Origin of the sequence: Segatella hominis (assembly GCF_019249725.2) — a bacterium.
GTDB lineage: Bacteria > Bacteroidota > Bacteroidia > Bacteroidales > Bacteroidaceae > Prevotella.
In genome coordinates this window covers 115,343-165,000 of sequence record NZ_CP137559.1, presented here as the reverse complement: position 1 = coordinate 165,000, position 49,658 = coordinate 115,343, and the positions used below count along the sequence as shown (strand labels likewise).

Genomic DNA, 49,658 nt, shown 5'->3' with positions numbered 1-49,658 from the left:
CTACACTCGGCTCATCCAGAAGCTTTTCAACGCTTATTGGTGCGGACCTCCATCCCGTGTTACCGGGACTTCATCCTGGCCAAGTGTAGATCACTTGGTTTCGCGTCTACCCCCACTGACTCTGCGCCCTATTCAGGCTCGCTTTCACTGCGGCTACGTGTCTCGTGACACTCAACCTCGCCAGTGACGGTAACTCGTAGGATCATTATGCAAAAGGCACGCCGTCACATCGTAAGATGCTCCGACCGCTTGTAGGCGTATGGTTTCAGGAACTATTTCACTCCCCTGCTCGGGGTTCTTTTCACCTTTCCTTCACAGTACTCGTTCGCTATCGGTCTCACGGGAGTATTTAGCCTTACCGGATGGTCCCGGCAGATTCGCGCAGGATTCCTCGTGTCCCGCGTTACTCAGGATACCGCTATGCTTGATTTGGCTTCGTGTACAGGACTATCACCTTCTGTGATGTAACTTTCCAGATACTTCCACTCACCATTTCAATACAATGTCGCGGTCCTACAACCCCGATGGCGCCTTGCGACGTCAACGGTTTGGGCTGTTCCCCGTTCGCTCGCCACTACTGGGGGAATCATTCATTTATTTTCTCTTCCTGCAGGTACTAAGATGTTTCAGTTCCCTGCGTTAGCTCTAACACTTAGGTGCTAGTAACCGTCCTTCAGACGGCTAGGTTGTCCCATTCGGAAATCCTCGGATCAAGGGTTATTTGCACCTACCCGAAGCTTATCGCAGCTTATCACGTCCTTCATCGCCTCCGTGAGCCTAGGCATCCGCCATACGCCCTTTCTTACTTTCTTTACGACTGTATTTGCTATTCGTTTCCGAACAGCGAATAAGTAGCTCATACTTTCAGCTGTATTCTAACAAAGTGAAATCTCATCTTGCGATTTGATTTACTTTAGTCTGAACTAAAGTTCATTACTTACAGTTTTGCTTGTGTCAATATGTCAAAGATCTTTTTAAGTGAAGAGTGAAGAACGAAGAGTGAAGAATTCACTTGTCTTACTCAACCTTAGAGTGGAGATTGTGGAGTTGAACCATTTTGCTTGAGCCATCCCTATATTATATATAATGTATAAGGAATCCCAGTCTCCTGTATTTAATCAAACAGATGGTGCGTACAAGAAGAGAAGCGAACTTTTATCAGATTCCTATCTCTCCATAGGATAATCGTCTCTCCAGAAAGGAGGTGTTCCAGCCGCACCTTCCGGTACGGCTACCTTGTTACGACTTAGCCCCAATTACCAGTTTCGCCCTAGGCCGCTCCTTACGGTCACGGACTTCAGGCGCCCCCGGCTTTCATGGCTTGACGGGCGGTGTGTACAAGGCCCGGGAACGTATTCACCGCGCCATGGCTGATGCGCGATTACTAGCGAATCCAGCTTCGTGGGGTCGGGTTGCAGACCCCAGTCCGAACTGAGACAGGCTTTAAGGATTTGATCCGTTTTGCAAAGGACCATCTCTCTGTACCTGCCATTGTAACACGTGTGTAGCCCCGGACGTAAGGGCCGTGCTGATTTGACGTCATCCCCACCTTCCTCACACCTTACGGTGGCAGTGTCCCCAGAGTGCCCAGCTTGACCTGATGGCAACTAAGGAGAGGGGTTGCGCTCGTTATGGCACTTAAGCCGACACCTCACGGCACGAGCTGACGACAACCATGCAGCACCTTCACAGAGACCCCGAAGGGCGTCATTGTCTCCAAATCCTTCCTCTGCAATTCAAGCCCGGGTAAGGTTCCTCGCGTATCATCGAATTAAACCACATGTTCCTCCGCTTGTGCGGGCCCCCGTCAATTCCTTTGAGTTTCACCGTTGCCGGCGTACTCCCCAGGTGGGATGCTTAATGCTTTCGCTTGGCCGCTGACCTATTCAGGCCAACAGCGGGCATCCATCGTTTACCGTGCGGACTACCAGGGTATCTAATCCTGTTCGATACCCGCACTTTCGAGCTTCAGCGTCAGTTGCGCTCCCGTGAGCTGCCTTCGCAATCGGAGTTCTTCGTGATATCTAAGCATTTCACCGCTACACCACGAATTCCGCCCACGTTGTGCGTACTCAAGAAGACCAGTTCGCGCTGCAGTGCAGAGGTTGAGCCACTACATTTCACAACACGCTTAATCTCCGGCCTACGCTCCCTTTAAACCCAATAAATCCGGATAACGCCCGGACCTTCCGTATTACCGCGGCTGCTGGCACGGAATTAGCCGGTCCTTATTCATAAGGTACATGCAAAAAGTCTCACGAGACTCACTTTATTCCCTTATAAAAGCAGTTTACAACCCATAGGGCCGTCATCCTGCACGCTACTTGGCTGGTTCAGGCTCTCGCCCATTGACCAATATTCCTCACTGCTGCCTCCCGTAGGAGTTTGGACCGTGTCTCAGTTCCAATGTGGGGGACCTTCCTCTCAGAACCCCTACTGATCGTCGCCTTGGTGGGCCGTTACCCCGCCAACAAGCTAATCAGACGCATCCCCATCCATCACCGATAAATCTTTAATCCCATTCAGATGTCTTCGTGGGATGTCATTGGGTATTAGTCTTACTTTCGCAAGGTTATCCCCAAGTGGTGGGCAGGTTGGATACGCGTTACTCACCCGTGCGCCGGTCGACGCCCATCAAAAGCAAGCTTTCGATGTCGTTTCCCCTCGACTTGCATGTGTTAAGCCTGTAGCTAGCGTTCATCCTGAGCCAGGATCAAACTCTCCATTGTAAAATATCATTTTTACTCTGCCTGTTCCGAAGAACGAGCGAAGTGTTTGTTGTCTGTACTTAGGACGAATATCCTCTTTCGTTTATTGAAGCTTAGTAAACCTGACTTGTCAATTTCTTGACGGTTCGTTTCTTTTACCCAGTCAACTTCCTTATTTCTAAGAAGTTAACCGCTTCTTGTACTACTTGTCTGTTTATGTAAAATCTTTCAAAGAACTCTTTCTTTTGTTGCTAAGAGAAAGTGTATTTCTCAAAAGCGAGTGCAAAAGTACTAACTATTTTCCATTCCACCAAATATTTCGAGAAAAAAGTTTCAAAAACAGTACAATTTTAACATTTAATTACATATCACACTCTTAATTCTACAATTTCACCTCATTATATACATACGCACTTGTGCGCCTGCACAAGCTCGTATACACATACACATGCAAATATAAAAATTGAAGGAATCGCATCAAATAACACCAAAATGAGCAAGAGCATTCTTTACCCCATCCTCATCAACAGAGGTCGTAATATAGTCTGCGACTTCTTTAAGATTATCACCAGCATTTCCCATCGCAACACCGATACCAGCCTTTTTTATGATGGAAATATCATTGCCACCGTCGCCGAAAGCCATGGTTTCATCTATGTTCAAGCCCAGATAATCAGCCATTGCCTGTAACCCTTTACCTTTATCAGCTTGAGCAGCAGTAATATCGGTAAAAGCAGGATGCCATCTTCCGGAAGTACAATTTTCCAATGACAGCATCAACTCACTCTCTTGTTCAACACTACAGAATGGAGTAAGTTGCAAGATATCCTCATCTTTCAAATCGTCAATATTCGTTTGGAAATCAAGGGAATCAACCCCTAATCCTTCCACAAATATTTTTTCGACAATAGGGGTTAAATGATGAATAGCCAACTGCTTCTCTCCTACTACTATGACAGAATAATCATCACGATCAGCCGCTTCAATCACTTTCTGCACATCAGAACGAAGAATCGGACACTGGCAAACAGTATGATTTTCCACAAAACATCGCGCACCATTAGTCGTTATATAGCCATCTATCAGATGTTCTATCTGTCCCAGATTTGTAATAAGTATGATAGGGCGACCTGTAGATATATATATATTGACACCATTTTGCTTCGCTTTTTCCAGCGCTTCAACAGTACTTTGAGGGATGCGATGTGTTTGAAAACTTACCAAAGTACCATCTATATCAAAAAATAAAGCTTTGATTTTTGAATTCTTGTCCATATTTTATCCTTTATACATATTATACATCTATTTCGGTGTGCAAAGATAGGCATTTTTTGAAAGAAAAAGCAAAAAAACACATGATTTCTTTGGAGTTACCGATAAAAAAACATACCTTTGCAAAGAGAAATCAAAATCTATAACAAATAGAAGTATTACAATCATTGAAGAAGAGGAGTGAAATGAGATTTATCATTTTCAATCAAGAATCTCTTTCAAAATATAGGCAATAAAGAAAACTTTCTAAAGACATAGATAAAAAGAAAGTTCTTGAAAGATATAATAAACAAGAAATTTCTCAAAAAGATATAGACAAATAAGAAAACTCTTTAAAGATAGACAAATATGAAAACAACCCTATTTAATGCGATGTTAGCCATCACCATGATGATGTGCTCATGCGAAAAGTTTACCCCAGAGGAAGAAAGTAGCAAACCAATTCCTAGAGAAAACAATGTTACCCTTGACTTAAGTTCAAAAAACCAAGTAAAGAAAGCATGCAAGAAGGTAAGTTTTGGATTTTTCAAGGACGATGCAAAAGCGGGAATCATCAGTCAAACGTCAGACGATTCCGATTTTGGAGCCATTCATCTCAGTTTGGCAGCAGGAACTTACGAAGTTGTTGCCATCGGTCACAATGGCTCCGGCACAACGATTTCTTCTCCTGAAAAGATTACTTTCACAAGCAATAAAGTAACAGATACTTTTTATTATTATGGAATTCTTGACGTCACCGATGGAGAAAAAACCACAGAAAGCATCACGCTTAAAAGAGCAGTTGGTATGTTTCGCTTAGCCATCAAAGATGAGATTCCAGAGCAGGCTAAGAAAATTAAATTTTATTACACAGGAGGCAGTAGTACTTTGAATGCTAAAACCGGTTACGGATGTGTGAACAGTAAACAGACTGAGATTTTAGATCTGGTGAAAAACCAGCAGGTTTATGAAGTTTATACCTTTCCTCACGAAGGAGATAAGAAATTGACCGTTACCATCGACATCTTAGACAAAAATGATTTTACAATAGCGACAACAACATTTTCGGATGTTCCCATCCTCAAAAACTATATAACAAAATATAGCGGCAAGTTGTTTACTGGCTTATCAGGCGGGACAGGCGACATTGACATCGACTTTATTTTTGATCCAGAATGGGCGGGCGAAAACGAATATGAATTTTAAGAGGCATATCTATCAGATAGTTAAATCATCTGATAGTTGAAGCCATCTGATAGTTAAAATCTTCTGATAGTTGAAATCATTAAAGAAAGTAAGAGCACTAACAATCAGAAAGTTAGATAGCAGAGAAGAGCCTTGAATAGAATTAGTTTGGTATAGACTTTATTCTGAGAGGCTCTTTTTATGCTATTATTTTTTTAATATTAGCGTTTTGAGGTACCCCTCCTTAGAAGGTCCTTTTTTAAAAGTAACCCATCGTTATATTCGTTATAATATAATCGTTCATCAATCTTAGATGTTCCATTTTTCCACAAATATAGATAATTTTCAATTATTAAGAATTGATAATACAAAAAACCTTTGATTTTTAAGAAATTATCCATAATTTTGCACAAAAATAATATAACTCATATAGTTTTTGTGTAATGAAAAAGATTGTAACTTTTTGCCTGTTATTTGCCGCAATGCTCCCTATGAAGGCTCAAAATGTATTGAGCCTTGACAGTTGCAGAGCCATGGCATTGCGCAATAATAAGCAAATCAATGCGTCAAGACTCAAGAAGGATATCGCTTACAACCTGAAGAAATCTGCAAGAACCAAGTATCTCCCCAAAGTAGATGCACTGGGCGGATACGAATGGTTCAACCGTGAGATTTCCCTTCTCAACAGTAACCAGAAAAGTGCCATCAGCAATATCGGATCCAACTTAGGAGCTGGGGTCACCAACAACCTGAGCACCATGATGGGCGAGCTTGTCAGTCAGGGACTTATCTCTCAGGAGGCTGCCCAGCAGATTGGTCAGGCTCTCGGAAGCAAGTTGCCGGGAGTAACAGAAAAGCTTAATGGAGCTGGTCAAAATCTAGTAGATGCCTTCCGCACGGATACCCGAAATATCTGGGCCGGTAGCATCATGCTCCGTCAACCTATTTATATGGGAGGAGCCATCATTGCAGCCAACAAGATAGCTGACATTGGCGAGCAAATGGCTGCAAACGATATTGACATGCAGACGCAAAATACGCTTTACAATATCGACCAGGCATACTGGATGGTTGTTTCTTTGAGACAGAAGCAGAAACTTGCCACCAGCTATAGAGATTTAGTCAAGAAACTGGATGATGATGTGCATAAAATGATCAAGCAGGGTGTAGCTACAAAGGCAGACGGTCTCAAAGTCGATGTGAAGGTAAACGAAGCGGATATGCAGATTATGCAGGTAGAAGATGGTCTGACCCTCTCCAAGATGCTGCTCTGTCAGCTCTGCGGTATTCCGATGAATCAGGACATTCAGTTGGCTGACGAAGAAAAAGAATCACTTGCCCTTTCCGGTCAGGCGATAGATATTCATCAGCAAGAAGCGGCTGCATCCGATTCAGCCAAGAGTACCCGTCCAGAGTTGAAGATGCTTCAGAATGCGATTGACCTTTCCAAAGAAAGTGTGAAATTGATACGTGCTGCTTATTTGCCACATGTAGCTTTGACTGGCGGTTATACGATTTCCAATCCTAACGTTTTCAACGGTTTTCAGAAGAAATTTTCAGGAGTATGGAATGTAGGCGTCCTCGTACAAGTACCGGTATGGAACTGGTTTGACGGCACCTATAAAGTACGTGCTGCAAAAGCAACCTCCCAAATTGCTCAAATGAATTTGGATGATACGAGCGAAAAAATCCATCTTCAAATCACCCAAAGTCAATTCAAGGTAAAGGAAGCTGAAAAGAAGCTCAATATGGCACAAAAGAACATCAAGAGTGCTGAAGAGAATCTGAGATGCGCTAACTTAGGATTCAAGGAAGGAGTGATGGATATTACGGATGTTATGACCGCACAGACTGCCTGGCAGAAAGCCCAAAGTCAGAAAATCGATGCTGAAATTGATGTAAAACTTACCCAAATCGGCTTGAACAAGGCATTGGGTATTTTACAATAAACAGGGGATAAACAGTTTGGACCATCCAAAAATGAACTGTTAACTGTTAACTCTGTTGACAACATATTGAGATTCGATTGAAAAAAGGGATTCTGAAAATTGAGATTCGATTGGAAAAAGAACTCTGAATATTGGGATTCAATTGAAAAGGGATTCTGAAAATTGGGATTCAATTGAAAAGGGATTCTGAAAATTGGGATTCAGATAAAATATCAAACAAGAAATAGGATTCTACACATTATTAAATATAAGGAATAAAGATTATGTCTAAGAAGTCACAACACAATAACATACTATTGGCAGTAATCGGTTTTACTGCTGTAGTCATCATCGTAGGCGTTATCGGTTTCTTCACTTTAGAGCACGATGACGAAACGATTCAGGGAGAAATCGAGGTTTCTGAGTATAGAGTTTCCTGCAAGTTGCCAGGCCGTATCGTAGAGATACGCGTCAAGGAAGGCGACTATGTGCATGTAGGCGATACGCTCGCCATTCTCGAAGTACCAGAGGTAAAATCTCAAGAGAAAATGCTCCAGGCTACCAATGAAGCAACCATGGCGCTGCAGGATTTAACGGATGCCGGTGCCCGCAAGGAACAGGTACAGGGCGCTTATCAGCTCTACCAACAGGCGATGGCAGCTGCAGAAATAGCCAAGAAAACCTACACCCGCATCCAGAATCTCTTCGATGAGGGAGTGATGAGCGGTCAGAAGCGCGATGAAGCTTTTGCTGCCTATAAGGCCACAGAAGCTCAGGTGCAGGCTGCCAAAAGCCAATACGAAATGGCCAAGAATGGTGCCAGAGAGCAAGAGAAGAGAGTGGCTGCCAGCAATACCAAAGCTTCTAAAAGTGCAGTGGATGTAGTCAAGAACTTGCTCAAGGAAACCATTCAGGTGGCACAGGTAGAAGGCGAAGTTAGTTCTGTCTATCCTAAGGTTGGCGAACTGGTAGGCTTGGGATCTCCTATCATGAGCATCTCCATCATGAACGATATGTGGGGCACATTCAATGTACGCGAAGACCGTCTGGCTGGTCTCAACAAGGGTGCAGAATTCACAGCATTCGTTCCTGCTTTCAACAAGGACATCAAGATGAAGGTATATTATCTGAAAGACCAGGGCTCTTACGCTACATGGAAGGCAACCAAGGATAATGGCGATTACGACCGCAAGACTTTTGAGGTAAAGGCTCGCCCTATCACCAAGTTGGAAGGTCTGCGTCCAGGAATGTCTTTGATCATTAAAAAGTGAAGAGAAAAAAGTGAAGAGAAAAGAGTGAAGAGTGAAGAACGAAGAGTGAAGAATTCAATTGTTTTATAACGAAGAATTCAATTGTTTATAACATAAATTCCAGGCTGTTCGTTAAGTTCAAAGTCCAACTTTTAAAGTTCTATGTTTAAGAAATTATATCATATTGCTCTCAGAGAATGCGGCATCATGTGGAAGAATCCTATCTATTTCTTCTGCATGATCATCTTCCCCATCGCAGTGGTGATTTTCTTCACCACCCTGATGAAGGATGGTGTGCCTACCGATATGCCTGTGGGCATTGTAGATCAGGACCATTCTGCCACATCCCGCCAGCTGGTGCACAAGCTCGATGCATTCCAGACCACGAAGGTTGTGTCTCATTACGAGAACATCGCTGAAGCAAGACATGCGATACAGAAGAATGAAATCTACGCCTTTCTGTTTATCCCAAGCGGCACGGAGGCCGGTCTGATGGCTTCCCGCCAACCTAAGATTTCCTTCTACTACAGTAGTGTATCTCTAGCTGCCGGTTCCCTACTCTTCCGCGATCTGAAGACCATCTCCACTTTAGGAGGAGCCGCTGCAGGAATGGCCAAGCTTTCAGCATTAGGCAAGACGAATGACGAGATTATGACCTTCCTGCAACCTATCGCCGTAGATTTGCACATGATTGGCAATCCATACGCCAATTACAATTACTATCTCTCTACCGTGATGGTTCCGGGACTCATCATGCTTTTCATCTTCCTGATTACACCTTATTCTATAGGTACGGAACTGAAGTTCAACAGGGCCAGAGACTGGATGCGAATGGCAGGCAACAATCCTTATCTCGCCATCGCGGGTAAGATGCTGCCCCAGACACTCATCTTCCTGAGCATCTTCCTGCTATTCGAGTTCTACATCTATTATGTATTGGGATTTCCTCATCCGGGTGGCGCAGCGCCTATCATTTTGTTAGGCATTCTGAGTGTATTATCCTGTCAGTGCTTTGGCATTTTTGCCTTCGGTCTGATGCCATCCCTGCGCATGTCGATGAGCATTTGCTCACTTTGGGGCGTGGTAAGTTTCTCCATCTGCGGAGCCACCTACCCACTCTTTGCCATGGATTCACCCATCCAGGCTATCGGACAACTCTTTCCGATGCGCCACTACTATATGATTTACCAGATGAACATCTTCAATGGGTTCCCGATGAGCGATGCAGTACTCCACTGGAGCGCCCTCGTTCTCTTCTGTGCCCTGCCTATCCTTACCGTCTGGAACATCAAGAAGGCAATGCTGGTTTACAAGTACTTGCCGTAGAAGAGTGAAGAGTGAAGAATTCAACGGCTTTACTAATCATAAAGTTCAATGTTAAAAGTCCAATATTCTATGTTAAAAAGTAGTTTATTATATAAGATCATCAATGGCATCTGGGATATGTGCTACATCTGGAAAACGGAAATGCGCAATGTGTTCCGCGACGAAGGTGTACTCATTTTCTGCGTCCTGGTTCCATTAGGCTATCCGCTTCTCTACTCGTGGATTTACAACAACGAGGTGGTGAGAGAAGTGGATACGGCTATTGTGGATTTGAGCCACACCCATACCTCCCGTGAGTTTATCCGCGATTACGATGCTGCTCCAGACACCAAAGCCACTTACTATTGCAACAGTCTCGATGAGGCGAAGCAACTGGTACAGAAGCAGGCGGTACACGGCATTGTCTATATTCCTGCCGACTTTGACACGAAGTTGAACCGCGGCGAACAGGCACATGTGGGAGTCTATTGCGACATGAGTCTGATGCTCACCTACAAGGCGATTTATCAGACTGCCCAAGCTGTAGCAAGCCATATCAACTCAGGCATTCAGATTTCGAAAAGTGGTGGTTTTACGGATCGAGACGACGAAATCACTACCGAACCATTGGCCTTTGATGAGGTTCCGATATTCAACACCACCGTGGGTTATGGAAATGCCATTCTGCCGGGTGTGCTGGTACTCATCCTGCAGCAAACCATGTTGTTAGGCATCGGAATGGCGGCAGGTACTTCGAGAGAGTTGAACAGAAATCGCGAACTGATTCCTATCAGCAAGCATTATGGCGGTATTTTCCGAATCGTATTTGGCAAGGCGCTGGTTTATTTCATGGTTTATGCCGTATTGGGTATGTATCTCACATTGGTAGTTCCGAAGATGTTTGGCTTTGTAAGTATGGTTACGTGGACCACGATTTTAGGTTTTCTCCTGCCTTACATTCTGTCGTGTGTTTTCTTTGGACTGATGCTCTCGTGTCTGGTAAGATATCGTGAGAATGTGATGCTTCTGGTAGTATTCACCTCCGTGCCTCTGCTTTTCATGACGGGTATTTCATGGCCTCAGAGCAATATTCCAGCTTTCTGGCAGGGTTTCGCCTGGGTCTTCCCATCCACATTCGGCATCCGAGGATTTCTGAGAATCAGCAGCATGGGCGCAAGTCTGTCAGACATTCTTCCTGAATTCAGAGCATTATGGTTACAGGCGGGCATCTATTTCCTTGCCACCTGTCTGGTATTCAGACAGCAGTTGCGCTCTGCAAGAATCAAGGCAAACCTCCCTGCCGAAGTTGCCGAAGAAGAGGATGAGACAGAAGAGCTCATCAAAAATCAAGAGGTAAAAGTTGCGGATTGACGATACAACCATCGAAAATCTAACTGTTAACTGTTGACTGTTGACATTTCTAAAATAAGAACTATCCTCAGGCTCTGAAAAAAAAGAAAGAAAAAAAGAGGGTGTGCATAAGTCCATGACGCCCCCTCTTTTCTTTTATTATAAATGCGAACACGAATAATTCATAACGACTTATTCATAACATCTTTTTCGTAACGGCTTATTCGTACGTTTTTTACGGCAAATTACTTATGTGTACTAACAATCTTGGTAGGAGCCTTCTCAGCATTTCTGCGATTAACCACCGTCACGATACTCTGGGCAAGACTCAGGAAAGCCTGACCGGTAACAGAATCAACCTTGGTTGCTGCAGGCGCACCATCATCACCACCCTCGCAGATGCTCTGAACGATAGGAATCTGAGCAAGCAAAGGCACATTCATCTCCTTAGCGAGATTCTTGCAGCCCTCCTTACCGAAGATATAATACTTGTTCTCTGGCAACTCAGCAGGAGTGAAATAAGCCATATTCTCGATAAGACCGAGGATAGGCACGTTCACCTTGTCGTTCTGATACATGTCAATACCCTTGCGAGCATCAGCCAGAGCCACCTGCTGAGGAGTACTTACGATAACCGCACCCGTAATGGCAAGAGTCTGAAGCAGGGTAAGATGAATATCGCTGGTGCCAGGAGGAGTATCGAGGATGAAATAATCCAGCTCGCCCCAGTCAGCATCACCTATCAACTGCTTCAAGGCAGAACAAGCCATTCCGCCACGCCACAACGTAGCAGTAGTAGGGCTCACGAAGAAACCGATACTGAGCAGCTTGACACCATATTTCTCGATAGGTTCGATGAGATCTCTGCCATCCTTGTGAACAGAATAAGGACGCTCCTCCTCTACACCGAACATCTTAGGCATGGAAGGACCGAAGATATCCGTATCAAGCAAGCCCACCTTATAGCCGAGCTTAGCCAAAGCAATGGCGAGATTGGCAGAAACCGTACTCTTACCAACACCACCCTTACCAGAACTAACGGCAATCACATTCTTCACCTGAGGCAGCAATTTGCCTACTTCAGGACGCGGAGCAGACTTATATTCAGTAACAATCTCCACCTCCACATCCGGAGAAATATGATAATGAATGGCTGCCTCAGCAGCCTTCACCGTACTCTTGAGGAAAGGATCTGTATCACGAGGGAAAAGCAAAACTACCTTCACCTTCATACCATTGATACTTGGCGTATCTGCCAACATCTCACTCTCGATGAGGTTCTTCTTAGTACCAGGATAAATCACAGTAGCAAGAGCCTCTTCTATCAACTTAGGATATAATGTCATTATAATTATGTATTTGTTTTTGTGCAAAATTACCAATAAAATATGTAATAAGCAAATAAAAACTAAATAATTTCAGATATTAAACACTTTTATGTATCTTTGCAGAAATGTGTATACCAATGCAAGAAATATCAATTAAAACAATGATAAACATTAAGAAGATTTTGTTGTCTGCTGTTTTTGTCGCCCTTGGCGGCATTTCAGTACTGGCAACCAGCAAGAGAAAAGAACCAGCCGCTCCAGCTCCTTCCACGATTTATTGGAACGATGTTTACGGCAAGGTTTACTACAGCAAGAACGCCAATGTTTCTCCAGTTGTCAAGATAGCCCTCAATATGTTCTCAGACGACATGAAGGCCATCTTGGGTTATCCGGCAAAAGAAAAATCAAATGCCAACATTCAGATTTACCAGCTCGACCTGCTTTCCAACAAGGAGTTTTCTTCCATCGAGAAGCTTGGAGTTCCGCTTCACCAGTTCATCACCCAGAAAGATGCATTCTGGATTGGTACCCGTCAGGGCAAGATCATCGTCGTGGGAAGCAACGCCAGAGGAACAGCCTACGGCATCATGGAACTCTCCAGTCTGGCTGGCGTTTCACCCTGGACCAACTATTATCATGTGGCTCCATTGCAGAAGAAGACTCTCTCCCTTGCCGCAGGATTTGAATCCCTGCAGGTTCCAGCCACAACCTACCGCGGACTCATGCTCAACGACCATGCATGGATGGGCAGAAAGAACCTGAGCCGTCTCTGCCGACTGATGCTCCGCCTGAGAGCCAATACGCTATGGGAAGGCGACAAGCATGGGGAAACTTCAGGAAAACATGAGATGAACAACAAGCATGGGATGAACATCGACAAACAGGTAACTGACAGTTTCGACATTCTCGTGGCAGAGAACGGAAAGGTGACTGAAACCATTATCGGCAAGAAACACAACAAGAAACATAAGAAAAGTCTAGAACTCACCAAGCTGATTTGGGAAGACAACCAACTGTCATTTTCTGACCTCTCGCCAGCTCTGATGCTCAACGAACTCGGTGCAGACAGTCAGGACAACGGTTCCCGCAAAGGCAAGGCCCACAAATCGCACAACTCCCGCAGCCATGAAGACGAAGCCTGGATAGCCGATGTCAACAATCCCCAGACTGGTGCCTACCAGCTCTCCCTTTTCATGGAGCAGGCTTGGAACAGGAATGCAGCCACCACAGCCAACCTGGAGAAGCACTATGAGCAATGGCTCAGCAGGCTCTTCGGCGCTGCTATGGGAAGAAAACTGATGCCGCTCATGAAGGAATACTACCGGCTCACCAACATCCGTCCTACCGGATACATGACCATGCCTTTCGGCGAATACGAATTCCATTCGGGCGAATTCGGCAACGAGCTGGAGCGTTATCTGTATGATTACGACCTGCTGAAGACCAAGGCAACCAACGTAGGAAACACCCTCACGGCCTATCAGCAGCAAGGATTCCGCAACATGATACTCAATCCTATCCTCATGGCAGCCCTCACAGCCGAGCAAGAATTGGAGGCACAAGAAGCACGCCACATTGCCCGTCCGGGACTTTTCAGCAAGGATGATGAAGCCAAGGCTGCCGCAGCGCTGAGTCTTACTGCCTATCAGAAACTGAAAGCAATCGACCCTTCTGCCCAGCCTCCAGTACTTCCAGGCACGATGTCGGCTGCAGAAATCAGGAAAAGTCTGCAGAATGCTTTCGACAGATCGGAAGACCTGAAGCCGCTCAGCTATGCGCTCATCAAGGATGTAATAGCGAAGAATGCCTACCAGTGGACTTCTGCCACGCAGAGCAGCATACAGCTATTGCCTTTCACGGGGCACAGTACGCAAGCCGTCTCCATGAACAAAGGTGCCATCCTTAAATATGTGGTGAATACAGACATGGAAGGCGACGCACGCTTCACCATAGGAGCGATTCCTGACTATACCAACCAGAAAGGAGATATGCGCATCAGCGTCATGATAGACGATCAGGAACCCGTTACGATTTCACTCAAAGATGCGTATAATCACACCAACTGGAAGATGGATATTTGGCGCGGACAGACCCGAAAAAGCTTCTTTACCACACTCAAAAAGGGAAATCATGTGGTAGAAATCAAGGCTTTGGATGATCATATTATTCTCGACCAGTGGATACTCGACTTTGATGTGGACAGAGAATATTACGTGATTCCAGTCAGATAAATGAGAAAAGATAACAGGCTTTTAAGCTCTATTTAAACACAATTCGAGCCATCTATTACGACCGAGCTTGGTCGATAGATGGCTCGCTTTAGTCTTAATAAAGGCTGTCAACAGTCAACAGTTAACAGTTCTATTTTGCATACCCCCACCCCCTTCTATCAAAAAAAGTATATATATATATTATATTATAATAAGGTGTAAAAGTGGCAAGTAGAAAAAATCTAACTGTTAACTGTTGACTGTTAACTTTCTATTCCTTATTTTTCCAAAGGATTTTCTACAGGGAAAAGCTTGTCAGTCTTTGGCTTTTTCAGATTATTGCGTGAATTTTATACAGCAGAGAGTTTAAAACAAAAAAAATGCACTCCCAAGCCATCACTGACCAAGAGTGCACTTTCCAATTATCTCTCTCTTAAAAAATTTACTCAATAACGACAGTAGTCCAGCCGTGCTTATCCTCGATGGTACCATACTGGATGCCACGGAGGGTATCATACAGATGCTTGGAGATAGGACCTGGCTTCTCACCGAAGTTGTAGCGCTTGCCTGTATCCAAGTCGTCGATGTAGCTGATAGGACTGATTACTGCAGCAGTACCGCAAGCTCCAGCCTCCTCGAATGTATCCAACTCATCCTCTGGAATCTGTCGGCGCTCTACCTTCAGACCCAAGTCTTCAGCCAACTGCATCAAACTCTTGTTGGTGATAGATGGGAGGATAGAGGTACTCTTAGGAGTTACGTATGTATTGTTCTTAATACCGAAGAAGTTGGCAGCTCCACACTCGTCCATGTATTTCTTCTCCTTGGCGTCGAGATAGAACTCGCAAGCATAACCCTTCTCGTGAGCGATAGAATTGGCTCTGAGAGAAGCAGCATAGTTGCCACCCACCTTATAGATACCTGTTCCGAGAGGAGCAGAGCGGTCGAAATCACGGATGATGACGTATGGGTTGGTAGAGAATCCACCCTTGAAGTAAGGACCCACTGGAGTTACGAAAATGAGGAAGCAATACTCAGTAGCTGGGTGCACACCCACCTGAGCGCTTGTACCGATGAGCAGCGGACGGATATAGAGTGTAGCTCCGCTCTCGTAGGTAGGAATCCATTCCTGGTTGAGGCGAACCACCTTCTTGACCATTTCCTCAAACATTTCTGTAGGCACCTCTGGCATAAGAATACCACGGCATGTGCTCTGCAAGCGGGCAGCGTTCTCGTCCATGCGGAACACGCGCACCTTGCCATCAGGGCAACGGTAAGCCTTCAAACCCTCGAAAGCTTCCTGACCATAGTGCAAACAAGTTGCAGCCATGTGCAATTTCAAATACTCATCAGAGCAAACTTCTATTTCGCCCCATTTGCCGTCGCGATAGTAACAGCGAACATTGTAGTCAGTCTGGCGATAGCCGAATGACAAATTAGACCAATCCAAGTCTTTCATAACATCTTATTTTTAAATGTTCTACTAATATTTAGCCGCAAAATTACAAAATATTCCGTTAATCTGCAACTTTTTCGCCTAATATTTAGCAAAAGCGTTATTTATATTCGTTTTTTCTTACTCAAAATGCATATTTACATAGATTTATGTATGTTCTTACGCATTGCATTTATTCCTTCTTCCAATTTCCTTTCACTTTTGAAGATTCTTTTTATAATTCTTCGTTCAGCAGTTTCTTGATTTCTTCGTCGGCCTTGGTGAGTTTGTCCTTGCAAAGCTTTACCAGCAGCTTGGCACGCTTCAACTGCTCTGAGAGCTGGTCAATATCCAGTTCATCATTCTCCATTTTCTCTACGATTTCTTCAAGCTCTCTAACAGCCTGCTCGTATTTGATTTCTTCTTTTGCCATACGCTTTATCTGATTATTATGCTTTTATTCTAGTTAGTTTTTCGATACTTCCGACTTGACAGCCCCATCCGCAAACCTTGTTTCTATGATGTCTCCTTCCTTCAACTGCCCAGCCGAGCGCACGCTTTTCCCGTCTTTCAGGGTAATACTATAGCCGCGCTTGAGCAGCAATTCCGGGTCTTGCGCCTTCATGCGTTGGGCGAGCATCTGCAGTCTGTGACTTTCATTGAGCAGTTTTCTTTCAGCTATCGGCTGCACATTCTGCGAAAGGATTTCGAGATGACGCTGCGCCCGCGACAGTTTTTCCTGTACATGAGAGGAAAGGCGAGCCATCAGTCGGTCGAGCCTTGCGCCCTGTTTGGTCTTGACCAATGAGAACTGCACAGGAATTCCGCTGCTCAATCTTTCGAGCCTCATCCGCTCCACCTGCAGTCTGTGCTTCACATTCTGCACGATGTTTTCCTGAGCATCCATCACACGAACATACACTTCCGTGAGATGGTCGATGAGGAAAGCCGCTGCAGCCGTAGGGGTCTTCACACGGCGGAAGGAAATCATATCGAGCACGCTTTCATCCCGTTCATGTCCGATACCCGTGATGATAGGCAATGGGAAATTGGCCACATTCTCTGCCAAGGCTAAGGTATCGAAACCCGACAGATCGCTGGTTGCACCTCCACCTCGGATGATGACCACGCAGTCCCATTGCTCCCACTCAGCATTGATCTGATTGAGGGCAGCAATGACGCTCTGCTCTACTCCCTCGCCCTGCATCGTGGCAGGAAAGAGGGATGTGATGAACTGCAATCCGTACCCATTGTCAGCCAACTGGTTGCAGAAGTCTCCATATCCGGCTGCCGAAGCACTGGAAATAACGGCGATGCGCTGACAGAACATCGGGAGCCTCAGCTCTTTCTGCAGTTCAAAGACTCCTTCCTCCTTCAAGGTCTGGATAATCTCCTGTCTTTTTCTCGCCATATCGCCCAAGGTATAGTTGGGATCAATATCATCCACAATCCATGAGAAGCCGTAGTTTTCATGAAACTGCGCATGCACTTTGAGCAGCACCTTCATCCCAGCATGAATTCTCTGTCCGGTCACCCGTTCGAAATGTGGCTTGATAAGCATCCATCTGTTTCGCCAGCAGGAAGCGTGTGCCTTGGCTATGGGCGTATTGGAGCGTTCATCCTTCTCGATGAGTTCCATATAGCAATGTCCTCCGTAAGCCTCACGGGCCTCGGAAAGTTCTGCTTCTACCCAATAACTGTCGGGCAATGACATCGAGATAATCTCACGGACTATCGAATTCAACTCAAAAAGTGATAAATGTTTCACCATACAATACTTCGCTATAGAATTCTTCACTCTTCGTTCTTCACTCTTCACTAAAATCTCTCCACTTACTTAATCGCCTTCCCGGTCTGATAAGCCTTCCAGAAATCAGGCACCCCATATCCATAGATATTGTCAGGATGCTGCTGATTGTTGCCAGCCATCTTCACCAGTTTGATGATCTGCTTAGCCGTCTTATGCGGAAGCGCCTGCCAGAGACAAGCCGTCATCCCAGCTATCAGAGGTGAGGAAAATGAGGTTCCGTTATCATTGATGATGGACCCTCTGCCCGTAATCACGGAAGCAGGACTTCCAAACGCCATCACATCCGGTTTGATGCGCCCATCGGCAGTAGGTCCCACGGCACTGAAAGCAGCATTCTTGCCCTGCTCGTTGATGCTGCCCACGGTAAGTATATTCTTGGCGTCGGCAGGAAAATTGATTTTCTTCCACACACCCATACCATCATTGCCGGCAGAATTCACGCAGATGATTCCCTTATCGGCACACATCGAGGCCGTATGGGAAATCAGTGCCGTCTCGCCATCCTGTTCCCAGTATAGATGATTCGTCTTCACATCATCAAAGTCGTGGTAACCCAAAGAGGAATTGATGACATCAACCCCCAAACTGTCAGCATACTCGGCAGCAGAAGCCCAGTAGTCTTCCTCGGCAAGACTTTCCGTACGCTCATCCTCGCAGCGCACCAGCACGTATTGCGCCTCAGGAGCCACGCCCACATAGAGATTGGGAGCATTGGCAGCCATCGTGGAGAGCACCATCGTGCCATGTTCCATCTCCTCAAAGATATTATTGGACTTAGGAACTACGAAATCCTTCAACCCAGCCAGTTTTACCCCGTGCAGGGCAGGAATCCTGTCCACATTCATAAAACCGCCATCGAAAACGGCTATCATCATTCCGTTGCCATAGAATCCCCGCTCATGAATACGCTGACCGCCTAAAGACTTCAGTTGCTCGGCAGCAGCCCCATAATGGGTAGGCACAGACTCCCAGTTATTGAGTTCCTTGCGGAAACTGGAACGCTTGCGCTCGGTGATGGAATCGGGCGAGGAAAACACCTTCAACTTTTTGGTGATAAAAGAAAGGGAATTGAGCTTGTTGAGTTCTTTCTCCTTGTGAATCTTCACCAGCAAGGTATTGTTCCATTTGCTCTGCCCCACGATTTCAATCCCCGTCCTGCTCACAGAATCGATGTAAGCAGGAGCGATAGGCAAATCCGTGACATCTACCGGAAGTCCCTGACGCTTGCGGCGCTCTATCGAACGGGCAGAAAGAAACTGCTCCGGACGGTTCACCGAGAAGGGAGTATGCTGCAGGTCCTTATCACGAAGATACAAACGATACATCATACACCTGCCGCCAGGGAAAGAAACCATATCCGTCTCTGTGATACGGGGCAGGCGCATCAGTTGCTCAAAATTAGAAACTCTATCTTCACGAGCCATCAAAGAAAGAGCCATTATCAGGAATGCATAAAGCATCAAATACTTTTTCATCTTTATCAGGTTTTCTAATTGTTCTATTGTTGTTTATGTTGTTTCTATTGTTGTTCAGTCTTTGTTCTACGGCCATTGTGTCGCAGTCGATGAAAGCCGACATTACAGTCGATGATTTCAGATCATCCAATCGTTGTTACCAGCATTTCATCCGATAGAAATATTGTTGATTACGAATTGCAAAAGTAATGTTTTCAAATGAGAATGCCAAAAGAAAAGTAAAGTTTTTGAAAGATTGGTAAGTTTTTCCCTATATATATAAAAGGTGTGGAATATTTTTTGTACTTTTGCAGTCAAAGTATTCAAAACATCAATGGAAAATAAACAAGCAACATTAGAATTGGGCACCAAACCGGTGGGCAAATTATTGGTACAATATGCCTTGCCTGCCATGATAGCCATGACCGCCGCTTCGCTTTACAACATCGTGGACCGTGTATTCATCGGACAGGGTGTGGGAGCAATGGCGATTTCCGGTCTGGCCATCACCTTCCCGTTCATGAACCTCACAGCCGCTTTCGGAGCCGGCGTGGGCGTAGGAGCTTCAACAGCCATCAGCGTGAAGTTGGGACAAAAGGATTATACTACAGCCCAAAACATTCTGGGTAACACAATTTCTCTGAATCTCATCATCGGTATCGGACTGAGCATTATCTGTCTGCTCTTCCTCGACCCTATCCTGAGATTCTTCGGAGCCAGCGACCAGACACTCGTCTATGCACGTGACTATATGGTCATCATCCTGCTGGGTAATGTGGTGAGCCACATGTATTTCGGCATGAATGCGCTGCTCAGGGCAGCCAGCAAGCCGCGGCAGGCCATGTACGCCACCATCTTCACGGTGATGATGAACGTGATACTGGATGCACTTTTCATCATCGTGTTCAAATGGGGAATACAGGGAGCCGCCATCGCCACCATCCTCTCGCAGCTGATGGCGATGATGTGGCAGTTCAAGCTCTTCAGCAATAAGAACGAACTGCTCCACCTCAAGAAAGGTATTTACAGACTGAGAAAGAAACTGGTAGAGAACATCCTCGCCATCGGCATTTCGCCTTTCCTGATGAATGTCTGCGCCTGCATTGTCGTCATCTTCATCAACAACCAGCTGGTGCGTTTCGGAGGCGATCTCTCTGTGGGTGCCTACGGCATTGCCAATGGTATTGCCATGGTATTCGTCATGTTCGTGTTCGGCATCAACCAAGGAATGCAGCCTATCGCTGGCTACAACTACGGAGCTCAGAAAATAGACCGACTGATGAGGGTTTTAAACCTCAGCATCATCGCTGCTACGGGCATTATGGTAACCGGTTGGCTGATAGCCATGTTCCTGCCATACTACTGCGCCAGAATGTTTACTACCGACAAGGCGCTGATAGAATTAGGCATCAAGGCCATCCGCATCGTGATGTGCTGCTTCCCGATCATCGGTTTCCAGATGGTCATCACCAACTTCTTCCAGTGCATCGGCAAAGTGAAGATCAGCATCTTCCTCTCTCTGTCAAGACAGTTGCTCATTCTCCTGCCACTCTTGGGACTGCTTCCATTGTTCTGGGATATAGAAGGCGTCTGGTACAGTATGCCAATCTCTGATTTCTCTGCCGCCGTGATTGCCGCCATCGTTATGTCATGGTATATGAAGAAACTGAAAAGAATGCACAGAGAAAATCTGCAGCAGCAGGAAATGGCGGAAGGATAAAGCATCATCATACATTCATCAACTAAAAATAGAGAATTATGACTAAAATCATCATAAACGTAGGTCGCCAGATAGGAAGCGGTGGCCATATTATCGCAGAGAAGCTGGCAAAAGCCTTCGGTTGCAAGTGCTACGACCGTGAACTTCTCAATCTGGCAGCCAAGGAGAGTGGATTCTCAGAGAAATTCTTCGAGCAGAACGATGAGCAGAAGGGATTTTTCAAAGCACTCTTCCATACCCATCTCCCTTTCCTGAGCGACAGCAACTTCTATCACAATGATTTCTCACAGGAAGGTCTGTATAAATTTCAGAGCGATGCCATCAGAAAGGCTGCCGATGAGGGCAACTGCGTATTTGTAGGAAGAACAGCCGACTATGTGCTGCGCGACTATAAGAACGTGATCAACATTTTCATCACCGCCAATATCGACGACCGCATCAAGGCCGTTTGCAAGCGCAAGAACATCGACCGTGCCGCTGCCCGCAAATTCATCACCAACCATGAGGAAGAACGTGCTTCCTACTATGGCTACTATACCGGCAAGAAATGGGGACACAGCGAGAGTTACGATCTCTGCATCAACAGCAGCCTGCTGGGACTGGAAGAGACTGAGAAATTCATCGAAGAGTTTATCAGAAAAAAGTTCAAATTATAAGAAATCTGACTCAGAAAGAAATTCAACGGAATAAGAATTCAGACTCAGAAGAAAACTCATAAGAAATTCAATTCATAAGAAATTTAACTCACAATATAATGAAGAAGATTATGCTTTTGGGCTCAGGCGAACTGGGCAAAGAATTTACCATCGCCGCAAAGCGTGCTGGACAGTATGTCATCGCTTGCGACAAGTATGACAATGCTCCTGCCATGCAGGTTGCTGACGAGCGAGAAGTGTTCTCAATGCTCGATGGCGACGCATTGACCGCAGTGGTTGAGAAACATCACCCAGACATCATCGTGCCTGAGATTGAAGCTATCCGTACAGAGCGTCTCTTCGACTTCGAGAAAGAGGGCATTCAGATTGTACCTTCTGCCCGTGCCGTGAACTACACCATGAACCGCCGTGCCATCCGCGATCTGGCCGCCAAGGAACTGGGTCTGCGCACAGCCAAGTATTTCTACGCTAAGACATTCGAGGAATTCAAGAATGCAGCCGACGAAATCGGTTTCCCATGTGTAGTGAAGCCATTGATGAGTTCCAGCGGTCATGGACAGAGCTATGTACACAATGACGACGAACTCGTGGAGGCTTACAAGGAAGCTATGGAGGAAGGTCGTGGCGATGTGAAGGAAGTCATCATCGAGGAATTCATTGATTTCGACTCTGAGTTCACACTCCTCACCGTAACCCAGAAGGATGGTCCTACCCTCTTCTGCCCTCCTATCGGACACATTCAGAAAGGTGGCGACTACCGCGAGAGCTGGCAACCCTTCCAGTTGCCAGAGGAAGCATTGAAGAAAGCACAGCATATTGCAGCCGAAGTGACCAAGGCTTTGACCGGTGCTGGTCTCTGGGGCGTAGAATTCTTCCTGAGCAAGCAGGGCGAAGTGATTTTCTCTGAGTTGAGTCCACGTCCACACGATACAGGTATGGTAACTCTCGGTCACACCACCAACCTGAGCGAGTTTGAGCTCCATTTCCGTGCTGTGATGGGCTTGCCAATAGCAGGCATTCACCTGGAGCACGCTGGATGCTCTGCCGTTATTCTCTCACCGGAAGAAAGCACCGAGCCGCTCAACTACAATTTCATGGATGCGCTGAAGGAAGATCATACCCGTATCCGCATTTTCGGAAAACCAGAGGCTCACGTAGGCCGCCGTATGGGCGTCGTTCTCTGCTACGGAGAAAAGGATGCTGACCTCAATCAGCTTCGCGACAAGGCAAAGCGCCTGGCAAAGACCGTTTTGGGCACCGACCCTTATATGAAGAAATAATTCTTAAAAGAATAAGACACATCTAACCCTACAAACATTAGATGGTATATAATTCATTTTTATTCATTTGGTTGTTCCCTATCATTTTCATGGTAGGGAACAATCTTACTGTTCCGTATCGCAAATATTTCTTTCTGCTCGCCTCTTACGGCATTTACATCTATTACAACAAATGGATGACCTTCACTCTTATCACCGTGAGCCTCATCTCCTACTTCTTTGCCAAATATCAGGAAAGAAATCAGAACAAGTATCTGGAGAAAGACCAGGAAAAAGATTTAGAGAAAAACCTGAGGAAAGACCCGGACAAGAAGAACTGCGGGAAAGAAACTATCTGCGGAAAAGGAACAATCTGTGCAGAAGTCATTGCAACCATTCTTCCGCTTGTCGTTTTCAAATACGGGCACTTCATCTCGGAAAATCTTAGTTCCTTTACGAATAGTTTCGGCTTCATCTCGAATGAAAACCATTTCTCCATCATTGCCCCATTAGGCATTTCCTTCTTCACCTTCCAGGCTCTGAGCTATGTATTCGATGTTTACCGCAAGAAATATCCAGCCGAGCAAAATCTGTCGAACTATCTCACTTACATGGCTTTCTTCCCTTCCATGATAGCCGGTCCGATCAACAGATACGACCAACTGATGCCCCAGTTGAACACGGTACAGGGTTTCAACCGTCCACTGGCAGAAAAAGGATTGAAAATGATACTTTGGGGAATGTTTCTCAAAGTAGTGATTGCAGACAGATTACAACTCTACATCGACCCGGTATTTGATGGTTTTCTACAAGAAAGTGGTTCGTCGCTCCTGATGGCAGCCATTCTCTATTCCATCCAACTCTATACAGACTTCGCCGGCTATTCGCTCATGGCCATAGGCGCAGCAGCCACATTGGGCTACAATCTCAAACAGAATTTCCACAATCCCTACTTCTCTATCGGAATCACAGACTTCTGGCACAGATGGCACATTACCTTGGCACATTGGCTCAGAGACTACATCTACATCCCACTGGGAGGAAGCCGTTGCTCGAAAAAACGGAACTATGCCAATATCCTCATTACATTCGCAGTAAGCGGAATCTGGCACGGAGCCAACTGGACCTTTATCGTATGGGGACTATTGCACGGACTGTTTCAGGTCATCGAAAAAATATTAGGCTTACAAAAAAAGAAAGAATCCAAGTTCTCTTCAACCGACATAGAATCCTCCTCCATCAAACCGAGATATTTCTCCATTAAAAACAGAAGCATCCGGTTGGCAAGAATCATCCTTACGTTTTTCCTCATCACATTCCTGTGGATATTCTTCCGCATGAATACGATAGAAGATGCGTGGATAGTAATTGAAAAGATATTTACCAGTCAGGACATGCATTTCGGAATCTGCGAGAAGTTTATCTACGTCTTTATCGCCATCGTATTCATTAAGGATCTGATAGACGAAATCCGACCTTCCTGCAATCCGTTTTATCACCCAAAGAGATGGGTGAGATGGGCCACCTATCTATTCATCTTTACAAGCATCCTACTCTTCGGAGTTTTCGATGCGGGTCAATTCATTTATGCCAGATTTTAAAGTCATGAGAAAGTTTTTTGGTAAAATATCGGTATTCGTCCTGTTGATGGCACTCATCTATGTAGCCCTCAGCACAGGCTTTTACTTTCTGGAATCACATGCCAAAGGGGAAAGTGGAAGACTGAAATACATCCATGACCAGTTGAAAGCAGATCATCTGATCATGGGTTCATCGCGCGCCCTTCACCATTATAATCCCCAATATCTTACACCTTATTATAATATAGGGGAAGACCGCATGGGAATCATTTTCAATTATGGCAGGCTGCAACTGGTAGAAGAAAGGAACAAGGTGAAATCCATTATCTACGACGTGGAACCAGACTACGACCTGCTGGAAGATGACAACACAACGTATCTCGGCAATCTGCGTCCTTACTATTGGCGCGATCATATCAGCTCTATCTTCCATGACGTGGATGCAACGGAACGCTTCAAAATGCTATTTCCGTTCTACCCTTTCAACTCGCGCCTGCTGAAACTTCTCGCAGATACAAGAGCAGAAGACCGTACAGACAAAAAGGGATTTGTGCCCTACGAGGGTTGCCAGGCCATCATACCGGAAAACCTGCCGCAAGACAAGCATGACAAACTGAAATATGAATACCTGCAGAAACTCATCACGACCTGCCAGCAACAGCAGATCCAGCTGATATTTGCCGCCTCTCCCCAACTCTCATACCAGAGCGACTCGGTGTTCATACCTCTGAAAAAGATCTGCAAAGCTCAGAAGATTCCTTTGCTGAATCATTTCTGCGACAAACGCTTCACAAAGCACAGAGAATGGTTTCACAATGCCAATCATCTCAACGCAACAGGAGCTGATATTTATTCCAAACTGATAGCTGAAGAGATACAAAGAATCAACGGCAAACAATAATATCGCCGATTATGCGTTCTTTCTATAAATGCGAGTATATTAAGTCATGAAAGAATTAGGAAGAATCATACAATTAAATAAAAAGGAGGAAGAAGGCTACTGTTCCTGCACCGACAAGGATGCGGGTCTGCCGTTCGTGCCCAAACGCCTCTACTGGATATACGACGTGCCGGGAGGAGAAAGCCGCGGAGGTCATGCTCACAAAAAGCTGAAGCAGATCATCATAGCCGCCAGTGGCTCCTTTACCGTTCATCTGGACGATGGACATGAGAAAAAGGACTACTTCCTGAACCGTCCTGACCAGGGACTTCTGCTCGATACGGAAATATGGCGAACCATTGATGATTTCTCATCAGGTGCCGTCTGTCTGGTTTTAGCCTCCAGATTGTATGAGCCGGAAGACTATCTCTATGAATATGAAGACTTCATCGATTACATCCAAGAAAGAGAAGCCGGGAAATAAAAAACTTCAGCCAAAATGATAGAAATCAGAAGATAAAATGATAGAAATCAAAAGATATACACCCCAAGAGAAACAAGACTGGAATGACTTCGTGGCAAAATCCAGGCAAGGCACGTTTCTTTTTGACAGAAACTATATGGATTATCATCAGGACAGATTTCATGACCATTCCCTGATGATTTTCTATAACGGAAAACTCTGCGCTTTGCTGCCTGCAAATGAAGTTGTAGATAAAACCCTTATTTCACATCAGGGACTCACATACGGCGGACTGCTTACCTGCAACAAAATGACGGCAGCCATCACCTGTCAGGTATTTGATGCTATCAATATCTATCTGAAAGAAAGAGGATTTCAGAAAGTCATATATAAAGCAATACCTTGGATTTACCACAACATTCCATCAGAGGAAGACCTCTATGCCATCATGCAAACATGTAAGGCTCGGCTATCGGCAAGAGAAATCTCCACCACCATTCCCCTGACGCATAAACTGCGTTTCTCCGAACAAAGAAGAAGAGGGATTCATAAGGCCAACCGCTGCAACCTTTCTATTCATGAAGCAAACATGAATGACATCTGGGAGTTTTGGAACATTCTCAATACTAATCTCCAGCACAAATACCATACTGCTCCGGTTCACACCTATGAGGAATTGAAACTTCTGATGACACGATTCCCAGAAAACATCAAGGGCTATGTGGTAAAGGATGCAGAAAACCACAGCGTTCTCGCCGGAAGCCTCATCTACATCACCCCGCAAGTGACGCATACCCAATACATCGCAGCATCGCCTCAAGGGAAAGAAGAGGGAGCACTCGACCTGCTCTTTGATGAGCTAATCAACCAAAAGCAATGGAATACTACCTATTTTGACTTTGGAAAATCAACCGAGCAGCAAGGTACTTATCTCAACGAGAACCTCATCCACCAGAAAGAAGGGTTTGGAGGAAGAGGCGTCGTTTATGATACTTACGAATGGGAACTGTAGAAAGAACAATATAAGAAAATCCCGGAAACTCAGTCAAGATGTTTCCGGGATTTTCTTTATATATAGATTCAGCTAAATGAACTGCAACAGTTAACAGTTGTTTTTTATATACCTATAACATTTTAGCAAAGCACGATTGTCACACCTCTGGCAGCCTGCGCTCCCATAACAAGAGCCTGTTCAATATCAGCAGTCTTGCTCGGTCCACTGATAAATATACCGAAATTATATTTCGGATCCATCTCGATGCGGGCATAAGCCTCATGCATATTGTTTACCACAGACTTCTCATCAAGGATAATAACCAGGTATTCCGAAATGAAAAGTTCAGCCTTCTCCTTCATGGTCTGAGGAATCCAGACACAACCATTTTCAGCTACGCCCAACTGTCCACGGACTACGCAGACATCCGTACCATTCAGTTCGTTGGCCTCAGCCACAGTATCCGGATTGCGCAAAACGACTTCATCCGTTCCCCCATCAGGAGTAAAAGCCTGCAATTTTTCCAACTGAATATCTGGCAGATTGCTGGCAAACACCTTAGCCTGAGGATAAGCCATTTTCACAATCTCGTTGAGCCTATCGTCATCCTTGCTGGCTCTCATCACATGGGCACCCACAGACTGGCTCATGTCAACAAACTGCTGCAAAGTATCCTCATACTGAATGCCTTTGATTTCTACAGAAGGCTTATCAAATTGAACATGCGTATTCTTACGCAACTTATTCAGGAAATCTTCTTTTTTCATTTTACTTTCCCCTCCTTCCATAATTGATGAAACGACTTCTTCGCAAACTCAGGCATGGCATGGCCAATACCCCAAGCATTCCAATTACTGAAATGTGTGCAACACTCTGGAATCAGATTGGCAAGTGGCGCAAATTTCAAGGCTGTGGTATAAAGTGAAGGACGGTCGAAGAGATATTCCATACCGCTGGACATCGCCTTCTTGATCGGATTAGCCTTGCCCAATCTGTCAAGGCTCTGGCGCCAGACATAAATCTGGGAACCCGGACCCACCTTGGAAGGACAGACATTATCACACGACAGACACAAGGTGCAGGCAGAAACATTATCTGCATATTTCTGAGGATTCTTCAGCATACCCAAATTCACACCCACAGGACCAGGAATGAAATAAGTATAACTGTATCCGCCGGAACGACGATAGACAGGACAAGTATTCATACAGGCACCGCAACGCATACACTTCAAAGTCTGCCAATGGTCTTTATCTGCAAGAATATCGCTTCTGCCATTATCCACCAGAACCACATGCATTTCTGCACCCGGACGAGCCTGACGGAAATGAGAAGTGAAAGCCGTAGTAGGCTGACCTGTACCGCAACGGCAAAGCAGACGCTGGAATACTGCCAAAGACTTGTAATCAGGAACCAACTTCTCAATACCCATCGCCACAATATGAAGCTTAGGCATGGAGGTAGTCATATCAGCATTACCTTCATTGGTACAAACCACGCAATCACCCGTTTCAGCCACTCCAAAATTACATCCGGTCATTCCTGCTCCAGCCTCCATAAACTGGTTGCGAAGATGATGACGGGCGCAGCGGGTGAGATAAGTTGGGTCATAATTTCCTATTTCCTTGGAGATTCCCTTCTCCTCAAACATCTTGCCCACTTCTTCACGCTTGAGATGGATGGCAGGCATCACGATATGGCTCGGTTTCTGACCCAAGAGTTGGATAATACGCTCACCCAAGTCGGTTTCCACTACATCAATACCATGCTTTTCCAGATAAGGATTCATCTCACACTCTTCGGTAAGCATAGACTTTGATTTCACCATTTTCTTCACATGATGATCATTCAGGATGCCGAGCACAATCTCATTAAATTCCTGCGCATCCTTTGCCCAATGCACCTTGACACCACGACTCTCCAGATTCTTGGAAAAAACATCAAGATAATCTGCCAGATGGGTAATCGTATGCATCTTAATTTCAGAAGCCAGTTCGCGAAGATCTTCCCATTCCGGAAGTTCATGCGCCATTTTATCTCTCTTTTGTCTTACAGACCAGAAGGTAGCATCATGCCAGGTGGTCTTTTCTACATCTGCCGTAAACTTAGCGGCTCTCTTGGAATGTTCTGTACTCATAGTCCTGCAGCTAAAATTTGTACAACATGAATGAATTGAATAGGCATTTTCTCCTTCTTGGCAATGCCCGCCATGTGCATCAGACAGGAAGAATCCGGACCGGTAACATATTCCGCTCCCGTTGCCATGTGGCGTCTGATCTTGTCCTCACCCATACGGGTAGAAACAGCGGGCTCTTCGATAGAAAACATACCACCGAATCCACAGCATTCATCCTTACGTTCCGGTTCATGAATGGTAATTCCATCCACCATATTCAATAAATCAATAATCTTGTTGAACGGCTGGACGTTTCTCTCGGAAGGTGATGACAACCCCAATTCCCTGACGCCATGGCAACTGTTGTGAACACTCACGGCATGAGGGAACTTGCCCGGCACATGATCTACTTTCAGCACATCATGCAGGAATTCCACTATATCCATTATCTTACCGGAAGATACACACTCATGCTTACCCTCCAGAATCTTAGGATAATACACTTTTACATAAGCTGCACACGAGGCAGAAGGAGCTACAATATAATCGTAGTCTCTAAAAAGATCATCAAAAGCCTCGATGACCTTCTCTGACTTGTTTTGGAAACCCGCATTCGCCATCGGTTGACCGCAACAAGTCTGTTTCTCTGGATAGTCCACATCCACACCGTAGTGTTTGAGCAACTTGTATGTAGCCACACCAGCTTCAGGGTATAAGGCATCTACATAACAAGGGACAAATAAACCGACTCTCATTATTATATTAAATCTTGTTCTATGTTAATTTCTTAAGCTACAATTTTGCGTAGCGAGCGCAAAAGTAACAAAATTATCCGAAAAATAAGACATTATAAAAAAATAAAAAGTAATAATTGATATTATTTAACGAAGAACTGGCACAAGAAAAATTTGGTAAATTCAAATAAATGTCGTAACTTTGCAACCCAAAATAGTGTATTTGCCTTTTGTACCCAAATTGCAAAACTAAGCATAAGACATTTCAGATGATACTTATAGAATTTATTACTTATAGTTAGAATATACTTATAGTTATTAAATATGAAGAAACAGCTTAAGAAAGTCCTCGTTCTGGGTTCCGGTGCTTTGAAGATCGGCCAGGCAGGTGAGTTTGACTATTCCGGTTCGCAGGCTCTCAAGGCTTTGCGTGAGGAAGGCATTAGTTCTGTCCTCATTAATCCCAACGTTGCTACAATTCAGACCAGTGAAGGTATTGCTGACAAGGTTTATTTCTTGCCGGTGACACCTTTTTTTGTGACTGAAATCATCAAGAAGGAGCGCCCTGACGGCATCATGCTCGCTTGGGGTGGACAGACAGGTTTGAACGTTGGTACTGAACTTTACCTCAGCGGTGTACTCAAGGAGTATGGTGTAGATGTACTGGGTACTTCTGTTGAGGCTATCATGAACACAGAAGACCGTGATCTCTTCGTGAAGGAGCTCAACAAGGTTGACCTCAAGGTTCCTGTAAGCCATGCTTGCGAGAATATGGAAGAAGCTGTGGCTGCTGCCCGCAATATCGGCTACCCTATCATGATCCGTTCTGCCTACGCGCTGGGTGGTCTCGGTTCTGGTGTCTGCAAGACTGAAGAGGAGTTTAAGGAGATTGCTGAATCTGCCTTCACTTTTGCACCTCAGGTTCTCGTTGAGGAGAGCTTGAAGGGATGGAAGGAGATTGAGTTTGAGTGCATCCGTGATGCGAACGACCGCTGCTTCACCGTTGCCTCCATGGAAAACTTCGACCCACTGGGTATTCACACAGGTGAATCTATCGTGGTAGCTCCTACCTGTTCTCTTACCGACGAGCAGGTGAAGATGTTGCAGGACATCGCCGTGAAGTGCGTCCGTCACCTCAACATCGTGGGTGAGTGCAACATCCAGTATGCTTTCAACGCTGAGACCAACGACTACCGCATCATCGAGATCAATGCTCGCTTGAGCCGTTCTTCTGCCCTCGCTTCTAAGGCTACAGGTTATCCGCTCGCTTTCGTTGCTGCTAAGATTGCCCTCGGTTACACGCTCGACCAGATTGGCGAGATGGGTACTCCTAACTCAGCTTATGTAGCTCCATCACTCGACTATATGATCTGCAAGATTCCTCGTTGGGATCTTACCAAGTTTGCAGGTGTAAGCCGCAAGATCGGTTCTTCCATGAAGTCTGTAGGCGAAATCATGTCTATCGGCCGCTCATTCGAGGAAATGCTCCAGAAGGGTCTCCGCATGATTGGTCAGGGAATGCACGGTTTCGTAGGCAACGACCACACCAAGTTCGACAACTTGGATGAGGAGCTTTCCAACCCTACCGACCTCCGTATCTTCGCCATCGCTCAGGCTTTGGAGGAAGGCTACACCATCGAGCGCATCGAGGAGTTGACCAAGATTGACCCTTGGTTCATCGAGCGCATGAAGAATATCGTAGATTACAAGCACAAGCTTTCTGAATATAATACTTTGGAGGAGATTCCAGCCGAGGTATTGCGCGAGGCTAAGGTATTGGGCTTCTCTGACTTCCAGATTGGGCGCTTCGTATTGAAGACCAAGGATACCAATATGGAGAAGGAGGTTCTCGCAGTTCGTGCTCTGCGTAAGAAGCTGAACATTCTTCCTGCCGTAAAGCGCATCCCTACTGTGGCAAGCGAGCATCCTGACCTCACCAACTATCTCTACATGACTTACGCCGTAGAGGGTTACGACATCAACTACTACAAGAACGAGAAGTCTGTCATCGTTCTCGGTTCGGGTGCTTACCGCATCGGTTCTTCTGTAGAGTTCGACTGGTGTTCAGTAAACGCCATCAACACAGCACGCAAGTTGGGTTACAAGTCAATTATGATCAACTACAACCCGGAGACCGTATCTACCGACTACGATATGTGCGACCGTCTCTACTTCGATGAGCTTTCATTCGAGCGTGTACTCGATGTCATCGACCTGGAGTCACCACGTGGTGTGATTGTTTCAGTAGGTGGTCAGATTCCAAACAACCTGGCTATGAAGCTCCATCGCCAGTCTGTGCCAATCCTGGGTACATCTCCAGTAAACATCGACCGTGCCGAGAACCGCGGTAAGTTCTCTGCCATGCTCGATAAGCTCGGCATTGACCAGCCTAAGTGGAGCGCCCTCACATCAATGGAGGATGTTCAGAAGTTCATCGACGAGGTAGGCTATCCAGTTCTCGTTCGTCCATCTTACGTTCTTTCCGGTGCAGCCATGAACGTTTGCCACGATGATGATGAGTTGCGCCGCTTCCTGGAGGCAGCTTCTGAGGTTTCCAAGGAGTACCCAGTGGTTATCTCTCAGTTTATGACAGAGACCAACGAGATTGAGTTCGACGGTGTGGCTCAGAATGGTGAGATTGTAGAGTATGGTATTTCAGAGCACGTAGAGTATGCGGGTGTTCACTCCGGTGACGCTACCATGACCTTCCCTGCTCAGCAGATTTCCTTCGCTACAGCCCGTCAGATCAAGAAGATTTCACGTGCCATCGCCAAGGAACTCAACATCTCGGGTCCTTTCAATATCCAGTACTTGGCTAAGGGTCGCGATGTGAAGGTTATCGAGTGTAACCTCCGTGCATCCCGTTCATTCCCATTCGTGAGCAAGGTATTGAAGCGCAACTTCATCGAGACTGCTACCCGCATCATGCTCGATGCTCCATATCAGAAGCCAGACAAGTCTGCTTTCGATATCGACCGTATGGGTGTGAAGGCTTCACAGTTCTCATTTGCCCGTTTGCAGAACGCCGACCCAGTTTTGGGTGTGGATATGAGTTCTACCGGCGAGGTAGGTTGTATGGGTGATACTTTCGAGGAGGCATTGCTCAACTCATTGATTGCCACCGGCTACAAGATTCCTTCAAAGGATAAGGGCATCATGCTTTCAAGCGGTGGTGCCAAGGAGAAGGCTTCTCTGCTCGACGCTGCTCAGGCTTTGGTGAAGAACGGTTACACCATCTACGCTACAGCCGGTACAGCGAAATTCCTGAACGAGAACAACGTGAAGGCTACAGCCGTAGGATGGCCTGATGAGGAGCACAAGGATATTCCTAACGTGATGCAGATGATTGCCGACCACAAGTTCGACCTCATCGTCAATATTCCTAAGAATCACACCAAGCGTGAGCTCACCAATGGTTACAGAATCCGTCGTGGCGCTATCGACCACAACATTCCTCTGTTCACCAATGCCCGTTTAGCTTCAGCCTTCATCGAGGCATTCTGCACATTGAGTCAGGATCAGTTGCAGATTAAGAGTTGGCAGGAGTACGAGTAATCGCACGCGGGATTAATTTTTCTCACGCAGATTACGCAGATATTTATAAAATACGCCCTGTAAGGCAAGGCACAAGCTCCAGATTGTGCCCAAGCCTTATGGGGCTTTTTTATTCTCTGCCATGAGAAAAAGAAGCCGAAATGATGGCTTTCTCATTATTTTATTGTACCTTTGCAAACAGAAAAGGAAATAATAAAGAATGATAGTTTGTATTGCAGAGAAACCAAGCGTAGCTAAAGATATTGCCCGGATTATTGGAGCAACAACTGCACGCGACGGTTATATGGAAGGTAATGGTTACCAAGTAACCTGGACTTTCGGCCACCTTTGTGAGCTGAAAGAACCGGATGATTATACTCCAATGTGGAAACGCTGGAGCCTGTCCGCATTGCCTATGATTCCCCAGCGTTTTGGAATAAAACTGATTAACGACGAAGGAATCCGCAAGCAATTCAATACAATCGAAAGACTCATGCAAGCCGCAGACAGTATCATCAACTGTGGTGACGCCGGACAGGAAGGTGAACTCATCCAAAGATGGGTGATGCAAAAGGCGCAAGCCAAATGCCCGGTCAAGAGATTGTGGATTTCATCCATGACTGACGAAGCTATCAAACAGGGATTTCAGGAGCTGAAAGACCAGAACGAGTATCAATCACTCTACCTCGCAGGCCTTTCACGTGCCATTGGAGACTGGATTCTCGGCATGAATGCCACCCGACTTTATACTTTGAAATATGGTCAGAATCGACAGGTGCTCAGCATCGGTCGAGTGCAGACCCCTACCCTTGCCCTCATCGTAAACCGACAGAAGGAAATCGACAATTTCGTTTCCGAACCATATTGGGTACTTGCTACCATCTATCGCGATACTCAGTTTACGGCTACCAGCGGCAAGTTTACCAGCAAGGAGGAAGGTGAAAAAGCATTCAGTACCATCGCAGGTAAACCTTTCACCGTTACAGACGTGAGCAAGAAAAAGGGAAATGAAGCTCCACCTCACCTCTACGACCTCACCTCACTACAAGTGGATTGCAACAAGAAATTTGCTTACTCTGCTGATATTACTCTGAAACTCATCCAGAGTCTCTACGAGAAGAAATACACGACTTATCCTCGTGTAGATACACAGTTTCTGACCGATGACATCTATCCGAAATGTCCTCAAATCCTCAACGGTGTGAGCCAGGCCAAGATAATGAGCCAGCAAAAGTACCTCCCGCTGATCCAGCAGCTCGCCGCTACCGGAAAAAAGTTGCCAAAAAGCAAGAAGGTATTTGATAATAGTAAGGTGACCGACCACCATGCCATCATCCCAACAGGTGTTCCACCTACAGGACTCACCGATATGGAGGCAAATGTCTATGACCTTATCGCCAAACGTTTTATCAGTGTGTTCTATCCGGATTGTAAATTCTCTACGACCACCGTATTGGGCGAAGTCATCAATGAAGATGGGCCTAAACCAGAGAAAATCGAATTCAAGGTAAGCGGCAAGGAAATTCTGGAACCAGGATGGCGAGTTGTCTATGCGAAGGATGCGAAAAATGCCGATGACGATGATGCAACTGATAATGCCAACGGAAACGGTGCCAAGAAGGAAGTGGTAGAAGAAAGAACGCTCCCTTCTTTCGTAAAAGGCGAATCGGGTGAACATACCCCAACTCTCACAGAGAAATGGACCACTCCACCTAAGTATTATACTGAAGCTACCTTGCTCCGAGCAATGGAGACCGCAGGAAAATTCGTCGAGGATGAAGAACTGCGTGCGGCATTAAAGGAGAACGGAATCGGACGACCTTCCTCACGCGCCGGCATTATAGAGACGCTCTTCAAGCGCCACTATATCAAGCGACAGCGAAAGAACTTGATGGCTACTCCTACCGGAATCGAACTCATCGACACCATCCATGAGGAACTGTTGAAAAGTTGTGAGTTGACTGGTATTTGGGAGAAAAAGCTCCGAGACATCGAGCATAAGACCTATGACCCAGCCGACTTTATCAATGGTCTGAAAGAACAAATCAACCAAATCGTCAATGACGTATTGTCTGACAACAGTGCTCGCCATGTGACGATAACAACGGAAGAGGACCTCAAGAAAAAAGAGCCAAGAAAGAAAACCGCTCCAAAGAAATCACCCAAACAGGATGATACGGCTGAAAAAACGCCTAAAAATGGTGATACGGCTGAAAAGACAGAGTCAAGATCCCCAAAACTTCCTGCAGATGACAGCATCATCGGAAAAACTTGCCCTATCTGTGGACAAGGAACCATTATCAAAGGAAAAACGGCATATGGTTGCAGCAACTGGAAAGGTGGTTGTCAGTTCAGATTACCATTCAGTCAGCAATAACAACTGGAGTTTATTTAAAAACATGGAACAGAAGAATAAATCTCATATCGGCTTAGCATTTTTGTCAATATTAGTAAGTAGCTTACTATTGACTGCATGCGGTATTGATAAGAATATCAAAAAGGGAGAAAAGTATCTTGCTTTAGGTGAGTATTATGATGCTGCCGACCAATTTAAGCAGGCATATACAAAAACGCCGACAAAAGAAAGAGAAAAAAGAGGGCAGCGAGCCTTAAAAATGGCTTACTGCTATGAGAAGATCAACGCTACACCTAAAGCAGTGGCAGCCTATAGAAATGCTATCAGATATGGACAAGCTAATATCCAAGATCGCTTAAGTTATGCTCGGCAACTTCTAAAAAACGGCGATTACAAAATTGCTCAAACAGAATTTAAATCCATTTTAGATTCTCTTCCTAACGAAGAAATGAGCAAAAATGGCTATGATATTTTAGCACGAAACGGACTGAAATCAGCACAAGCTGCACCAGAATGGAAGAAAAAAGGGAGCAGATATACGGTGAAGAAAATGGATATTTTCAATTCCAGAAGAGCAGACTACTCCCCAATGCTCTTAGGAGATGAATTTGACCAACTCTATTTTACATCTACCAGAAATGAAGCGCTCGGAGATGAACTGAGCGGTATTACAGGAACAAAAAATGGCGATATTTTTATATCTGAAAAAGATGACAAAGGTAAATGGAGCAAACCAGAAGCCATCAGTACGGGGCTGAATACGGAATATGATGAAGGGGCTTGCTGCTTTACACCTGATGGACGGGACATGTATCTCACACAATGCACAACCGACCCGTCTTCACCAAGATATGCACAAATAGTAACCTCCCCACGCTCGGATGCGGCTTGGGGAAAAGCCACCAAACTGGAAATCACCAAAGACACCCTCAGCAGTTTTGCGCACCCTGCTATCTCTCCTGATGGAGAATGGTTGTACTTTACTTCAGACATGCCTGGAGGAATGGGTGGATTAGACATCTGGCGAGTAAGAATTACAGCTGCGGGGCTGGGAGGTGTTGAAAATCTGGGGGAGCCTATCAATACTCCAGGAAATGAATCTTTCCCTACATTCAGACCCAACGGAGACCTTTACTTTAGTAGCGATGGACATGTCGGAATGGGTGGATTGGACATCTATATTGCCAAAGTGGATCCAAAAACTAAAAAATATAAGGTTTTCCATCCTGGCTACCCTCTCAATTCGGAAGGTGACGACTTTGGAATGACTTTCGAAGGTCCACACAACAGAGGCTATTTCTCCTCCAACAGAAAGGACGGAAGAGGTTTCGACCACATCTATTCTTTTGAAAACCCGGAAATCGTAACAACCATCAAAGGCTGGGTTTACGAAATGGGTGGTTATGAATTACCTGCTTCCCAAGTAATGGTTGTCGGAAACGATGGAACATATGAGAAACTACCAGTCAAAGGTGATGGCTCATTCAGTATGGTCATCAAGCCACAGGTAGATTATCTCCTGATGGCTTCTTGCAAAGGTTTCCTCAATCATAAAGAAGAAATTCGAGTAGATTCTGCTAAGGAAAGTAAGGAATATACCTTACAATTCCCATTGGCTTCCATCACGGCACCGGTATTAATAGATAATATCTTCTATGATTTTGATAAGGCTACCCTTACTGCCAACAGTACAAAAGCATTGGATGAATTGGTAAACTTATTGAAAGAAAATCCGAATGTCACCATCGAACTTAGTGCACATTGTGATTATAAAGGAAGTGCTGAATATAATAAACATCTTTCTCAACAGAGAGCACAATCGGTAGTCAACTATCTGATTCAACACGGAATTGCCAAAGACAGACTTACACCAATGGGTTATGGCAAAGAGCAACCTAAGACTATTAGCAAAAAAGTGGCTGCCAAATATCCATGGCTCAAGGAAGGAGATAAACTGACGACGGATTTCATTCTGAAACAGAATAAAGAAAATCAGGAAATATGTAATCAAATGAATCGCCGCACAGAGTTTATCGTACTCAGAACGACTTATGGGTTATTTGATGAAAAAGGCAACTTAAAAAATCCTCCTAAGCCTAAGAAGCAGGAGATTTCCAAAGAAGAGGAAGATTTGTTTATATTTGAATAAGAATGAAGCTAACTGCAATCGAGAATGCATAGAAGCCTCGTTATAACGAAATGATGGATGCTCACTTTTTATATGCGAGCATCCATCATTTTATTATATCCCCATACACAAAAAATCGTAATCATCCCTAATACGATCATCAATAAATGATGGGAAGCGCCCAATACTTCCGTCAAGCGACATACGGCTCTGGAAAAAGACATCATAGCATCTATCCGTATTAGATAAAGGGTATCCAGAAGATTTGTCAAAACCTGACAGTAAAGGACTATACTGATACCAATCATAATACAAGCTATTTTCCATATATGCGCCAAACGATGATAAGTAACCCCTCCTGGAAGAGAAGACATTACACGTTCGGAAAAGCCATCATCAGCTATATCCAAAGAACAATCTGCAAAGAAAGATTGCAACATCTGCTCATCATCAGCAGTAACTTGCTGCTGATGATGAGTTTCCTCTGATATCGTAGATTTTACTTCATTTTCTTTCATAACCATTTTGCTTTAAGTAACTTGCAAGTTTCATTTTACCACGTGAGAGATGTGACTTGACGGTACCAGAAGCAAGTCCTGTAATCTCTACGATCTTTTCTATAGACATTCCATCCATCAATTGTAAAGTGATGCATGTACGTTCTTTATCGCTCAGTATTTTGAGGGCACTTATTAAATCCAATTTTAATCCGTCACTGCTTGCTTGCGCTTGCTTATGAACCACTATTGGACTGTCGATATCTTGAGTTATCTTATGACTTCTCACATAATCATACCAGACATTGTAGGCTATACGATACAACCAGGTGGAAAAGTTAGCCTTCCCCTTAAATCCCACCAGATGGGTATAGGCCTTGATAAATGTATCTTGAGCCAAATCGTCACTCAATTGCTTATCTCCAACAGTTTGCCGAAGAAAAAAGCTACGAATAGACGCCTGGTATTTCCTGACCAACAAGTCAAAAGACTTACGGTCATGAAACATTACCACTTTAGCTACAAGAGCAAAATCATCCAATTTTTCCACTATTTCTATTGCACCACCATTGTTTGATGGAAGGCAGAGAACCAATGGTAGCCTGTCCTGCACCATAAAAAAGTACTAAAGCGCCAATACCTGCCAGAAAATCAGCACCCCATATAGCAAACATAGCGCATAAGCCTGCACCCAAGAAAGCATTTCGCAGTCCTCTTTTAACCAGATATTCATTACTTTGCTTATCTATAGGGCGCGCACTTTCCGGTATTTCAATACCCTTTTCTAAAGCCATAGCCGACAACTTCATCCGATCCTGATTGCGCCTATATAAATAACGAATAATCATAAAGAGGGCAATAAGAGGAGCTAAGAATGTCAGCAAGCCAATCAGACCAAGTAAGATGATAACAAAAAGGAGTACACCTTTTCCAAATACAGTACCCAGAAAATCAAATGGGTCATCATAATTATCTAAACTAAACTGAGAAGGATTATTAGATGTATAAGAAGCAGGATTATTATGAGCAGATACCGCAGACGAAGTATCTACGCTTGTTGTGTCAGAAAAAGCATCTATTCCCTCATCATTTTCAGAATGATTTCCCACTTTTTTATCTACCTGTTGAGTAGACGGTGTGTAACGGTGTTTAGGTGCAGAAGAAGCCAATGACTGCTGAAATACACCAAGGCTCATCGCCAAAGCCATAACGATTATTTCTTTTTTCATATCGAATATTTTTACTATTTTATCCACTATTTTGAATTTTTTCTTCTACTAAGACGTATATCTTGCGATTTTAGTTGCAAAGAAACAAAATATTTTTTAAATTTGCAAATGATTTTGAATTAACAAGAAAAAGAATGGCAAGATGACAACAGATAGAAGCACAAAATTACCAGAGGATTTCAAAACTTATACCAAAGAACTTATGGGGGAAAACCTCTTCAATCAACTGATGAAAGGAATTGATGAGAATGCAACTGTCAGCATTCGTCTCAATCCATTCAAATGTTCTGAAGAGACGGTTTTAAACGAAGGAACGACCTCTGGAATCATTCCTTGGTGCCCTTCAACAGGCAAATATTTATCGGAACGAAAGAACTTCACTTTCGATCCTCTTTTCCATGCGGGTCTATACTACGTACAGGAAGCCTCATCCATGATTGTTGATTTAGCCATCCGACAATATGTCAAAGAACCTGTCACCATGCTGGATCTCTGTGCTGCACCAGGTGGCAAATCTACATGCGTAAGAGCTGCTCTTCCAGAAGGAAGTCTTCTTTTCAGCAATGAACCCATGAAGACAAGGGCTCAAATTTTATCAGAAAACATTCAAAAGTTTGGGCATCCGGACGTTGTTGTCACCAACAATTATCCAAAAGATTACAAAAAAACAAAATTGAAATTTGATATTATACTTGCCGATGTCCCATGTTCGGGCGAAGGTATGTTTAGAAAAGATGAAGAAGCCATCAATGAATGGAGTAAAACCAATGTAAATAATTGTTGGAAACTTCAACGGGAAATCGTAAGTGACATCTGGAACTGCTTAAAGCCTGGTGGGATACTGATCTATTCTACCTGCACTTTTAATGCCCACGAAGATGAAGAAAATGTAGATTGGATAAAAGAGGAACTTGGAGCCGAAATTCTCCCTCTGGATATCGAAAAAAGTTGGAATATTACAAAGAGCCTCATCAATGATGAAGCCATGTATCATTTCTTCCCTGGTATAAGCCGTGGAGAAGGATTGTTTATTGCCGTATTACGCAAAAATGGCATATATGAAGGCGATAAAAAGAAAAAGAATCTTGGCAAGAAGAACGCAAAAGGAAAGACCAAAGAACCTTTCACATTAAAAAATAACTGGTTAAAAAACAAGGATGAGTGGAATTATACATTAACAGAAAATGATGTATATGCAATCAGCAAGAAATGGACAGAGGCAGTGAAAGAAGCAAACCAATCACTAAGAGTACTTCACGAAGGAATCAAAATCGGAAGTATAAAAGGTAAGGATCTGATCCCAGCACAGTCACTTGCCTTATCGACTGAATTGGATAAGACTGATATTCCACAAGTAGAACTCTCATACGAAGATGCAATCAACTATCTTCGTAAAGAAGCGATTACTTTGCCTCCAACAACACCTAAAGGATACATTATAGTAACTTATCAGAATGTCCCATTAGGTTGGATGAAAAATATAGGCAATCGTGCCAATAATCTATACCCACAGGAATGGAAGATCAAAAGTTCTCACATACCAGAGGGTGATAATCATATTCTGAAATGCAAATCAATATCATAGCATGCCTGGACCAAAACGGTGCGATAGGCTACAAGAACCAACTGCTCTTCCATATCAGAAAGGACATGGAAAGATTTAAGCAACTTACATTGAATCATACCATAGTCATGGGGAGGAAAACATACGATTCTCTCCCCCATGGCGCACTCCCATTAAGACGCAACATCGTGATAACACAACAGGAAATACAACTGGAAAACTGTGAGGTATATCACTCTCTGACAGATGCGCTTGACAAATGTACAGACGACATCATATTTATCATAGGAGGTGAAAGTATTTATAAGCAATGTTTGAATCTTGCCGATAATCTGTATCTTACTATTGTGGATAAAAAAATGCCAAAAGCAGACACATATTTCCCTTCTATCAATTCAGAAAACTGGGAAATCATAGATAAAGAACAATATAAAGAAATTGATGATGCAAAAAAAGAAATTTACTCCTTTTCTTTTATTACATTCAGAAAAAATAGGAAATAAAGAAACCACTTCACCACCGAAGCCATCACATACGTCTTGCCAGTACCCGTAGGCATCTGCACCAACACCGAGTAGTTTTCCACATATTCCTTCCTCTTCCGAAAAGGAGTAAACGAATTCTTTGTCAGTTTCGTGATAATCTTCTCCAACATCTCCTGTTGGTAGTCAAAAAGTTTATTTTCCTCATTCAACATTTCTCTTTCAGCATATTCCAAAGAAACAGTGCATTGCCAATAATATATCTCCTCCACATACGCTTTGGCTCCTTCATTAATCTATAGAGCCATTCCAGACCGTGCTCCTGCCACCACATCGGAGCACGTTCCACAGTACCAGCGAAGAAGTCGAATACGGCTCCGATTGTTCCAACATGGCAGTGAATATCCAACTCTTCCCAATGCGAATAAGTCCATTTTTCTTGTTTAGGTGCGGTCATACCAATCCAAAGCAGATCAGGGTTGGCAGCATTGATGGCATCAATAATCGCCTTATTGTCCTCATCCGAGAACTCTGGCTTATAAGGAGGCGAGTAGGTCACCACCTTCAGATGAGGATACACCTCAGCCGCCCGCTTCACAATCAGGTCGAGCACTTTCTGCGAACTACCCATAAACATCACCGTACCACCCTTTTTCTCCAGTTTTTCCATTTCGAAAGAGAACAAGTCCCATCCCGCGATACGTTCCTTCGGCTGGCTCTTCGCCTTAATCCACTTACACGCTTTCACGATGCTTACCCCATCAGGAATCAGCACATCACCATTCATCAGCGCCTCAGCAAAGAGCGAGTCCTTGCGAGCCGTATTATAAGAATGAGCATTTACAGTATTAATGAGCAATTTGCCCTCTGGCAGCGAGGCGAGTTCCGCCTTACTACCCAAAATATCCAAAGATTTTAAACAAAACATTATAGTAATTTTTTAATTATCAAAATTAGAAATAACCCAATAGCAGTACCATACACAGGCAGAGGCATGTGCATGATAAAAAGTATTTTTGACTTCACATTTCCTGTTAAACTTTGATAAAAAGAAGTCATAAATCATACAACTTACATCAAAACGCCCTATATTTGCAATCAATATTAATTAAATTAGATAAAGTTATGGCACAGACATCAATGACAGTAATCCGCACACGAAGTATACCTTTTGCCATCAAGGCAAAGGAAAGCAAAGAAGACAAGGTTACAGCCGAAGCAATAGAAGCATTTGAAAACATGTGCAAGACAGCAAGAGAAAACAACATAGAAATGTCTCTTGATGAGATCAATGCAGAGATAAAAGAAGTCAGACGATTAAGAAAAGAACGCAATGGTGTACGCAGTTATTGATACCAACATATTTGTATCAGCAACCAAGTGAACTACCACCATACTTTATCTACACCACGAACAAATAAGAATCCCTACTCCCTGCGGTCCCATCCCTTATAACCATTGGTTTTAGCAAGTCTTCACCCTGCGGTCCCATCCCGCACAACCACCTGGCGAGGGTTCTGATGCCCAAATACAATGCAGTCACAAACAGCCCACAGCAAGGCGGTCCCATCCCTTACAACCATTTTAGCAAGTCTTCACCCCTGCAGGTTCATCCCCGCTAAAACACCCCTGGCGAGGGCTCTGATGCCCAAAATATAATAGCAGTCCACAAGCAACAAATTCAGCAAGGCGGTCCCATCCCGCATAACAACCTGGCGAGGGCTCTGATGCCCCGCCAACCTTAAAGCGCAGCGGTTCAGAGCGACGTTTCTGTCCCCTACAAGGGGAACCGAAGGGGTCGTAAAGACTATTGAAAGGAACGGTTACATCCTTCGCCCTTTTGTAAAGGGAGAGGGCTTGGGAGTGGGTTAAGGATTCCCTCTTCGCAAGAGGGGAACAGGGGAGTCGAAAATGCCTTCCTTAACGGTAAGGAAGGACGGGTTGGTTTTCGAAAAAAGCTTCTTCGCAAAAGGGAATCCTGGGAATCGAAAAACTATAGATTTTCAACCCATTTTCTCCCACTTTTCGTAAAAGCAGACCACAAATATAGGCAACATGCAATGATACCTACCCCACCTAAAACTATGTACATTCCTTCCATAATCATTTCTTCTTTAATATGTTATCAGCAAACAGCGCTAAGAAAACAGTAGCAAACAATCCCACACCAAGCAAAAAAGCATATGGTTTAGCATCATCTACACCAAGTACCAAACCTACCACAGCCACAACAACCATTGCTGTAAAGCTGGTATTTGCAAGTTGATATATAAACTTGCTCAGGTTTTCTCTACGGGTCTTTTCTTTCTCCTTATCTTCTTTTGCTGTCATAGCTTACGTATTTTTTATCTCTGCAAATATACGATAAAAACTAATATAGTCCAACTTATTTCCTTATTTTTTAGCAATCTTTATCTTTTGAACTACCCACATATTCCTGTTAGGATATAGGCAACCAAGCCTTAAACTACGCTTTTATCAGTTACATAAACCAAATAAAAATCCCTCCAGCAAGGCGGTCCCATCCCGCACAGCAATCCTGGCGAGGGCTTTGATGCCCCGCCAACCTTATAGCGAAGCGGTTAAGAGCGACAGGAGGAGCGGTTTCCTCTTCTTCCCTGAGGGGAGAAGACCGAGATGAGAGGTGGAGCCTTCCTTAAGGGTAAGGAAGGACGGGTAGGTTTTCGAAAAAAATTACTTCATAATATACCAATAATACCCCTCAGGATTCCTACTCACTTCCCCTACTTTTCTGTAATTCAATTTATGAATACTCACATGATCAATCAGATCCTGCCATTGCTCCTGATGGAAAGTACGTCCCAAGGCATCACCCAAGAGAATACTGTGATAACTATTCTCACGAGGCATCCGAGCCTCAACCATCGGAAACTCACGAAGAGACAAACCCAAGAAAAGATGGATGACGTAATAATCCACCAGACAGTTATAATCCTTCCAGTAAGCAAGGAGCATATCCAAGACCGAAGAAATCACAATCTGATGAGGTACAGCAGCAAAGAACCAGGTAGATAACCCCACAGGAGCCATAGCCCCACGCTTGAAATATCGGAATACCGTCAGTTCACTCTGCATAATCCTATCCCATCGCCCCTGCAACTTCTCATTTCCAAAACCAGAACAGAACACCGTAGCATCCATCCAAACACCACCATACTTCTGCAAAACCGACAGGCGGAGCAAATCACTGAAAGAAGCAGCAGGAATCAAACCCTTCTTATATTTCCTGACAATATACTCAGGCAGTTCAATCCATTGCTGGTAATTACTGAGATCAAAGACCCTGAACTCATAATCCGGCAGGTGCTTCCTTTGCGAAGCCAAGCACACCTTCACCAAATCAGGAGCCTGGTCGATACCCTGCAGCCAGGAGAACCAGACAATCTTAGGAACACCCGTATCAGTAGGAGTCGAATCCTCCACATGCCTCGCCTTCATCTCATCCAAGATATAGCGATACCGCCGAATCAGAATCCTATCCACTTTCTCAGTCATCACAGGATAAGCAGCCTTCAAGGACTTCCCCTTTAAGGCACAGCGTATCAAGGCACAGACACCCGTCCACAACACCCCCATACGGACATATTGCCAGACAAGCCTCCAGCCCCCGAACTGCCGAAAGCGAGTAATCAATCTATCAAAATCTACCATTTATACCCACACAATTTATGATAAACACAACATACCGCCCCCTCATCTGCTTTTTTAGCAAAGTATTGAGAAATAGCATTTTCATGATATGTTTTACGTTTAGCTAAGTACTAACGTTTATGTGAAATCCTATAGACCATTATCTATAAAAGAATCTAACTCCTTACACTGTTTATAGTATGTATGTACCTCCTTTATAGAACCTATTTTAGATAACATACATTTATTGCATAATACTTCAAGCGAAGAAGATGTTTGCGCCAAAGCCATCAGGTTACCCTGCAAAGTCAGTAGAGGTTGCTCTTTGATATCAATATCAGTTACAATAATATACGCAAGATAATCAGCATTACAAAATTTTGGGTTGGAAGCATAATCATTACATATATCAATACTATCTTTCAACTTTTTGATAAAATCATAGCCCGTTACCTGTTTTTCTATCTTTTTCTCTACATTTTTCTTCTGATGGTGTAGAAAGTCAGCCCACCCCTTAATTTCAACGAACAATAGCTTTTCGTTCTTTATAGACAATCCATCTACCGAAGCACAAGAAATCATCTGATGTTCCTTGCAGTAAGCAGTCTTTACATCATCAAAATTCACGAATCGTTTAGCAAGTTCCAAAGAACACCTGGGTGCCGTAGCACAAGGTTTATGGAGCTCACAGACAGAGTAAAGGGAGAAATGCTTATCCTTTACCAAATACGACATTAGTTCACTGGCAACTTTCATTTCAGTTTCCCCCTTACTTCATCCACGTTCATGATTTTATTCAAAGGCTCAGCCAAGGTAAGAAACACCTGGTTTAAGTCATTAGTAACCTCCTTCATACTAACCATATCATCATTTCCACACTCTGCCATGTAGTAGTTCACATACTTCTCGATGCTATACATAGCAGAATAATACCTCACTGCCTGCAGGAAATATGGACTATGCGTACTGATCATCACCGGAATACCCGAATTAACAATCTGTACGATAACCTTAGCAAACTCCACCTGCCACTGAGGATGCAGATGATTCTCAGGTTCATCCCATATCAGAGGACGATTATTAGAAATACAATAACCATCAAGCAGAAGTTGCAAAGCACCAAAGCTTTTGATACCAGAAGCCACATTGATAGGCTTGATCTTCATACCATTTTTCTGATATACGATGCTACGAGAGCCCTTATCATAAGTAAACGTACCATGAATGATATCCTCTGTGTGATATTCCTTCGATTGAGGTTCAAACAAACTTGGTTGAGCATGAAAGCTCTGGATGTTCCAAACCTTATCTACAAAGTCTTTCACATGAGCAGGAACCATAGGTTTATATCCAGGAACAGCCTTCATTTCCCGATAAGCAACAGAATATCTCAAGCTATCAAGAAGATGAAAGTACAGTGGCGACTCAACATAAGTGATATCCTCATAGAATTCTCTTTCCAAAAAGGAGACGTCTGTCACTTGATTATCCTTTGCCTTAAACAATAGTTTTCCCACTTCTTCAGTATCAAGCATAACATAAGTAAGCTCAGACTTAGAAGAACAGAACTGCCCCATAAACTCAGATTCAACCAGATAAGCCAACTCCGTTTTCAATACAGCCGCAGGATTATCCACCTGGTCATAGCAAATCCGAATATTCGCAATATCCTCCTTGAGCAAAGACTTTTGGCGAGGAGACAAATCAATCTCATCGATTTTAGCATTCAGATGATCCAGAAAAGCATTTCGTTCAGACTCATCCTGGCATATTCTTTCCATTTCAGATTTGATACGAGGCAACAGATTGATAGCATCATCAATAATCTTCTTCCCATAGAAATGCTTATACAAAGAATCAATGTGCTTAGAAGCTTTGTGGGCAGAACTTTCATTACTCAAGCTTCTCGTATTAGAGACAGCCTTGATGGTAGAAAAGAATGCTCTACCTATGGTACTTTTGCCCATATCATTCTCTCCCACGATTACAGTCAAGCCATTCAAGGCAATATCTGCTTCCTTGATTTTATTGATATTTTGTATATGTAATCTCATTGTTCTATCTAATTTTTCTGCAAAACTAAACAAAAAATATCATATATACAAAGAATTGGAGCACTTTTTCATTTCGCATACCTTTTCAGCCGTTATTTCACTATAAAGTCGGTTTATTGTATGGAGTACGTTCATGGAGATGACGGAATAAACATATCATCAGCACTTTCATATTCATCAGCTACCTCTATGATTAATTCTGAATCTTTATTCATAACTAACGCACAACAAATTTAACCTTCCAAGGACCTTTTGTTGCAGGTTCCTTCCAATTTTCCTTTGCAACCATCGAATCGCGAACAGCTTTGCGAACAGCCTTAGCAAATTCACCTTTAACCAATGGCTTTGGTGCATTAATACCTAACATCATAATACAGTCTCCTTTATATAGTTAATATATCTGCCGCAAAAATACGCTATTTAATTGAAACCACCAAGAAAATAGCAGAAAATCTACAAGCTATCAGCAAATTACTCAATGCGCCAGTCACCTTGTCCCTGCGGGTTCATCCCCGCTAAAACAACCTGGCGAGGGCTCTGATGCCCCGCCAACCCTAAAGCGAAGCGGTTAAGAGCGACAGGAGGAGCGGTTACATCCTCTCCCTTCTGAGAAGGGCAGAGGCTTGGAGAGGGATGTGGAGCTCCCTTTGGCTAAAGGGAGACGGAGGAATTCGAAAAAATATACTTTTCTTTTCAAAAGCTTTTTCAAAGCATTTTCCCCTTCTTATACCACTCCACCATGACCTTAGCCTTTTCCTCCCAGGAAAGTTCCATTTGTCTTTCCTTGCAATTCTCCGAAAGGAGCTTCAGCAAAGCCCTATCTTTTCAAGCTCATTGAGCAGTTTGGCGAAATCATGAGCCGACTGAGAAGGAGAAGAAAGAGGAACCTTCCTTCCCACCTTATCATTCACAGCATCACCCTGACCACATGTATCAAAACAAACGACAGGAAGATTATTGGCAATAGCTTCCAAAACGACATGAGGAGTACCCTCAGCAACACTGGTAAAGAGGAATACATCAGATTTTTCATAAAATCTCCAGAGAAAATTTCTGGTTGGATAGCAAAGAAAGAAAAGTAGCGGTCATTACCTTTAGTCTTTGATCCAACCTTTCTTTCTATCTACAAAAACTATGCACCATTTCCCGTATCGTCATAAATGAAGTTTAAAGTGCTAACAAGCTCTGCAAATCCATTTGAAATTCTGTCTGACGATTGGGCACCGCAACATAATGGATATTGATATCTGGCAGTGCCAAAGGACGATAATATTTGTCAGCAGTTTCCGAATCTATCAGTCTATGTCCCCTAACATATAAATATCTTGAGAACCATCCATCTCTACTCGTTAGCTTATTTACAGCTATCAGTTGAGCTTCCGTAGGAGCATAGGAAACAATAACACCATGATACTCCCAATTTGGATTAGACTGCAATATACTCATCTGAGCTTTCAACCGTAATAAAGTTCCTATGATTTGTTCCTTGGCACGAGCAATCTGAGCAGAAGCAAAAGAACTTTTTAACTCACATATAAAAAGACATTTTCTTCCCTTTATCTCTGCCAAGAAGATGCCGTCGCTATTATACATCATAGGAGGGCGACTATTCGCCTTTCCATAAAATGCCACAGAGTCAGCAGCAAACTCACGCGGAAATACATACCCCATACACCCTGTAACAACAAGACGCCTGAAATCTAAATCAGATCTTGGACAAGTCTCAACCACTTCTACACTACCATCAATTGATGATATCAAGTAATTGGGGTACAAGAGATTAAATTCCTCTATAGCTGGCTCCATAAATTCTACATTTATAAATTAGACACTATTCCTAAACTCTCTGCCAAATCGTTTATGTCTGCCGACAATTCCATCTGACTTTTTACAGTATTCTCAAAAGAATTAAAAGGTAAGCCTAATGACAAATCCTGCTCTTCAATGACAACACGATCATTTTCACGCTTAAAATAATAGCCCCCAATCTGTTCTGTATGCAGATATAAATTTTTATTAAACTGATGTTCTTTACAGAAGGTTTCAAAGGCTTCCATAGACTTTTCCCTTATCTTCCCCAATACCAACAGTTGATTCATACGCCCCAAGAGATAATCGCTATGTGTTGTCATTTGAATAAGCATACCCTTGTTGCAACATCTTGCCAACATATCCATCAATAAGAATTGCTTCTTAGGATGCACATGAGCTTCGGGCTCCTCAAAAAGCAGACTATTATATTGTCTAATCTTGCCATTTTGCAACATCAGCAGGAAAGGCATCAGTTCCTTGACCGAAGAAGCCGCAGCAGATACAGGAATTTTTTCACCAGACTCAAACTGCAAGAACACGCTTCCATTTTCCAAGACGATCTCACCATCTGACAACTTAGCTATATAGTTAACAAAGAACTGATTATCTGGGCTAATATTCCTTGAAGGAGTTTTTAAATCATCCAATTGCGCCAAGAAATCACGATACATACCAATAGGCGATGTTGTATTGGCTCCCATAAATGCCGCTCTTGCTGGCGGCAATATCAATGGG

Annotated in this window: 40 protein-coding genes, 2 rRNA genes and 1 pseudogene (2 of these 43 running past the window's edge); 19 read left to right on the top strand and 24 right to left on the bottom strand. The window is 44.1% G+C overall.

Annotated elements, in window-relative coordinates; all coding sequences use genetic code 11:
• From KUA50_RS00725 to KUA50_RS00715, 3 genes are all read right to left on the bottom strand, one after another.
• Positions 1-812 (bottom strand): 23S ribosomal RNA (locus KUA50_RS00725); it reaches 2,085 nt to the left of the window's first position.
• Positions 813-1,197: 385 nt separating this feature from the next.
• Positions 1,198-2,729, bottom strand: a 16S ribosomal RNA gene (locus KUA50_RS00720).
• The 16S and 23S rRNA genes sit together here, the layout of an rRNA operon.
• Positions 2,730-3,185: 456 nt before the next feature.
• Positions 3,186-3,983, bottom strand: a complete 798-nt coding sequence (locus tag KUA50_RS00715; RefSeq protein WP_218457786.1) for a Cof-type HAD-IIB family hydrolase — start codon at positions 3,981-3,983, stop codon at positions 3,186-3,188.
• A 345-nt stretch (positions 3,984-4,328) separates the two neighbouring features.
• Between KUA50_RS00715 and KUA50_RS00710 the strand changes: the two genes are divergently transcribed.
• The 5 genes from KUA50_RS00710 (at position 4,329) to KUA50_RS00690 (ending at position 10,998) form a co-directional block, all read left to right on the top strand.
• Positions 4,329-5,165 (top strand): FimB/Mfa2 family fimbrial subunit, encoded by an 837-nt coding sequence (locus KUA50_RS00710; protein WP_218457787.1) that lies wholly within the window; start codon positions 4,329-4,331, stop codon positions 5,163-5,165.
• A 422-nt stretch (positions 5,166-5,587) separates the two neighbouring features.
• Complete coding sequence (locus tag KUA50_RS00705; RefSeq protein WP_218457788.1) at positions 5,588-7,093, top strand: TolC family protein; 1,506 nt, start codon at positions 5,588-5,590, stop codon at positions 7,091-7,093.
• Positions 7,094-7,356: 263 nt separating this feature from the next.
• Positions 7,357-8,343 (top strand): HlyD family secretion protein, encoded by a 987-nt coding sequence (locus KUA50_RS00700; protein ID WP_218457789.1) that lies wholly within the window; start codon positions 7,357-7,359, stop codon positions 8,341-8,343.
• A 141-nt stretch (positions 8,344-8,484) separates the two neighbouring features.
• Entirely contained in the window at positions 8,485-9,648 is a 1,164-nt protein-coding gene (locus KUA50_RS00695; protein ID WP_218457790.1) for an ABC transporter permease, read from the top strand.
• Between the two features lie 69 nt (positions 9,649-9,717).
• Entirely contained in the window at positions 9,718-10,998 is a 1,281-nt protein-coding gene (locus KUA50_RS00690; protein ID WP_218457791.1) for an ABC transporter permease, read from the top strand.
• A 224-nt stretch (positions 10,999-11,222) separates the two neighbouring features.
• Here KUA50_RS00690 and KUA50_RS00685 read toward each other — a convergent pair whose 3' ends face one another.
• Positions 11,223-12,323, bottom strand: coding sequence for an Mrp/NBP35 family ATP-binding protein (locus KUA50_RS00685; protein ID WP_118117738.1), 1,101 nt, complete (start codon positions 12,321-12,323; stop codon positions 11,223-11,225).
• Positions 12,324-12,466: 143 nt separating this feature from the next.
• Here KUA50_RS00685 and KUA50_RS00680 point away from each other — a divergent pair, with 143 nt between their 5' ends.
• Positions 12,467-14,536: a glycosyl hydrolase 115 family protein gene (locus KUA50_RS00680; protein WP_218457792.1), complete on the top strand. Its 2,070-nt coding sequence runs from the start codon at positions 12,467-12,469 to the stop codon at positions 14,534-14,536.
• Between the two features lie 421 nt (positions 14,537-14,957).
• Here KUA50_RS00680 and KUA50_RS00675 read toward each other — a convergent pair whose 3' ends face one another.
• The 4 genes from KUA50_RS00675 to KUA50_RS00660 all read right to left on the bottom strand — a co-directional run bounded on the left by KUA50_RS00675 (position 14,958) and on the right by KUA50_RS00660 (position 19,235).
• The gene (locus KUA50_RS00675) at positions 14,958-15,974 is read right to left on the bottom strand and encodes a branched-chain amino acid aminotransferase (protein ID WP_218457793.1); all 1,017 of its coding nucleotides are present in this window, start codon (positions 15,972-15,974) and stop codon (positions 14,958-14,960) included.
• Between the two features lie 211 nt (positions 15,975-16,185).
• Positions 16,186-16,383 (bottom strand): exodeoxyribonuclease VII small subunit, encoded by a 198-nt coding sequence (xseB, locus tag KUA50_RS00670; protein WP_218457794.1) that lies wholly within the window; start codon positions 16,381-16,383, stop codon positions 16,186-16,188.
• Positions 16,384-16,416: 33 nt separating this feature from the next.
• On the bottom strand, positions 16,417-17,721 hold the full coding sequence (gene xseA, locus KUA50_RS00665; protein WP_218457795.1) for an exodeoxyribonuclease VII large subunit: 1,305 nt from the start codon (positions 17,719-17,721) through the stop codon (positions 16,417-16,419).
• A 62-nt stretch (positions 17,722-17,783) separates the two neighbouring features.
• Positions 17,784-19,235, bottom strand: coding sequence for a S8 family peptidase (locus tag KUA50_RS00660; RefSeq protein ID WP_256624340.1), 1,452 nt, complete (start codon positions 19,233-19,235; stop codon positions 17,784-17,786).
• Positions 19,236-19,548: 313 nt separating this feature from the next.
• Between KUA50_RS00660 and KUA50_RS00655 the strand changes: the two genes are divergently transcribed.
• The 7 genes from KUA50_RS00655 (at position 19,549) to KUA50_RS00625 (ending at position 26,784) form a co-directional block, all read left to right on the top strand.
• Positions 19,549-20,934 carry an MATE family efflux transporter gene (locus KUA50_RS00655; RefSeq protein WP_218457796.1) on the top strand — a complete coding sequence of 462 codons (1,386 nt, stop codon included), beginning with the start codon at positions 19,549-19,551 and terminating at the stop codon, positions 20,932-20,934.
• A gap of 38 nt (positions 20,935-20,972) precedes the next feature.
• Entirely contained in the window at positions 20,973-21,590 is a 618-nt protein-coding gene (locus KUA50_RS00650) for an AAA family ATPase (protein WP_218457797.1), read from the top strand.
• A 98-nt stretch (positions 21,591-21,688) separates the two neighbouring features.
• Positions 21,689-22,870, top strand: coding sequence for a formate-dependent phosphoribosylglycinamide formyltransferase (gene purT, locus KUA50_RS00645; RefSeq protein ID WP_118117767.1), 1,182 nt, complete (start codon positions 21,689-21,691; stop codon positions 22,868-22,870).
• A gap of 89 nt (positions 22,871-22,959) precedes the next feature.
• Positions 22,960-24,450, top strand: coding sequence for an MBOAT family O-acyltransferase (locus tag KUA50_RS00640; protein WP_218457798.1), 1,491 nt, complete (start codon positions 22,960-22,962; stop codon positions 24,448-24,450).
• 4 nt (positions 24,451-24,454) lie between these two features.
• Positions 24,455-25,330 carry a hypothetical protein gene (locus KUA50_RS00635; RefSeq protein ID WP_218457799.1) on the top strand — a complete coding sequence of 292 codons (876 nt, stop codon included), beginning with the start codon at positions 24,455-24,457 and terminating at the stop codon, positions 25,328-25,330.
• Positions 25,331-25,376: 46 nt separating this feature from the next.
• A complete protein-coding gene (locus KUA50_RS00630; protein ID WP_118117773.1) occupies positions 25,377-25,793 on the top strand; it encodes a sugar 3,4-ketoisomerase in 417 nt (138 codons plus the stop codon).
• Between the two features lie 37 nt (positions 25,794-25,830).
• Positions 25,831-26,784 carry a GNAT family N-acetyltransferase gene (locus tag KUA50_RS00625; protein ID WP_218457800.1) on the top strand — a complete coding sequence of 318 codons (954 nt, stop codon included), beginning with the start codon at positions 25,831-25,833 and terminating at the stop codon, positions 26,782-26,784.
• Positions 26,785-26,906: 122 nt separating this feature from the next.
• Here the strand turns inward: KUA50_RS00625 and KUA50_RS00620 are convergent, their stop codons facing one another.
• From KUA50_RS00620 to KUA50_RS00610, 3 genes are read right to left on the bottom strand one after another with little or no spacing between them, the layout of a single operon-like run.
• A complete protein-coding gene (locus KUA50_RS00620) occupies positions 26,907-27,533 on the bottom strand; it encodes a LutC/YkgG family protein (RefSeq protein WP_218457801.1) in 627 nt (208 codons plus the stop codon).
• Positions 27,530-28,903, bottom strand: a complete 1,374-nt coding sequence (locus KUA50_RS00615; RefSeq protein ID WP_218457802.1) for a lactate utilization protein B — start codon at positions 28,901-28,903, stop codon at positions 27,530-27,532. Before KUA50_RS00615 ends, KUA50_RS00620 begins: the two co-directional genes overlap by 4 nt.
• A complete protein-coding gene (locus KUA50_RS00610; RefSeq protein WP_134843606.1) occupies positions 28,900-29,637 on the bottom strand; it encodes a (Fe-S)-binding protein in 738 nt (245 codons plus the stop codon). The genes KUA50_RS00615 and KUA50_RS00610 overlap by 4 nt, the downstream gene beginning before the upstream one ends.
• 303 nt (positions 29,638-29,940) lie before the next feature.
• On the opposite strand from KUA50_RS00610, the gene carB reads away from it, so the two are divergent.
• The 3 genes from carB to KUA50_RS00595 all read left to right on the top strand — a co-directional run bounded on the left by carB (position 29,941) and on the right by KUA50_RS00595 (position 37,655).
• Entirely contained in the window at positions 29,941-33,171 is a 3,231-nt protein-coding gene (gene carB, locus KUA50_RS00605; protein ID WP_218457803.1) for a carbamoyl-phosphate synthase (glutamine-hydrolyzing) large subunit, read from the top strand.
• Between the two features lie 199 nt (positions 33,172-33,370).
• A complete protein-coding gene (locus KUA50_RS00600; RefSeq protein WP_218457804.1) occupies positions 33,371-35,527 on the top strand; it encodes a DNA topoisomerase 3 in 2,157 nt (718 codons plus the stop codon).
• 22 nt (positions 35,528-35,549) lie between these two features.
• On the top strand, positions 35,550-37,655 hold the full coding sequence (locus tag KUA50_RS00595) for an OmpA family protein (RefSeq protein ID WP_218457828.1): 2,106 nt from the start codon (positions 35,550-35,552) through the stop codon (positions 37,653-37,655).
• A 68-nt stretch (positions 37,656-37,723) separates the two neighbouring features.
• On the opposite strand, the gene KUA50_RS00590 is transcribed toward KUA50_RS00595, so the two are convergent.
• Genes KUA50_RS00590 through KUA50_RS00580 form a run of 3 tightly spaced genes read right to left on the bottom strand, consistent with a single transcriptional unit; the run spans position 37,724 to position 39,387 of the window.
• Complete coding sequence (locus tag KUA50_RS00590; RefSeq protein WP_218457805.1) at positions 37,724-38,152, bottom strand: DUF5056 domain-containing protein; 429 nt, start codon at positions 38,150-38,152, stop codon at positions 37,724-37,726.
• Complete coding sequence (locus KUA50_RS00585; protein WP_218457806.1) at positions 38,139-38,681, bottom strand: RNA polymerase sigma factor; 543 nt, start codon at positions 38,679-38,681, stop codon at positions 38,139-38,141. The genes KUA50_RS00590 and KUA50_RS00585 overlap by 14 nt, the downstream gene beginning before the upstream one ends.
• Positions 38,665-39,387 carry a DUF6249 domain-containing protein gene (locus KUA50_RS00580; protein WP_218457807.1) on the bottom strand — a complete coding sequence of 241 codons (723 nt, stop codon included), beginning with the start codon at positions 39,385-39,387 and terminating at the stop codon, positions 38,665-38,667. The genes KUA50_RS00585 and KUA50_RS00580 overlap by 17 nt, the downstream gene beginning before the upstream one ends.
• 115 nt (positions 39,388-39,502) lie before the next feature.
• Here KUA50_RS00580 and KUA50_RS00575 point away from each other — a divergent pair, with 115 nt between their 5' ends.
• Both KUA50_RS00575 and KUA50_RS00570 read left to right on the top strand, forming a co-directional pair.
• Positions 39,503-40,945, top strand: coding sequence for a methyltransferase RsmF C-terminal domain-like protein (locus tag KUA50_RS00575; protein ID WP_218457808.1), 1,443 nt, complete (start codon positions 39,503-39,505; stop codon positions 40,943-40,945).
• Positions 40,927-41,427 carry a dihydrofolate reductase gene (locus KUA50_RS00570; protein ID WP_218457809.1) on the top strand — a complete coding sequence of 167 codons (501 nt, stop codon included), beginning with the start codon at positions 40,927-40,929 and terminating at the stop codon, positions 41,425-41,427. The genes KUA50_RS00575 and KUA50_RS00570 overlap by 19 nt, the downstream gene beginning before the upstream one ends.
• Here KUA50_RS00570 and KUA50_RS00565 read toward each other — a convergent pair.
• Positions 41,385-41,621 carry a DEAD/DEAH box helicase family protein gene (locus KUA50_RS00565; RefSeq protein ID WP_218457810.1) on the bottom strand — a complete coding sequence of 79 codons (237 nt, stop codon included), beginning with the start codon at positions 41,619-41,621 and terminating at the stop codon, positions 41,385-41,387. The two genes, KUA50_RS00570 and KUA50_RS00565, sit on opposite strands and share 43 nt — an antisense overlap.
• Positions 41,615-42,334, bottom strand: a complete 720-nt coding sequence (locus tag KUA50_RS00560; RefSeq protein ID WP_218457811.1) for a WecB/TagA/CpsF family glycosyltransferase — start codon at positions 42,332-42,334, stop codon at positions 41,615-41,617. Before KUA50_RS00560 ends, KUA50_RS00565 begins: the two co-directional genes overlap by 7 nt.
• 197 nt (positions 42,335-42,531) lie before the next feature.
• Here KUA50_RS00560 and KUA50_RS00555 point away from each other — a divergent pair, with 197 nt between their 5' ends.
• On the top strand, positions 42,532-42,759 hold the full coding sequence (locus tag KUA50_RS00555; RefSeq protein ID WP_218457812.1) for a hypothetical protein: 228 nt from the start codon (positions 42,532-42,534) through the stop codon (positions 42,757-42,759).
• Between the two features lie 750 nt (positions 42,760-43,509).
• Here the strand turns inward: KUA50_RS00555 and KUA50_RS00550 are convergent.
• The 8 genes and pseudogenes from KUA50_RS00550 to KUA50_RS00515 form a co-directional block, all read right to left on the bottom strand.
• Positions 43,510-43,737 (bottom strand): hypothetical protein, encoded by a 228-nt coding sequence (locus KUA50_RS00550; RefSeq protein ID WP_134844470.1) that lies wholly within the window; start codon positions 43,735-43,737, stop codon positions 43,510-43,512.
• 363 nt (positions 43,738-44,100) lie between these two features.
• A complete protein-coding gene (locus KUA50_RS00545) occupies positions 44,101-45,078 on the bottom strand; it encodes a capsular polysaccharide synthesis protein (RefSeq protein ID WP_218457813.1) in 978 nt (325 codons plus the stop codon).
• 129 nt (positions 45,079-45,207) lie between these two features.
• Entirely contained in the window at positions 45,208-45,684 is a 477-nt protein-coding gene (locus KUA50_RS00540; protein ID WP_218457814.1) for a hypothetical protein, read from the bottom strand.
• 125 nt (positions 45,685-45,809) lie between these two features.
• The gene (locus KUA50_RS00535; RefSeq protein ID WP_218457815.1) at positions 45,810-47,111 is read right to left on the bottom strand and encodes an AAA family ATPase; all 1,302 of its coding nucleotides are present in this window, start codon (positions 47,109-47,111) and stop codon (positions 45,810-45,812) included.
• Between the two features lie 217 nt (positions 47,112-47,328).
• Entirely contained in the window at positions 47,329-47,481 is a 153-nt protein-coding gene (locus tag KUA50_RS00530; RefSeq protein WP_218457816.1) for a hypothetical protein, read from the bottom strand.
• Between the two features lie 436 nt (positions 47,482-47,917).
• A pseudogene (locus KUA50_RS00525) lies at positions 47,918-48,121 on the bottom strand (glycosyltransferase); the annotation flags it as partial.
• A gap of 157 nt (positions 48,122-48,278) precedes the next feature.
• Complete coding sequence (locus KUA50_RS00520) at positions 48,279-48,917, bottom strand: hypothetical protein (protein WP_218457817.1); 639 nt, start codon at positions 48,915-48,917, stop codon at positions 48,279-48,281.
• Positions 48,918-48,928: 11 nt separating this feature from the next.
• Positions 48,929-49,658, bottom strand: partial view of an AAA family ATPase gene (locus KUA50_RS00515; RefSeq protein WP_218457818.1) — the 3' portion only. The gene runs 503 nt beyond the window's last position; only the last 730 of its 1,233 coding nucleotides appear in the window; the start codon falls outside the window, past its right edge — the gene reads right to left on this strand; its stop codon occupies positions 48,929-48,931.

Excerpts from the sequence above, each read along its gene's own strand:
- KUA50_RS00640 (WP_218457798.1), top strand. The coding sequence starts at position 22,960 with ATGGTAGGGAACAATCTTACTGTTCCGTATCGCAAATATTTCTTTCTG.
- KUA50_RS00620 (WP_218457801.1), bottom strand. The coding sequence starts at position 27,533 with ATGAAAAAAGAAGATTTCCTGAATAAGTTGCGTAAGAATACGCATGTT.
- KUA50_RS00655 (WP_218457796.1), top strand. The coding sequence starts at position 19,549 with ATGGAAAATAAACAAGCAACATTAGAATTGGGCACCAAACCGGTGGGC.
- KUA50_RS00570 (WP_218457809.1), top strand. The coding sequence starts at position 40,927 with ATGCAAATCAATATCATAGCATGCCTGGACCAAAACGGTGCGATAGGC.
- KUA50_RS00600 (WP_218457804.1), top strand. The coding sequence starts at position 33,371 with ATGATAGTTTGTATTGCAGAGAAACCAAGCGTAGCTAAAGATATTGCC.
- xseA (WP_218457795.1), bottom strand. The coding sequence starts at position 17,721 with ATGGTGAAACATTTATCACTTTTTGAGTTGAATTCGATAGTCCGTGAG.
- KUA50_RS00590 (WP_218457805.1), bottom strand. The coding sequence starts at position 38,152 with ATGAAAGAAAATGAAGTAAAATCTACGATATCAGAGGAAACTCATCAT.
- carB (WP_218457803.1), top strand. The coding sequence starts at position 29,941 with ATGAAGAAACAGCTTAAGAAAGTCCTCGTTCTGGGTTCCGGTGCTTTG.
- KUA50_RS00710 (WP_218457787.1), top strand. The coding sequence starts at position 4,329 with ATGAAAACAACCCTATTTAATGCGATGTTAGCCATCACCATGATGATG.
- KUA50_RS00520 (WP_218457817.1), bottom strand. The coding sequence starts at position 48,917 with ATGGAGCCAGCTATAGAGGAATTTAATCTCTTGTACCCCAATTACTTG.
- KUA50_RS00560 (WP_218457811.1), bottom strand. The coding sequence starts at position 42,334 with ATGTTTTGTTTAAAATCTTTGGATATTTTGGGTAGTAAGGCGGAACTC.
- xseB (WP_218457794.1), bottom strand. The coding sequence starts at position 16,383 with ATGGCAAAAGAAGAAATCAAATACGAGCAGGCTGTTAGAGAGCTTGAA.
- KUA50_RS00705 (WP_218457788.1), top strand. The coding sequence starts at position 5,588 with ATGAAAAAGATTGTAACTTTTTGCCTGTTATTTGCCGCAATGCTCCCT.
- KUA50_RS00550 (WP_134844470.1), bottom strand. The coding sequence starts at position 43,737 with ATGACAGCAAAAGAAGATAAGGAGAAAGAAAAGACCCGTAGAGAAAAC.
- KUA50_RS00625 (WP_218457800.1), top strand. The coding sequence starts at position 25,831 with ATGATAGAAATCAAAAGATATACACCCCAAGAGAAACAAGACTGGAAT.
- KUA50_RS00680 (WP_218457792.1), top strand. The coding sequence starts at position 12,467 with ATGATAAACATTAAGAAGATTTTGTTGTCTGCTGTTTTTGTCGCCCTT.
- KUA50_RS00530 (WP_218457816.1), bottom strand. The coding sequence starts at position 47,481 with ATGATGTTAGGTATTAATGCACCAAAGCCATTGGTTAAAGGTGAATTT.
- KUA50_RS00635 (WP_218457799.1), top strand. The coding sequence starts at position 24,455 with ATGAGAAAGTTTTTTGGTAAAATATCGGTATTCGTCCTGTTGATGGCA.
- KUA50_RS00660 (WP_256624340.1), bottom strand. The coding sequence starts at position 19,235 with ATGAAAAAGTATTTGATGCTTTATGCATTCCTGATAATGGCTCTTTCT.
- KUA50_RS00545 (WP_218457813.1), bottom strand. The coding sequence starts at position 45,078 with ATGGTAGATTTTGATAGATTGATTACTCGCTTTCGGCAGTTCGGGGGC.
- KUA50_RS00630 (WP_118117773.1), top strand. The coding sequence starts at position 25,377 with ATGAAAGAATTAGGAAGAATCATACAATTAAATAAAAAGGAGGAAGAA.
- KUA50_RS00700 (WP_218457789.1), top strand. The coding sequence starts at position 7,357 with ATGTCTAAGAAGTCACAACACAATAACATACTATTGGCAGTAATCGGT.
- KUA50_RS00685 (WP_118117738.1), bottom strand. The coding sequence starts at position 12,323 with ATGACATTATATCCTAAGTTGATAGAAGAGGCTCTTGCTACTGTGATT.
- KUA50_RS00715 (WP_218457786.1), bottom strand. The coding sequence starts at position 3,983 with ATGGACAAGAATTCAAAAATCAAAGCTTTATTTTTTGATATAGATGGT.
- KUA50_RS00695 (WP_218457790.1), top strand. The coding sequence starts at position 8,485 with ATGTTTAAGAAATTATATCATATTGCTCTCAGAGAATGCGGCATCATG.
- KUA50_RS00615 (WP_218457802.1), bottom strand. The coding sequence starts at position 28,903 with ATGAGTACAGAACATTCCAAGAGAGCCGCTAAGTTTACGGCAGATGTA.
- KUA50_RS00595 (WP_218457828.1), top strand. The coding sequence starts at position 35,550 with ATGGAACAGAAGAATAAATCTCATATCGGCTTAGCATTTTTGTCAATA.
- KUA50_RS00650 (WP_218457797.1), top strand. The coding sequence starts at position 20,973 with ATGACTAAAATCATCATAAACGTAGGTCGCCAGATAGGAAGCGGTGGC.
- KUA50_RS00675 (WP_218457793.1), bottom strand. The coding sequence starts at position 15,974 with ATGAAAGACTTGGATTGGTCTAATTTGTCATTCGGCTATCGCCAGACT.
- KUA50_RS00610 (WP_134843606.1), bottom strand. The coding sequence starts at position 29,637 with ATGAGAGTCGGTTTATTTGTCCCTTGTTATGTAGATGCCTTATACCCT.
- KUA50_RS00690 (WP_218457791.1), top strand. The coding sequence starts at position 9,718 with ATGTTAAAAAGTAGTTTATTATATAAGATCATCAATGGCATCTGGGAT.
- KUA50_RS00535 (WP_218457815.1), bottom strand. The coding sequence starts at position 47,111 with ATGAGATTACATATACAAAATATCAATAAAATCAAGGAAGCAGATATT.
- KUA50_RS00565 (WP_218457810.1), bottom strand. The coding sequence starts at position 41,621 with ATGTTGAATGAGGAAAATAAACTTTTTGACTACCAACAGGAGATGTTG.
- KUA50_RS00555 (WP_218457812.1), top strand. The coding sequence starts at position 42,532 with ATGGCACAGACATCAATGACAGTAATCCGCACACGAAGTATACCTTTT.
- purT (WP_118117767.1), top strand. The coding sequence starts at position 21,689 with ATGAAGAAGATTATGCTTTTGGGCTCAGGCGAACTGGGCAAAGAATTT.
- KUA50_RS00575 (WP_218457808.1), top strand. The coding sequence starts at position 39,503 with ATGACAACAGATAGAAGCACAAAATTACCAGAGGATTTCAAAACTTAT.